This window comes from Streptomyces gilvus (assembly GCF_022513565.1).
GTDB lineage: Bacteria > Actinomycetota > Actinomycetes > Streptomycetales > Streptomycetaceae > Streptomyces > Streptomyces gilvus.
The window spans coordinates 57,672-106,681 of the sequence record NZ_JAKWBE010000030.1 but is presented as its reverse complement, the minus strand read 5'-3'; the positions used below and the strand labels follow the sequence as shown (position 1 = coordinate 106,681).

The following is a 49,010-nucleotide window of genomic DNA, read 5'->3' as shown; positions in this document are numbered from 1 at the left end:
GAAGCGCCAGGGATTCCCACCAGCCGACATGCGCACCGCGCTGTCCGGATAACGAACCAGCGGAAAGTGGACTGCGGACCGCGTTCTGCGGATAGCGAGTGAATTCCCGCGCCCGTAATTTCTTGGCAGCTTCACGGCCGCCCGCAGGTTGCACCCGCGGCCCTGTGATTTCGAACGTCAGCCACCGTGTGGAGATCCCGAATGAGCGATCGCATTACCGTCTCGCCCGAATGGCTGGCCGAAGCCGTCAGCACGGTCTTCGCCGCCGCGGGTCTCTCCCCGCGCGCCGCGTCGGTCGTGGCCGAGAGCCTGGTCGAAGCGGACCTGCGCGGCACCCCCTCGCACGGTGTGCTGCTGGTGCCGATGTACGTCGAGCGGCTCCGCAAGGGGTCGGTGAGCACCCACGAGAACGCCGAGGTCGTCGTGGACGCGGGTGCGATCGCCGTGCTGGACGCCCGGCACGCCCTCGGTCAGCTCACCGGCGACCAGGCGATGGACCTGGCCATCGACAAGGCCCGCACCTACGGCATCGGAGCGGTGACCGTGCGCCGGGCCTTCCACTTCGGCGGCGCCTACCGCTACGCCCGCGCCGCCGCGGCCGCCGGCTGCGTCGGCATCGCCGCGGCCAACACCCGCCCGCTGATGCCGGCCCCGGGGGGAGCGGCCGCCGTCGTGGGCAACAACCCCCTGGCCTTCGGCATCCCGACCATGGACGGGGAGCCGGTCCTGCTCGACATGGCCCTCTCGGAGGCCGCGCTGGGCAAGATCCGGCTCGCGGCCCAGGAGGGCCGTGCCATCCCGCCGACCTGGGCCACCGACGCGGCGGGCACGCCGACCACGGACGCCGAGGCCGCCCTCGCCGGTCTGCTGCTGCCCGCGGCGGGGCACAAGGGATACGGCCTGGCCCTCGTGGTCGACGTGCTGACCGGCGTGCTCTCCGGCGGCGGCTTCGGAAGCGGGGTCAACGGCCTGTACGCGGACACCGCGACGCCGAACGACTGCGCGCACTTCTTCCTCGCGCTGGACGTCTCCGCGTTCGGCGACAAGAACGCCTTCGCGCACCGCGTCGCCGCGCTCACCGACCAGATCACCAGCTCGCCGAAGGCTCCGGGCACCGAACGGCTGCTGCTTCCTGGCCAGTTGGAGGCCGAGCGCCAGGCCGCCGCACGCGACACGGGCGTACCGCTCGACGCCAGCGTCCTCGAGGCCCTGCAGAAGACCGCCGAGACGCTGGGCATCGCCCTGGGCGTCCCCTGTTGAGCAGCCTCACCGAACGACAAGTCCGAGGAGTGTCCATGACCCGTACGGTCGACGCAGTGGTCGTCGGTTCCGGTGTGAACGGCCTGGTCGCCGCCGCCGAACTGGCAAGGGCCGGCTGGTCGGTGGCCCTGGTGGAGCGCAACGACCGGCTGGGCGGCTTCATCGCCACCGAGCAGCGCACCCTGCCGGGCTACCTGCACGACACCTACTCCTCCTGGCACCCCCTGTTCGTCTCCGGCGGCGCCTACGCCACCCTCGGCGAGGAGTTGCACCGCCACGGCCTGGAGTACCGCAACACGGACGGGTACTTCTCCGGCACCGTCGCCGACGACGGCCGTGTCGTCCTCGCCCACCGCGATCCGGCCGTCACGGTGGAGGCGTTCGCGCACGCCGAGGACCGGGACGCCTACCAGGCCATGCTGGGGCGGTTCTTCGACAACGCCGACGCCATCGGCGGCTTCATGGGCGGCGAGTTGCGCTCGCGCCGGATGCTGAAGCACGTGCTGCGGCTGCTGCGTCAGGAACGGCTCAGCGGCAGCGAGGAGTGGCTGCGCGCCACCCTCACCAGCGCCCGGTCGTACTGCCGCAGCACCTTCCGCGGCGACGAGACGGACCTGCTGTGGGCGCCCTGGCTCCTGCACGGCGGGCTGTCGCCCGACCATGCCTCCGGGGGCCTGATGATCCCCCTGTTCGCCGCCACCATGCACGGCTTCGGTCTGCCGGTGGTCGCGGGCGGCGCCGAGAACCTCGTCGGGGCCTTCGAGGCGCTGTTGCGCGAACTGCGCGTCGACATCCGCACCGGACAGCCCGTCGAGCGGCTGCTCCTCACCGACGGCAAGGTCACCGGTGTCATCTGCGGCGGCGAGACCGTTCATGCCCGCCGCGCCGTCCTCGCCTCGGTCACCCCGAGCGCCCTGTACGGCGGCCTGCTGCCGCGGGCGGCCCAGGTCCCGCCCGCCGTGCGCGACCAGGCCCGGCGCTTTAGGTACGGGCGCGCGGCGATGCAGATCCACGTCGCCCTCTCCGCCCCGCCCACCTGGAACGACGACCGGCTGGCCGACGTGCCCCTGGTGCACCTGAGCGACGGATCGGCGAGCACCGGGATCGCGTGCGCGGAGGCGGAGGCGGGACTGCTGCCGCGCCGCCCCACGGTCGTCGTCGGCCAGCAGCACGTCCTCGACCCCACGCGCGTCCCCCCGGGCGGGGCCGCCCTCTGGCTGCAACTGCAGGAGGTGCCCTACGTGCCGACCGGGGACGCGGCCGGTGAACTCGACACCACCGGCGGCTGGACGAAGGAACTGGCCGAGGGCTATGCCCGGCGGGTCCTGGCCCGCGTGGCCCGCCACGCCCCCGACCTGGCCGACAAGGTGCTCGCCTGGGACGTCGTCACCCCGGACGACCTCGCCTCGTACAACCCCAACGCGGTGGCCGGCGACCCGTACGGGGGCAGCGCCGAACTCGACCAGAACCTGTTGTGGCGCCCGCTGCCCGGCGCCGCCCGGCATGCCACACCGGTTCCCGGGCTGTGGCAGATCGGCGCCTCCACCCACCCCGGCCCCGGTCTCGGCGGCGGCTCGGGACACATGGTGGCGCAACAGCTCATTCACAACGGCCGACGCTGCCGCCGCCGTTGACCCGGAACCAGTAGGAGCCCGCTGATCATGAAAGTCCGATTCGACGCCTCGGGTGAGGTGCTCGTCGTCACCGGCGGCGCCCACGGTATCGGCGCAGCCCTGGCCCGCGGCTACGCCGCCGCCGGCGGCACCGTCGCGGTCCTGGACGTCTCCCCCGCCGAAGAGCTGGACGGTGTCGAGGGCATCGAGCAGTACCGGACCGATGTCTCCGACCGCGACGCCGTCCTGACCGCCGTAGGGAAGATCGTGGCCGCGCACGGCCGCGTCGACGCCCTGGTCGCCGGTGCCGCCGTACAGCCGCGCACACCGGTCGTCGACACCCGCCCGGAGGAATGGCGCCGCACCCTCGCCGTCAACCTCGACGGAGTGGTCTGGAGCTGTCAGGCCGTGCTGCCGCACATGATCGAACAGCGGTCCGGGGCCATCGTCGTCTTCGCCTCGGGGCTCGCTCACATGGGGCGTGCCGAGGCCTCCGCGTACGCGGCGAGCAAAGGCGCCCTCATCCCCTTCGCGAAGTCCCTGGCCGCGGAGGTCGCCGGACACCGCGTCCGTGTCAACACCGTCTTCCCCGGGGTCATCGACACCCCGCAGTTCCAGGCGGCGAACCCGACGGGCGGTGAGCGCGAGCACTGGGAGCGGACCACCGGCATCGGCACCCCCGAGGACGTCGTGGGCCCGCTGCTCTACCTGCTGTCCGAGGCGGCCACGATGACCGGCTCGACGCTGACCCGCGACCGCGCCTTCGGAAAGGGGTGAGTCTCATGACCGCGTACGACATCGACGAACTTCCCGTCGCCGTCATCGGCGCCGGACCCATCGGCCTGATCACCGCCCTCGGACTCGTCCAGTACGGCGTCCCCGTCGTCGTCTTCGAGGAGGACGACCGGCTGTCCCTGGACACCAAGGCCGGCACGGTGCTGACCCGCACCCTCGAAGTGCTCCACCGCTACGGCGCGTTGGGCGAGGTCCTCGGCGCGTCCCTGCGCGTCGACGAGATCGGCGAACTCGACCGCGCCACCAACACCCCGACGCTCAGCGTGCGCACGGGCGACCTGACGGAGGACACCCGTTTCCCCTTCGTCGTCAACATCCCCCAGCACCACCTCGAACCGGTGCTGCGCACGTCACTGGAGAAGAAGGCACCCGGCGTCCTGCACATGGGCCACCGGCTGACCGGCTTCACCCAGCACGACGACCACGTGGAACTCCGGCTGGCCACCCCCGGCGGCGAGCGCACCTTCCGCGCCCGCCACCTCCTCGCCTGCGACGGCGGACGCTCGCAGGTGCGCGAGGACCTGGGCATCACCGTCGAGGGCCGCACCCTCGAAGAGCGCTACATGCTGGTCGACCTGAAGGTGGACCTCGACGTCGACAGCCCCCGCGACTACCCCTACCTCGCGTACTTCGGCGACCCCGAGGAGTGGATGATCCTGGTGCGTCAGCCGCACTGCTGGCGCTTCCTGTACCCGCTGGCCCCCGGCCGCCCGGAGCCCGACCGGCACGAACTCGCCGCCAAGGCACGCCGGTTCATCGGCGAGGTCGAGGACCTGGAGATCCTCGGCACCAACATCTACACCGTCCACCACCGCGTCGCCGACCGCTGGAGCGACGGCCGGGTCTTCCTGATGGGCGACGCCGCCCACCTGATCACCCCGATGTGGGCGCTCGGTCTGAACACCGGCGTCCTGGACGCGTCCAACCTGCCCTGGCGGCTGGCCTGGGTGCGGCGCGGCTGGGCAGACGAGTCACTGCTCACCGCGTACGAGAAGGAACAGGCGCCCCTCGCGATCCAGGGCAGCGGCGAGATGGCGGAGGCCGCCCGCGCCTACATGGACCGCCGGGGCGGCGCCCTGGAAGCCATGACCGACGGGAACTGGGGCAACGCCTTCACCCGGGCGCTGCTGGGCGTCCGCCTGGACGTGGACGGCTCCGGCGACTGGTCCATGGTCAAGACCGGTGACCGGCCGGTCCCGGTCGCGCCCGGCGACCGCGCGCCCGACCTGCCCCTGTTCGGGCCGGAGGGACAGGTGTACCTGCACGATCTGGCGGCCGACGCCTTCGTGGCCTTGTACTTCACCGACACCCGCCGCCGCCCCGCCGTCCCGGCGCAGAACTCCCCGGCGCTGCGCCACTACGCGGTCAGCCGCTGGGACGCGCCGCACGACTCCGGGCTGCGCGACCGGGCGCTCTTCGACCCCGGCGAGCGGGTCCGGCGGCGCTTCGGCGTCGCCGACGACACCCTCGTCCTGCTCCGCCCCGACGGCCATGTCGCCGCCATCGTCCCCTACGTGCCCGGCGACGGCCACGACCGGGCGGCGGAGCTCTACGGGCGGATCACGGGCCGTCCCGTGCCCCGCGTCTGACGACCAGTGAGGAGTCATCCCACCATGACCACCGCCCTCGCCCCCGACGGCACGAAGATCGAACTGGCCCCCGTCGGCCAGGAGATCGTCTTCGAGAACGAGCATGTACGAGTCTGGGAGATCACCCTGGAGCCGGGCGCCAACCAGCCCTGGCACCAGCACCTCAACCCGTATCTCGTCATCGCCCTCGAAGCGGCCGACAACCGCATCGACGCCCTGGCCGGCGGTGAGCCCCGGCTGGTCCACGAAGCGGCCGGCGGGGTCGTGTACCGCGAGCCGGGCGAGATCCACATGCTCACCAACCGCGGCACATCCCGCTACCGCAGCCGACTGGTCGAGCTGAAGGTACTCGGCGAAAACGCCCGGGACGACAAGCAGGAGCACACCCATGACTGACCTCGCACCCGGACTGATCCCCGCGCCACCGCGTCCCGAAGCCGTCTCGGCCGAGGAGTGGGCCGAGAACCTGTCCGAGCCCGCCGCCTACGGCGGCGAGGGCCCCGACCGCTCCCGCGAGCAGGCGGTGAAGGGGCCGGACGGCTCGGCGCTCTTCCGCTTCCGCGAGATCCTCCTGCAGACCCAGGACCTGGAGTGGCTGGACAAGACCCTGGAGGGTCTGACCCACAAGGCCCTGTGGCGCAACGAGGAGACCGGCGCCTCCATCTCCCTGGTGCGCTTCCAGAAGGGGTCCGGCATCCCCTCGCGCCATTCCCACGCCTCGAACCAGTTCATGTTCTGCCTCAAGGGCCGTTACACCTACCTGCCGACGGGGCTGACCCTCACCGAGGGCTCCTTCTACTGGAACCCCAAGGGCAGCCTGCACGGCCCGACCCTCGCCGAGGAGGAGTCCATCCTCCTGGAGGTCTACGACGGCCCCCACTACCCCACCCAGCCCGACTGGTACAGCAGCCCCGACGACGCCCGATAGGACCGCGCCATGCCCAAGCAGGAAATCGTCTCCCCCCAACTCGCCCCGCCCAACGGTCACTTCGCCCAGGCCACCCAGTCGCGCGCCCAGGGCCGGCTGGTGTTCGTCTCCGGCATGACCGCCCGCAACAAGGACGGCGGCGTCACCGGCGTCGGCGACATCACCGCCCAGACCCACCAGGTGTGCGAGAACCTGCGCGCCGCCGTCGAGGCGGCCGGCGGCACCCTCGATGACATCGCCCGGGTCGACGTCTACGTCCGCAACATGGAGGACTTCGACGCGATCCACGCCGTCCGCCGGCAGTACTTCACCGGCGTCGCACCCGCTTCCACGATGGTCGAGGTCTCGAAGTTCGTGAACAAGGACTACCTGATCGAGATCAACGCCATCGCCTTGATCGAGGACTGAGGGCCCTATGAAACTCGCATCCTTCAGCCATGGTGGCATCCGGCGCACCGGTGCGGTGAACGAGGCCGAGCAGACGGTCGCGCTGCTGCCGGTGTCCGCCGGCACGGTCGACGACATCGTCCGCGGCGGCCCGGAGGCTCTCGACGCGGCCCGTGCGGCCGTCTCCGGGGCGGAGGTGCTGTCGCTCTCCGAGGTCCGCCTGGAGGCGCCGCTCAGCCGTTTCAACCGCGACATCCTGTGCACCGGCTGGAACTACTGGGACCACTTCGAGGAGTCGAAGGGCAAGCGCGAGGGCCAGGACCCGGCAAGCCGCCCGCAGCACCCCACGTTCTTCACCAAGGGCCCCGACACCGTGATCGGCCCGGCCGACGACATCTCCTACGACCCCGAGCTCTCCGCCAAGTGGGACTACGAGGCCGAGATCGCCCTCGTCATCGGCCGCGACGGCCGGTCGATCCCGGAGGAGAAGGCGCTGGAGCACGTCTTCGGCTACCTCGTCGCCAACGACGTCTCGCAGCGCGACCTGCAGCGGGCGCACGGCGGGCAGTGGCTCAAGGGCAAGAGCATCGACGCCACGATGCCGATCGGCCCCTGGCTCACCACCGCCGACGAGGTCGACGACCTCACCGGGCTCCAGGTGCAGTGCGAGGTCAACGGAGTGCTGCTGCAGAACGCCTCCAGCGGCCAGATGGCCTTCTCCTTCGCCCGCATCATCGCCGAGCTGAGCCACGGCATGACGCTGCGCGCCGGGGACGTGGTGCTCACGGGCACCCCCAGCGGCATCGGGAACGCCCGCGAGCCGCAGATCTTCCTCGGTGCCGGCGATGTCGTCGTCACCCGGGTCGGCGGGCTGGGAGAACTGCGCAACACGGTGGCGGCGACCCGCCTGACCTGACCCATCGAACTGGCCCATCCATCCCGGCCCATCGAACCGTTTTGGAGATCCGATGATCGACATCGCCGCGGAGCTACGGAAGTGGTGTGCGGACGGCCGTCCCTTCGCCCTGGCGACGGTCATCGGGGTGCGGGGCAGCGCACCCCGCCCACCGGGCACCTGCGTCGCGGTCGACGCCGCGGGGCAGGTGCTCGGCAGCCTGTCCGGCGGCTGCGTGGAAGGGGCGGTGTACGACCTGGCCCTGGACGTGCTGGAGACCGGCGTCCCCGAGCGGGTCTCCTTCGGCTACAGCGACACGGACGCCTTCGCTGTCGGGCTGAGCTGCGGCGGCGTGATCGACGTCCTGGTACGCCATGTCGCCGACGAGGCGTCCCGGTCCGTGCTCGGTCACGTCCTCGACGCGCTGGAGGCGGGACGGCCGGTGGCCCTTGCCACGGTCGTGGAGGGACCGCCGGGGTCGATGGGTACGGCCGGGGCCCTGACCCCCACCACCGCGGTGGGAGGCACCTGGGCCCGTCCGGAGGCGGCCCGCGACAGCCGGGCGCTGATCGCCCGGGGCTCATACGGCACCAACCGCTATGCACTGGACGGCAGTTGTGATCCGGTGGCCGGTGAGGCGGTCGAGATCTTCACCGCCGTGTACGCCGCCCCGCCCCGCATGCTGGTCTACGGGGCGATCGACTTCGCCGCCGCCGTCACCCGCGTCGGCGCGTTCCTCGGCTATCACGTCACGCTCTGCGACGCCCGGGAGGTGTTCACCACCCGCGAGCGTTTCCCGCAGGCCGACGACGTGGTCGTCGACTGGCCGCACCGCCATCTGCGGTCCCTCGCGGACGCCGGCGCCCTGGACGAGCGCACGGTCGTCTGCGTCCTCACCCACGACGCCAAGTTCGACCTGCCCCTGCTCGACCTCGCCCTGCGCCTCCCCCTCGCCTACGTCGGCGCCATGGGCTCCCGGCGCACCCACGCCCAGCGTATGGAAGCCCTCCGGGCATCGGACCTGACGGAGGAACAGCTCACGCGACTGCACTCACCCATCGGCCTGGACATCGGAGCCGTCTCTCCGGAGGAGACGGCGATCTCCGTCGCCGCCGACATCATCGCCGCACGCACAGGGGCGCCCTGCCGTCCCCTGCGTACGACCGACGGCCCGATTCATCACGCGCACGTCGCCTGAGAGGTTGACCGGGACTGAACGGACGACGGCACGCGTCCTGGCCCGCCCAAGCAGACGGTTCAGCAGTGACTGCCCCCGATCGGTCAGGATCGCCTCGCTGCCGATGCAGGGATGCGGGAGGCTGCGCCACCGGGCGGGCTGCCCCTGCATGGCCGTCCACAGGTGCGTGCCCAGGATCTCGGCTTCCGCGCCGCGCTCGGGGGCGACCGCCGGCAGGCAGGCCGCCACGGCGTCCGTCCACGCCTGGCGCACCGATGCGACGCTGTTCACGGGCGCAGACGGACACGAACACGACCGCCGCGCCCTCGGCCTCGGCCGAGGACGTGGCGCGGCTGATGCGGGCGGCGTGCTCGAGGCGGCTCTCCCAGACCGGTGCTCAGGTCGCGGCCCGGGCGCTGGGATCGACCAACTCGAGCTGGTTGTCCTCCGGGTCGGCGACGAACGCGAAGCGAAGCCCGTTCTCGAAGACGGCGACGGGCCGGACGACGCGGCCACCGCCCTTCGCCACGTCGACGACGAGCTCGTCCAGGTTGTCCACGTAGAGGGTGATGTAGGAGATCCCGGGGACGTCCGAGTCCTGCGGCTCCGATGCCGTCCGCGGTTCGCGGGCGAGCAGCTTCAGGACGGCCGAACCGGCCCTGAATCGCCAGGGGAAGCGGCGCGACCACAGCCGGTCCCCCGATCCTGCCCGTCTTCTCGCGTGTGGATACTGGGCACATCCCGATGCCGAGAAAGGTGCGATCTGTGGACGCAGTGGATGGCTACCAACTGGGAAGCAAGCCCGCCGAGTTGGAGCGGCTCACTCTCCAGGGCCGGGCCCTCGGGCCTGCGACCCGGACCCTCCTGCGGGCAGCCGGCGTACGCACCGGCATGCGTGTCCTCGACCTCGGATCAGGAGCGGGCGACGTCTCGTTTCTCGCCGCAGAGCTGGTCGGGCCGAGCGGCGAGGTGATCGGCATCGAACAGTCGCCGGACGCCGTCGCGCTCGCCACCGCCCGCGCCCGCCAACTCGGGGTCGGGAACGTCCGCTTCATCGAGGGCGACATCCACGAACCAGCACCCGGTGGTCCGTTCGACGCGATCGTCGGGCGCATGGTTCTCATGTACACGCCGGACCCGGCCGCCGTGCTCCGGGCGCAGGCCGAACGCCTGCGTCCCGGCGGTGTGGTGGCTCCCGTGGAGACGGACCTGACGACGACCGCCGGCCCGCGCCCAGCGACGCCCCTGGCCTCACAGGTGGTGTCCTGGGCGGCGGCGGGCTTCGAGGGGACCGACGTCGCCCACTCGCTGGGCCGGGAACTGTGGCAGGTCCTGAGGAAGGCCGGCCTGCGGCCCCTCGGGATGATGGGAGTTCACCCGATGTTCGGACCCGGCGATCCGGACGGCCCCGCGCTGTTCGCGGGCCTGCTCAGGACGATGCTCCCCCTGCTCGAACGTCTCGGGGTGGCAACGGCCGCGGAGGTCGGCCCCGACACCCTCGAAGCGCGGCTGGCCGAGGAACTCGCCGCCGCTGACGCGGTGATCGCCCACCCGGAGCTTCTGTGCGCCTGGGGCACCAAGGATTGAAACCCCGGCTTCGGCAGAGATCCCGGATCGTTCCGCGTCTCGGCTGCCTGTGCGGTCATCGCATGGCAGGCTTCCCCGTCCTCGGGCGACCTCGACGCCGGGGGCGCTCTCTCGAGGCGCGGGCGGGCAGAAACGCCCGCGCCGGCGCTCTGCTCGCCCCACTCCCGCGGGCCGGCGTCTCCCTCGGTCAACCGTGGAAATCCCGCTGGATCACCGGTGGTTCGTCCGGGCTGCGGACTCCCGAGCAGACTCCCCGGTCAGACGGCGGCCTTGGCGGCGGCAGCCTTGCCCTTGCTGACCGCGTCGTCGTGAGCCTTGGTCCTGGACTCCTCGGCGAGCGGGACCAGGTCGGCCATGGCCGGGTTGGACTGCGCCAGGGTGAGCTCGGGGACGATGAAGTCGACCTCCATGCCGAGCGTGTCACCGAGGATCGCCCGCAGGTAGTTCTGGACGTACTCGTAGCCCTCGCGCGGCGTGCCGGGGGCGTAGGAGCCGCCGCGGCTGGCCACCACGTACACCGGTATGCCCTTGGTCGGGGAGGCCTCGACGCCCGCGGTGCGCCCCATCAGGACCACCTGGTCGAGCCAGCTCTTCAGCGTGGAGGGGATCGTGAAGTTGTACATCGGGGCGCCGATGAGCACGGCGTCCGCGTTCTCCAGCTCCTCGATCAACTTCAGCCGCTGGGCGAAGGCCGTCGCCTGCTCAGGGGTGTGCTCGGCGGGGGCGCTGAAACCGGCGGAAGCGGTGACAGTGTCCAGGTGCGGCACCGGGTCGACGGCGAGGTCCCGGTAGACGACGTCGCCCTCCGGGTGCTGCTCCTCCCACGCCTTGCGGAAGGCGGCCGTGACCGAGCGGGAGACGGAAGCGGCCTCGGGCCACAGGGAGGAGTCCAGGTGCAGCAGAGTTGCCATGAGAAAGCTCCTGAGAAGGGAGTTGACCGAGCGTTCTTGACCTATGGGTCAAGTTACCCTGCGAACGGTAACACGGAATTTGACCCCGTGGTCAAGTAAGCTCGTTCGGTACGGTACGACGATGGAGTGCCACCACACGACCGGGAGGGGCGCCGGATGCGGGCCGACGCGCAACGCAACGCCGAGAAGCTGCGCACAGCAGCGGCCGAGCTCTTCCACGAGCGTGGTCTCCATGCGCCCCTGAAGGAGATCGCCCGCCGCGCAGGTGTGAGCCACGGCACTCTTTACAACCTTTTCGGCAGCCGCGAGGCCCTCATCAACGAGGTCGTCACCGATCTGGCCGCCGCCCGCCTCGGCCAGATCGCCGAGCACGCCCTGGCCCACGACGACGCCTGGGACGGGTTCGCGTACTACGTCGAGGCACTCTGCGAACTGCAGATCACCGACCCCGCGATCAGCGACGTCGTCACCGGCCGCTACCCGGGCGCCGAAAGCCTCATGGTGTTGTGCGAGCGCTCCAGGGCATCCGGCACGCGCATCATCGAGCGCGCCCAGCAAGCCGGCGTCCTGCGCCCCGACTTCACCCGTGAGGACCTGCTGTTCCTCCTCGGCGCCAACGCCGTACTGGCCCGCGCCACCAAGGACACCGCACCCGACTCATGGCGCCGCAGCGTCGCATTCACTCTGGACGGCCTGCGCACCGAAGCCGCTCACCACCCACTGCCCCCCGCCGCGCTGACCGCGCCGCAGTTCTACGAGGTGATGGGCGCTCTTGCCGACACCCGGTGAGTGTGGCCCGGCGCAGGGTTCGACGCGTCAGGTGGCACGACGGCTCGCGACCGGCTGACGGTTGTTGAGCCACCGGCTGCGCAGGTCGGCGAGATAGCGGTCCCTTTCCTCCGCCGCGGCATCGACGTCGCCCGACCTCAGCAGTTCCAGGAGTTGGCGCTGCTCCTCCACGACGAAGCCCGCGTCGGGCAGGTCGATGCGGGGCGCCACCTCACGCAGGGTCCCCGTCAACGACTCCATCAGAACGGCGAGGATCGGGTTCTCCGCGGCTCCCGTGAGGATGGTGTGGAAAAAAACTCGGTCAGCACCGCGACACGACGCGCCCGGTCGTCGGAAGAAGAGCTTCGACGGATCGTTCTCCGACATGCGGATCGAAGTGGTCCGCACCGTCGGGAGCGACGAGTACGAGAGCGCCGAGCTGCTGTCCACCGGGACGCATGACGGGACCCTGCGTTTTCCCGACGGCGAGATCCCCGCGACCGGCAGGACGGTGAACGTCCCGCTCTGCTGGTTCGCGGAGATCACCGACGGGAAGATCGCACGGCTGCGCGACTACTACAACCCGGGGACGTTCAGGACCCAGTTGGGTGCCACTCCCCCTGCTCCCTGAGGCGTCGCCCCCTCAGCTGCCTGTCCGCAGCCGCACGGCGCACGGCCGCGCCACCGTGAACGTGACGCGTGTGGTGCCGCGGCCGACGGGCCCGCTGGTCAGCGAGGGCGCCGGAGCGTCTTCGGCGTCGACCGACAGCGCCAGCCCGGCAGTCGGAGCCTGAACGGTGTACTCACCGGCCACCGGTAGTTCGAGGCAGGCTTCGCTGAGATGTCCTTCGGACCAGTCCAGGCTCTGTACGGTCACCCCGTTCCGGGCGCGCAGACCCTGGACGCGTCCGCTCGGCCACGCGGACGGCAGCGCCGGCAGCAAGCGGATCTCCCCGGTGTGGCTCTGCACGAGCGTCTCGGCGAGGGCCCCGGAAGCACCGAAGTTGGCGTCGAGCTGGAAGACCGGCGGGATGGTGGGGTCCTCCAGGTGGGGGTGCAGTCCGAAGAGGTTGTCGGCCGTGGAGTTGACCAGCAGGGTGCGCAGCGTGCCGTGGGCCAGGTCGCCGTCACCGAGGCGGGCGGCCAGGGCCGCGACCCAGGCCAGGCTCCAGCCGGTGCCGCCACCGCCGTGCGCCAGACGCAGCTCCAGCGCGGCGCGGGCGGCGGCCGCCAGGACGGGAGAGGTCCCGGGGTCGACCTTCTCACCGGGGTAGAGGCCGTAGAGGTGGGAGAGGTGGCGGTGCCCCAGATCCTCGGGGACGGCGTCGTCCCACCATTCGGCGAGCGGCTGCCCGGGCTGGTGCGGAAGGGGGCGCAACCTCCTTCGGGCTTCGGACAGGCAGGTCCGGAGATCGTCGTGCAGCTCCAACTCGTCGAGGGCGCTCAGGCAGTTGGCGAACAGTTCGTCGACGAGCCACAGGTCCATGGTGGCCGCCGCGGTGGTCGCGACCAGCGAGCCGTCCGCCGCCCGGAAGCGGTGCTCGGGCGAGGTGGAGGGACAGGTGACGAGGTTCCCGTCGGCGTCCTCGGTCAGGAAGTCCAGGAGGAAGACGGCGGCCTCGCGCATCACCGGCCAGGCCTGGTCGGCCAGATAGGCGCGGTCGCGGCCGAACCGGTAGTGCTGCCACAGGTGGGCGCACAGCCAGGCCGCGCCCATCGGCCAGTTCGCCCACTGGGGCTCGCCCTGCACGGGGTTGCTGCTGCGCCAGATGTCGACGTTGTGGTGCGCCGTCCAGCCGCCGCATCGGTAGTAGGCCCACGCGCTGCGGCGTCCGGCCACCGACAGGTCCGCCAACAGGTCGAGGAGCGGCTGGTGGCATTCCGGCAGGCCGGTGGTCTCGGCGGGCCAGTAGTTCATCGGGAGGTTGATGTTGGTCGTCCAGTTGGACTGCCAGGGCGGCTGGATCTCGGTGTTCCAGATGCCCTGGAGGTTGGCCGGCTGGGTGCCGGGCCGGGACGAGGCCATGAGCAGGTAGCGGCCGTACGCGAAGTGCAGGGCCGTCAGACCGGGGTCGTCCGCGCCGTCTCGGACGGCGGCCACGCGCTCGTCCGTCGGCAGGTCCGCGAGACGCGGGTCGTGGTCCAGCCACAGCACGGCGCGGTCGTGGAGCCGGCGGTGGTCGGCGGTGTGCTCGGTGAGCAGCCGCTCGTACGGCACCGCTGACGCCTCCGCCAGGATTCGCTCGGCCGACTCCCGAGCCGGGCCGGGACCGAGCGGAGGCTCGTTCCAGCCGCGGTAACCGGTGGCCGCGGCGACGAGCAGCACCGCGCTGGTCGCTCCGGCGAGCGTGAGTTCGCCGCCCGGCCCCCGGGTGACCTCCCCGGAGTCGGTGACCACCCGCAGCGCGACGGCGAAGCCGGTGCCCGCCTCCGGGTCGTAGCGAACGGCGTCGGGGCCGGTTCCGTCGAACTCGACGTGGCTCGGTGCCCGTCCCATGAGGGCGTGCGTCTGCTCGTCGTCCGCCGGTTTGCTCGGGTGGGGCGTGCGCAGAGCCGCGGTGACGTTGAGCGCGCCGGGCGTGTCGCAGCTCAGCCGGATCACCAGGACGCCCGCGACCGCGGAGCAGAACACCTCCCGGGTGTGACGGACCCCGTCCGCCGTGTAGGCGACGGCGCAGACGCCGTCCCGCAGGTCCAGGCCGCGACGGTAGTCGGTCACCGCCGCGTGCCGGCCGAAGTCGAGTCGCAGGTCGCCCAGCGGCTGGTACGCCTGGGTGAAGGGCCCCTGCATACGGCGGGCCAGTTCTTCGGCGCGCACGTAGTCGCGGTCGCGCAGCACCGCCCGGCGCAGCTCGTCCAGGTGCGCGGCCGCCCCCTCGTCGTTGTGGTCGGCGGGCCCCCCGGACCAGAGCGTGTCGGCGTTGAGGTTGATCACCTCCTCGCCGGTGCGGCCGTACACCATCGCGCCCAGGGAGCCGTTGCCGAGCGGCAGCGCCTGGAGGAAGCCCTCGGCGGGGCTGCGGTACCACAGCTCGGCGGGAGTGGCGTTGCTTCGGTTCATGGGCAGCGGTCTTTCTGCTCGTGCACGGGCGGCCGGCGAGGTCGTGGTGAACCGATCAGCCCTTCAGGCCGGTGGTGGCGATTCCACGGGTGAAGGAACGCTGGGCGAAGAAGAAGAGCACCAGCACGGGCAGGACATAGAAGACGGTTCCGGCGGCCAGGACGTTGGTCATGTTGATGCCCTGACCGTCCACGTATCCGGCGCTCATGGCCACGCCCAGGGTGGTCTTGTCGTCGCTGAGGAAGATGGCCGGGGTGATGAAGTCGCCCCACACGTAGGTGAATCCCAGGACGATCGACGTGGCGATCACGGGCTTGACCAGGGGCATGAACATCTGCCAGTAGATGCGGAAGTACCCGACTCCGTCGAGGAGGGCCGCTTCCTCCAGTTCGCGCGGCAGGCTCGCGAACGCCTGACGGAAGAGGAAGACATGGAACGGGGAGGCGGCCAGCCCCCACAGCACCCACGGCCAGTAGGTGTCGAGCAGGTGGAACTTCGTGAACATCACATAGGTGGGGATCACGGTGAGGATCTGCGGCACCATGGTCGTCGCCAGCATCAGGGTGAACAGTGACCTGCGGCCCTTGCCCCGCAGACGGGCGAAGCCGAAACCGACGATCGAGCTCGACGCGGTCACGAGGATCGCGAAGGTCCCGGCCAGGATCACGGTGTTCAGCGTGTACCGGCCGAAGTCGATCATGGTGAGGGACAGTTTGAAATCCCCCCAGGCCCAGTGCTGGGGCAGGACGTGGAAGTCCGTACTGGCGCTCTCCGCCCGGCCCTTCAGGGCGTAGAGCACGTTCCAGGCCAGCGGGGCCATGAACAGGGCGGCGAGCAGCGCCAGTGCGCCGTACATCAGTACCCGGCTGCGCCGCGCGGCGAGCTGGTCACGGCGCGAGAGCACCGATCGTCGGGCAGGGTCCGTGCTGGTCATTCCTCGCCACCGTCCTGGTCGACCTCGTAGTAGACCCAGAAGGAGCCGCTGCGCAGCACCAGGACCGTGATGGCCAGGATGACCACGAAAAGGATCCACAGCAGCGCGGCGCCGTAGCCGTACTTCTGGTAGTTGAAGAACTGGGCGTAGACATTGACCATGTACAGGTAGTCGCCCTGCTGCACGTGCGTGGCGTCGGTGACCCCGCCTCCCGCGCCGCCGTTGGACGAGGGCGCCAGCAGAAGCGGCTGGGACAGCGCCTGCAGCGTGGTGATCAGTGTCAGCACCAGCTGGAAGAAGATCATCGGGCTGAGCATCGGCAGCGTGATGTGCCAGAAGCGTCGCAGCGCTCCCGCCCCGTCGACCGAGGCGCTCTCCATCAGTTCCGCCGGGATGCCCTGCAGGCCGGCCAGGAAGATCACCATGCCGCCGCCCATGCCCCACAGCGCCAGCAGCACCAGGACGAGGAAGGAGGTGGGGTCGTTGAGCCAGGCTGTGGCCGGGATGCCGAACCAGCCCAGGACGCCGTTCACCAGGCCGGTGTCCCGGTCGAAGATCAGCTTGAACATCAGGGCGGTGGCGACGACCGGGACGATCGAGGGCAGGTAGAAGATCGTCCGCAGGACCCCGACGGCCCGCAGCCGCTGGTTGAGCAGCACCGCGAGGCCGAGGCCGCCGGCCAGGCTCAGCGGGACGACCAGCAGGGCGTACAGGCCGGTCTGCAGGAGACTCGACCACATGGTGTCGTCGTGGAACGCGGCGGTGTAGTTGGCGAAACCGACCCAGCTCCAGTTGCTGGACATGCCGTCGTAGTCGGTGAAGCTCAGCCCCAGCGCGTACACGATGGGTACGGCGGTGAGCAGGGTGCAGCCGATCACCCAGGGCGATACGAACGCGTAGAACTTCCAGGCCGGGTAGCGCCGCCAGCGCCGCCGGGGCGGGCCGGCCGCGGCGGCGGCCGCAGCCGCCGGGAGACCCCGGCGGCCACGGGTGGAGGTGAGCAGGGACATCGTGCGTCTTTCCTCTCGATACGCCTGGGTCAGCCGACCTGCTTGCGACCCTGGGTGACGATGTCGGTCATCGCGCTCTGCAGGGTGCGGATGGCGGAGTCCAGCGAGCTCTTGCCCTTGATCACGGATTCCACGTTGGTGGTGATGGCCGACTCCACGGCGCTGTAGCTGGCGTACGGGGAGAACCGAAGGATGGTCAGGTGCTTGGTGTTGTCCATCTGGACCTTGTAGTGGTCCTTCTCGGCCGCCGTGCTCTGCGGGAGGTCCGACCGGAAGTGCTTGAGGGCGGGCAGGCCGCCGCCGGCCTTGAAGTGCTTCGCGGCGGGAGCGCCGCCGCGCCAGAACTCCAGGAACTTGAAGGCGAGTTCCTTGTTGGCCGCCTTCTTGGGGATCCACGCGCCGGTACCGGTCATGCAGGCGTCCACCCGCGTCTTGCCCATCTGGGGCGCGGGGACGAACCCGGAGTTCGCGGCGAGCTTGGCGGCGTTGGCGCCGGCGTCGGCTCCGGCGATCTCGGCGCCGAACCAGTAGCCGTAGCTGATGATGGCGATACGGCCGGCGTCGTAGATCGGGCCCTGCCAGTCGGTGACCGGGTCGAGCGGGCCGGTGCCGACGCGGGCCTTGCCCCAGTCGACGTACCACTGCAGGGCCCTGCGGGCCTCGGGGGTGGTGAAGTCGGCCTTGGTGAAGTCGTCGTTCCAGAGGGCTCCGCCCTGCTGCTCGATCATCTGCATCAGGTGGGCCTGGTTGACGAAGTTCCACACCGGGTCGAGCCCGTAGACCTGGACCTTGCCGTTCTTGCGGACCGTGAGTCGCTTGCCCAGGTCGAGCAGCTCGTCGTAGTCGGTGGGCTCGGTCTCGCTGAGGTAGGAGATCTTGGCCTTGTCGAAGAGCTCCTTGTTGTACCAGAGCATGGCGTCCTGCCCGTAGTCGCTGGGGAAGCCGTAGAGGGAGCCCTTGCCCTGCTGCTTGCCGTCGTAGCGGTAGATGTCGACGACCGGGTCGAAGTCCGACGCCTTGAAGACGGTGCTCTTGGCGAAATAGGGGTCGAGGTTCTCCGCCAGGCCGCGGGCGATGAGGTTGGGGATCTCCGAGGCGCCGACGCAGCGCACCAGGTCCGGCGGGTTGCCCGCGACGATCGAGGAGTTCAGCTTGAGCTGGTCGAACTTGGAGATGACCACGGTGCAGTCATTCTTCGCCTCGAACTCCTTGATGGAACTGCCGAGTTCGCTGTCCAGGCTGTCGTACATCACGTGCAGGGTCGGGTGGGAACTGCTGCCGCTGCCCGAACCGCCGCAGGCGGTGAGCGTGCCGGCTCCGACGACGCCGGCGCCGATCACGGCCGACGTGCCGAGGAAGCCTCTTCGGGAGATGTTCTTGGACATATGGGGTTGGCCCTTGCTGTCGTACGGGGTGATGGTGAAACGCGTGTGGGGGGTGGTTCAGGAGGCCGACGGCGGTCCGGAACTCGTGCGGACCACGAGCTCGGGACTCAGCAGGGAGACGTCGGCGGGCGGCTGAATGCCGCCGCGGATGGAGCGCAGCAGCAGTTCGGTCGCCTCGCGGGCGATGCGCCGCTTGGGCAGGGCGATCGTGGTCAGGGGCGGGTGCGCGTAGGCGGCCTGCGGGATGTCGTCGACACCGACCACGGAGATGTCGTCCGGCACGCGCAGTCCCTGGTGCCTGAGCGCCTCCAGTACGCCGAGCGCGATGGCGTCCGTGGAAGCGAAGACGCAGGTGGGGCGGTCCCGGGCGGCGAGCATCGTGAGCGCCGCGTCGTAGCCGGCCTCCGCGGTCGGCTCCGACACCGTGTACAGCCCGCCTTCGGGCACGTCGACACCTCCCTCGGCGAACGCCCGGCGCAGGCCCGCGACACGGAACTGATGGCTCGGGAGCTGTGCGATCACCGCGGCTCGGCGGTGCCCGAGGTCCCTGAGGTGACGGCCGGCCAGATGGCCGACCCTCTCGTAGTCGACCGTGACGACCGGCAGCGTGCCGGGCGGGTTGGTCTCCCACGCGCACAGTGCGACCGGCACACCCAGCTTCTCGAGCTGGGACACGTGCTCGCCCAGGTCACGGTCGCCCGCGACCAGTACGGCGTCGACGGAGCGGCTGGAGACCGCGGCCAGTTGGCGCCTGGCCCGCTCACCCTCGCCCCGGGTGGTGGCGAGGAGCAGATGGTAGCCGTGTTCCTCCAGCACGCTCTCCACCTCCTCGACGACGACCGAGTAGAACGGATGGGCCACCGTGGGCACGATGAATCCGACGATCATGGTGGTGCCGGTTGCCAGCCCGCGGGCGACCAGGTTGGGCCGGTAGCCGAGTTCGGCGATGGCCGCCTCCACTCGCGCCCGGGTCTCGGGGCTGACGACGTCGCGTCCGCGGACCACGTTCGAGACGGTCTGCTTGGTGACGCCGGCTCGACGTGCGACGTCGTTCATCGTGACCACGTGCGATGCCCCCTGCTGGATTTGACCGGTAAAACCATGTCGGCGGCGTGACATTAACCTTGGCTCGTTTCCGGGTCAATAGATCGGACGGGTAACGCTTCGGTAACGCGCCTGGTGCCCTGAAACGACCAGGTAGTCACCACTTGACGAGGCCGTAACCTCGTGACTAGCGTCTGCCGCCGCACGTTTGACCGGTAAATAGATCCGAGCTTCCGAATGATTCGGGCCGCCAGGACCGAGGTTCAGGCCGAACCGCCGGTGTCAGGGCCCGTCCTCTCTCCCGATCGCAGGAGCAGGTACCTCAATGCCATCTCCACCGACCCGCGTCGCCCGGAGCCGCCCGCCGGATCGCAGCGGCGCGTCCCGCATGCGAGTGCTGCTGTTCACGCTGGCCGTGTGCCTGGTGACGCTGGGCCTCACCGTGGGCGCGGGGGCCGCGGTGCTCCAGCGAGCCACCCCGCATGCCGCGTCCGCGACAGCCTCGCCGGCGGCACCCGGGCTGGTCGATGTCCGCACGGGCAGAGCGTTCTCGACGGCGGGCGGTTCGGGAACACTCACGCTGGTGTCCTTCCTCGCCACCCAACCGGACACCGCGGCAACACCGTCACGCAGCCAGTCCGTCGTCCTGAACAGCCTGTCGACGCAGTACGGCGGCGCCGGGCTGCGGGTGGCCGTCGTGGCCGACGACCCGGCCGCCGTCCCCCGACCGGTCCTGCTCAACACCTCCTACGACTGGGGCCTGCGGTCCGTCGTGCTGCTGGACGACCCCGGGCACCGTGCGGCCCGTCACTTCGGTGTGGCCTCGGTGCCGACCTCCTTCCTGCTCGACGGCGCGGGCACCGTGATCGCCCACTGGGACGGCTATCTGCTGACCGCCAAGGCGGCAGCGGCCATCAAGCCCCACCTGGGTTCCGGCCCATAGCGAAAGACCCACCCACCTCCGAGGAGTGCTTAGTGCGACGTCCCCCGTCGTTGTCTCGCCACGGCTGGCGAAGAGCCCTCGCCGTATCCGTCATGGCGCTCGCCCTCGGCGCCGCCCAACTGCTGACCGGTGCCGTCCCGTCCGAGGCCGCGGCCAGCACCTACTACGTGGACTGCTCCGCGACCAGTAATGGATCGGGTACTCAGTCCAGCCCCTGGAACAGCACAAGCACGGTCAACGCGCAGACGTTCCAGCCCGGCGACTCGATCCTCTTCCTGCGCGGAACGACCTGCTCCGGCAACCTCGCCCCCCAGGGCTCCGGATCCAGCTCGGCCACCATCACCGTGGACGCGTACGGCACGGGCGCCCGCCCGGTCATCGCCGCCGGAAGCACCGCGGACGCGGCCTTCGAACTGTCCGACCAGAGCTACTGGGACGTACAGAACCTCGAGATCACGGGCGGCGTCCACTACGGAGTCCTCGTCACCGGCGCCACCGCGAACGCCACGATCGACCACATCCACCTGACCAACCTGGACGTGCACGGCGCGACCGGAACGACGACCACGCGCGGCGACTCAGGTGAGGTCTACGTCTATCCCACCGGCAGTCAGGAAGTCATCGACGACGTTGTCATCGACGGCGTCACCGCTCATGACTCCGGTGTGTCGCAGGGCATCTTCGTCGGCGGCGCCTACGGTGCCTTCCCGCCCGGCACCTCTGTGGCCTCTCCCGGGAACACCCCGATCGGGCAGAACATCACCATCAGCAACTCGTCGGCGTACTCGGTCTCCGGCGACGGCATCCTGGTGACGATGGCGCAGAACGCCACCATCGAGCACAGCACGGCGTACGACTCCGGCTCCTGCAGCACCTGCACCAGCACCCCCAGCGGCCTGTGGGAGTGGTACTGCCAGACCTGCACGCTGCAGTACAACGAGTCCTACGACAACCACACGTACAACCAGAACGACGGCGGCGCGTTCGACATCGACCAGTACGACAGCAACAACACGCTGCAGTACAACTACGGTCACGACAACGACGGTTACTGCCTGGCGATCTACAACGCGGGCAGCTACAAGGACCAGAACAACATATTCCGGTACAACGTCTGCGCGAACAACGCCCGGAAGTCCAACGCCCGTTGGGGCGAGGTCCATGTCACCCAGGCGTCGAAGAACGCCCAGATCTACAACAACACGTTCTACTCCAACCCCGCCAACACCGCTCCGTTCCTGGGCGTGGAGAGCAGCTCCACCGGGTTCTTCAAGAACAACGTCATCTACTCGACGGCCGCCAACCTCTACTCCGGTTCGTCGTCCTCGTTCATCGACGACAACAACGACTACTACGTCACCACCGGCGCGACACCGGCCTTCGCCCTCAACGGCACCTCCTACTCCGGACTGTCCGCGTACCAGTCGGGGACCGGCATGGAAACCCACTCGGTGATCGCGGACCCGCTGCTGAACAGCCCCACCTACCACGGCACCGGGACCTCCCTCACCGCCGGCACCCTCCAGTCCGGCTCGCCGGCGTACAACCTCGGTGTCAACGTCTGCCAGGGCATACCCAGTTGCTCCATGGGATCCACCGACTACTTCGGCAACCCCGTCACCACCACCGGTGTCCACAACGCCGGCGCCTTCGACGCCCCCGCGCCGCTCAGCCCTCCCAACAACACCGGCTTCGAAAGCGGCAGTTGCTCCTCCTGGCACTGTTACGGCGGAGCCTCCGCCGTAACGGGCAACGCCCGGACCGGCAGCTACGCGCTCAAGCTGCCCGGCGGCGTCAGTGCCGGCGCCGAGCAGACGGTCACCGGCCTGTCCGCCAACACCACCTACGTCCTGCGGGGCTTCGCGAAGGCGGGTGCCTCCGGACAGTGCGTCTACCTCGGGGTGAAGTCGTACGACAGTTCCGGCAGCGAGCAGAAGACCTGCCTGAACAGCACCAGCTACACCGGGGGTGCGGTCACCTTCACCACCGGTGCGAGCAGCACCAGCGCCGTCGTCTACTACTGGAGCCCGGCCACCAACTCGGCCACCGGATACGGGGACGACCTCGCGCTGAGCCAGAAGCCGGCCGCACACTCCTACGGAGCGCTGCTGAACACCGCCTCCAGCAGCTGCCTGGACGTGCCCACGGCCACGCACACCGCCGGCACGAAGATCGAGATCTGGACCTGCGGCGGCGGGGCCAACCAGCAGTGGACCGCGGCCGCCGACGGATCACTGCAGGTCTACGGCACCGGAACGATGTGCCTGGACGTCCTGAACAGCGCCACATCCTCGGGCTCGTCGGTGGTCATCAACTCCTGCTCCGGCGCCACCAGTCAGCAGTGGACCAGGAACAGCGACGGCACGATCACCGGCGTCGCCTCGGGCCTGTGCCTCGGCACCACTAGCGCCGGCACGGCCAACGGCACGCTCCTGCAGATCCAGACGTGCTCAGGAGGCAACAGCCAGAAGTGGACCATGCTGTGACGCCGTAGCCGACCCTCTGCCGCCCGGACCGCTTCCGCCGTCGCCCTCAGCACGGCGGGGCGGCCGGCGCGGCCCCGCACCCCGGCGACACGGTCGAGTCGCCGATCGGCCGCCCCCGGCGGCCGGCGCCAGACCTTCGCCCGATCACCACCCCGAACGTTCGAAAGGCTCTTCCGTGACCGCAAGCGATCCGCGGATCACCGCGCTCGACACCTACGACATCCGGTTTCCCACCTCCCGGGAACTCGACGGGTCGGACGCGATGAATCCCGACCCCGACTACTCGGCCGCCTACCTCGTCCTGCGCACCGACGCGCAGGACGGGCTGGAGGGCCACGGCTTCACCTTCACCATCGGCCGGGGCAACGACGTCCAGGTGGCGGCGATCAACACGCTGCGCGCCCAGGTCGTGGGCCGCTCCGTCACCGAGCTGTGCGCCGACCCCGGTTCGATCAGCCGGGACCTGATCGGCGACAGCCAGCTGCGCTGGCTCGGCCCGGAGAAGGGCGTGATGCACATGGCCATCGGCGCGGTGGTCAACGCCGTCTGGGATCTGGCCGCCAAACGCGAGGGCAAGCCGCTGTGGCAACTGCTGGCCGACGCCGAGCCCGAGTGGCTGGCCGACCAGATCGACTACCGCTACATCGAGGACGCCCTCACGCGCGAAGAGGCGGTGGCGATCCTGCGGCGTGGCAGGGCCGGCAGGGCGGCCCGGGAGCAGGTCCTCCTCGCCCGTGGCTACCCCGCCTACACCACCTCCCCCGGCTGGCTCGGCTACAGCGACGAGAAGCTGACCCGGCTGGCACGCGAGGCGGTGGCCGACGGTTACACCCAGATCAAGCTGAAGGTGGGCGCCGACCTCGACGACGACATCCGCCGTCTGCGCGCCGCACGCGCCGCCGTCGGCCCGGACGTACGCATCGCCATCGACGCCAACCAGCGCTGGAACGTGGACGAGGCCGTCGCCTGGACCACGGCCCTCGCCGAGTTCGACCCGTACTGGATCGAGGAGCCCACCAGCCCGGACGACATCCTCGGCCACGCCGCGATCCGTACCCGGGTGGCTCCGATCAGGGTCGCCACGGGCGAACACGTGCAGAACCGGATCGTCTTCAAGCAGCTCCTCCAGGCCGGTTCCCTCGACGTGCTCCAGCTGGACTCCGCCCGCGTCGGCGGGGTCAACGAGAACCTGGCGATCCTGCTGCTCGCGGCGAAGTTCGGGGTGCCGGTCTGCCCGCACGCCGGCGGAGTGGGCCTGTGCGAGCTGGTGCAGCACCTGTCGATGTTCGACTACCTCGCGGTCTCCGGCAGCCTGGAGAACCGCATGATCGAGTTCGTCGACCATCTGCACGAGCACTTCACCGACCCCGTGGTGATGCGGGACGGCCATTACGCGGCGCCCACGGCGCCGGGCTTCTCGGCCCAGATGAAATCCGAGTCGATGGCCCGTTTCACCTATCCCGACGGCGAGTTCTGGGCCGCGGACCTGGCAGCCACCGCCGACGCCGCCGAAGGCCGGGAGGCGGTGGCGTGAGCGGGTTCAACGGACTGCGGGCCGTCGTCACCGGCGGGGCCGCCGGCATCGGACGCGCCACCGCCGAGCTGCTGGCGGAGCGCGGGGCACGGGTCGCCGTACTCGACCTCGATCCCTCCGGCGTCGAGGAACCACTCGTCGCGCTGCGCGCCGACGTGACCGACGACGCCGGGGTGCGTGCCGCCGTCGCCGAGGCAGCCGTGCGGCTGGGCGGCATCGACATCCTGGTCAACAACGCCGGGATCGGCGCCGCGGGCACCGTCGAGGACAACTCCGACGAGCAGTGGCACCGGGTCCTCGACGTGAACGTGCTCGGGATCGTCCGCGTCTCCCGGGCCGCGCTGCCGTACCTGCGGGCCTCCGCGCACGCGGCGATCGTCAACACGTGCTCCATCGCCGCCACGGCCGGCCTGCCGCAGCGGGCCCTGTACTCGGCCAGCAAGGGCGCGGTGCAGTCACTCACCCTGGCCATGGCCGCCGACCACGTCCGCGAGGGCATCCGGGTCAACTGCGTCAACCCCGGCACCGCCGACACCCCTTGGGTGGCCCGGTTGCTGGACGCGGCCGACGATCCTGAGGCGGAGCGGGCCGCGCTGAACGCCCGCCAGCCGATGGGCCGACTGGTGACCGCCCAGGAGGTGGCCGCGGCCATCGTCTACCTGGCCGGGCCCACGGCCGCGTCGGTCACCGGCACCGCCCTCGCGGTCGACGGCGGCATGGCCGGACTCAGACTCCGTCCGCAGGCGATGTGAGAGGCGAAGCATCCATGCGAGCCACGGAACTGGGACGCAGCGGCGTCAAGGTCACCGACCTGGGCTTCGGCGCCGCCGCGCTCGGCAATCTCTTCACACCGGTCGGCGACGACGAGGGTGCCGCGGCGGTGGACGCGGCGTGGAGCGTCGGCATCCGCTACTTCGACACCGCTCCCCACTACGGCCTCGGCCTGTCCGAACGGCGTCTGGGCCAGGCGCTCGCCGGGCGGCCACGCGGCGAGTTCACCGTCTCGACGAAGGTCGGACGTCTGCTGGAACCCCTGGCCGAATCCGACGGCGACGACCTCGAGCACGGCTTCGCCGTTCCCGCGACCCACCGCCGGGTGTGGGACTTCAGCGCCGACGGAGTGCTGAGGAGCATCGAGGCCAGCCTGACCCGGCTGGGCCTGGACGCCGTCGACATCGTCTACCTGCACGACCCCGACGACCATCTCGACCAGGCCCTGCGCGAGGCCTACCCGGCGCTGGAGCGGCTGCGGTCCGAGGGGGTCGTACGGGCCATCGGCGCGGGCATGAACCAGTCCGCGGCGCTCGCCCGCTTCGTCCGGGAGACCGATGTCGACGCCGTCCTGCTCGCCGGCCGCTACACACTGCTCGACCAGACGTCCCTCGCCGACCTGCTGCCCGCCGCCGCTGAACGGGGAGCGAGCGTGGTCGCCGGAGGGGTGTTCAACTCAGGGCTGCTGGCCGATCCCCGGCCGGGCGCCACCTACGACTACACGACAGCCCCGCCCGCGTTGGTCGAACGGGCGCTGGAGCTCAAGGGGGTGGCCGAACGACACGGCCTGCCGCTGCGGGCTGCCGCACTGCGTTTCCCGTTCGGCCACCCGGCCGTGGCCGGCGTGCTGGTCGGCGCCCGTTCCGCCGCGGAGGTGCGCGACGCCGCGGCGATGCTCGCCGAACCGGTCCCCGAGGCTCTGTGGCAGGACCTGTTCCCCGCCGGTGTGCCGGTCCCCGGGAGACCGAGTCCCGTCTGACACCCCCGGAGTGGCCCGCTCCCCTGCCCCGACCAGCTGACCCGGCTCTCTCCCCGTCCAGCCCGACTGCCCGGCCCATGCCCCGACGACCAGGGCAGCCCCGTCCCCGCCACACCGCCCGGGCCGGTAGTCTCCTCCGCCCCAACCAGCCGGACAACCCCGCTCCCCTGCCTCCGCCACCGTCCACCCAGACGGCCCGCTCCCCTGCCCCGACCAGCCGGGCGGCCCGTCCCCGCCGCACGGCCCGGGCCGGTAGTCTCCTCCGCGAGGCGCGACCATGGGACTGTGAAGTCAGTCGTCAGGATGAGGCCGTCGTCGCCGCCGACGAACGGGCGAGCGGGACAGTCGCGGTGAGGCAGGGAGGAGCGCTGTGAAGTCGCCTGCGCAGGCACAGAACGCCTCCGCCACGCCGGCCAGGGCGGGCCGGCCGCAGGCGACGTCGCCGGAAGCCCTGGAGAGGCTGGGCTTCATGCTCTTCGCCCGCCAGGGGTTCGACCGGACGACGGTCGACGACATCGCCGCTGCCGCGGGGATCAGCAGGCGCACCTTCTTTCGCTACTTCGCGTCCAAGAACGACCTCGTATGGGGTGACTTCGAGGGGCAGCTCACGCGGCTGCGAGCTCTGCTGGCGGCGAGCGATCCGGACATCCCGATGATGGACGCGATACGCGCCGCGGTCGTCGAGTTCAACCGGTTCGACCCGGCGGACGTGCCGTGGCACCGCCAGCGTATGGAACTCATCCTGCGGGTTCCGACCCTGCAGGCCGACTCGACGCTCCGGTACGCCTCGTGGCGCGGGATCATCACGGAGTTCGCGGCCGCCCGGACCGGCCTCGCGCCGTCCGACCTGCTGCCGACCCTGGTCGGCCATACGGTGCTGGCCGCGGCCATCGCGGCCTACGACCGCTGGCTGACGGACGACGGCAACTGTCTGACCGACCTGCTGGACCAGGCCGTCCGCCACCTCGCGGACGGCTTCGGCTGAGTACGCCGACCGACTGTCAGGGCAGGTCTCGTCGCATGGCGTCGGCGACGATCTCGCCGACGAGGACCGCGGTCGCCGCGGGTCCCCGCTGCGGCGCGTCCGGCAGGATCGAGGTGTCCGCCACGCGCAGTGCGCGGATGCCGTGCACACGGCCGTACTGGTCGACGGCGGCGCGCTCGGTGTCCTCCGCCGATCCCATCGGGACCGTCCCGCAGGTGTGCTGGGCCGTGGCGATGCTGCCGGCGATCCACCGGTCCAGCGCGGAGTCGTCCTCGATGACGGCCGGCGGCAGGCCCAGCGGTCCGCCGGAGAGACCGGCCAGGGGCTGTGTGGCCAACAGGGCGGCGGTCACGCGGACGGCCTCACGCAGCCGGCGGAAGTCGTCGGGCGTAGTCAGAAACCCCTGCTCGATTCGGGGCGCGACCGCCGGATCGGCTGAGACCAGCCGCAGCGTGCCCGTGGGCCGCGGGGCCTGCGCGGAGACCATGAAGCACAGCGGGGCGCCGGGCACGCTCGGCTTCCCTGTCACCAGTCCCGCCATGGGGACCAGGGACTGAAGGATCTCCAGGTCTCCGGGGCCCGCGGGGTCGCCGTGCTCGCCGACTCCCGACGGCAGGTGCAGGCAGCCTCCGAGCCATGTCTCCCGCGGCTCGTCCAGGTCCTGCGCGGGGCTCCATTCGAGGACCAGTTGCGGATGGTCGCTGACGTGCGCCCCGACGGCAGGAGCGTCCCGCAGGACGGGGACGCCGAGGCGTTCCAGATCGGCGCGTGGCCCGACACCGGAGAGCAGGAGCAGGTGGGCGGAGGCGAAGGCCCCGGCGCTGAGCACGACCTCCCCGGCGTCGATCACCATGCGGGCACCGTCCCGTTCGGCGACGACCCCTGTGGCACGGCCGCCCTCGACCACCACTCTCACGACCTGGCATCGGCCCAGAGCGGTGAGGTTGGGCCGGTCGAGCACCCGCGGCGGAAGGTAGCTCAGCCCGGCGTTGCGCCGCACACCGTCGACGGAGTTCGACGGCACGGGCCCGAACCCGGGCGGCGCCTGGTCGTTCTTGTCGGGATCGGCGGGGAATCCCAGGGCCTGGGCGGCGTCCCGGAACGCCGACGCGGCCGGGTGGTCGAGAGCCGCGCGGCGCACGGGCATCGGTCCGCGGTCGCCGTGCACGGGGCCGGCACCGAAGTCCAGATCGGTCTCCAGGGCCCGCAGGAACGGCAGGACGGCGGCGTAGGACCAGGCGGGATTCCCACGCGCCGACCAGCGTTCGAAGTCCGCGCGGCGGGCGCGCACGAAGTACCCGCCGTTCACCGTGGTGGAGCCGCCGAGAACGCGTCCCCGGGGAACCGTCCAGGGGCGCTCGGGCGTCAGGTGCACGGGATACGCGCAGGTGCCGGGATGGCCCGCCTGTGCTCCGGGAACCAGCCGGGCGTCCAGGAGCGCCGGGCCGAAGCCGTCACGTCCCCGGGGCAGGGCCCCTGCCTCCAGCAGCAGAACGCGACGCTCGGTGTCCTCCGTCAGGCGTGCGGCCAGCGCCGCTCCTGCCGCGCCGCCACCCACCACGATCACATCAGGGCGGTCCCCTCCCCACGGGCGGCGGCTCACAGCAGGATCTCCCCGCACAGGCACACCGGGGCGCCGCCCCGTCTCATGAGCCGAATGTCGCCGTCCTCTGGCATGCCGTGCTCCCAACTGGTCGAAGCGAACGTCTTCCTTTTTGACACAGGGTGCCATTACTCTCCTGACCACGGACGCCAGACGGCTGTTTCCATCTCCGGGGCTCGGCACGTCCGCCGGACTCCTCATGCGCCGTCACCGAACGCACGCAGGGCTTCGCCCTTTCGCCCACCACAGTCCGAGATCCGAGGAGATCCTCATGGACGAGTCCACCTCCACCACGACGGAACACCACAGCGCCGACGAGATCGCACCGCCCGACCCGCTCATCGAGGCCGACGCACTGGTCGAGGAGGTCTCTATCGACGGCATGTGCGGTGTCTACTGAGCCCGCGCGCATGACCGCGCTCGACCTGGACCGCGCCTGGGACCTGCACCCGCAGGTCTCGGTGCGGCCGGAGCCCTTCGGTGCGCTGCTGTACCACTTCGGCACCCGCAAGCTCACCTTCCTCAAGGACCGCCGGCTGCTGGAGGTCGTCCGGTCGCTCGCGGGGGCGCCCACCGCCCGCGCGGCCTGCGCGGCCGCCGGCCTGCGCGAGGCCGAACTGCCGCGGTTCGCGCAGGCCATGGCCGCGCTCGCGGGGTCGTCGATGCTCGTCGAAAGGAACCCCGTCCCATGACCACCTCCACGCCTGCGCCCGTGACCGCCGGGGACACCTCGACCGCCCCACGCCTGGTCGACCTCTTCGAGCACGGCCTGGCCGCCCCCATCTGCCTGACCTGGGAACTCACCTACGCCTGCAACCTGTCCTGCGCCCACTGCCTGTCCAGCTCGGGCCGCCGCGACCCGCGCGAGCTGAGCACGGCCCAGGTCAAGGCCGTCATCGACGAACTGGAGGCCATGCAGGTCTTCTACGTCAACATCGGCGGCGGCGAACCGACCGTACGGGCCGACTTCTGGGAACTGCTCGACTACGCGACCGCGCACCACGTGGGAGTGAAGTTCTCCACGAACGGCGTCCGGATCACCCCGGAGATCGCCCGCCGGCTGGCCGCCAACGACTACGTCGACGTGCAGATCTCCCTCGACGGCGCCACCGCCGAGGTCAACGACGCGGTACGCGGCGCCGGTTCGTACGACATCGCGCTGCGCGCCATGCGCAACCTGGCGGATGCCGGCATGAGGAACTTCAAGCTGTCGGTGGTGTGCACCCGGCACAACATCCCGCAGATGGACGAGTTCAAGGCACTCGCCGACCGCTACGGCGCGCAACTGCGCCTGACCCGGCTGCGTCCGTCCGGCCGCGGGGCCGACGTCTGGGACGAACTGCATCCCACGGCCGAGCAGCAGCGACAGCTGTACGACTGGCTGCTCGCCCACGGCGAGCAGGTGCTCACCGGCGACTCCTTCTTCCACCTGTCGGCGTTCGGCAAGGCGCTGCCCGGTCTGAACCTGTGCGGGGCGGGCCGCGTGGTGTGCCTGATCGACCCGGTCGGGGACGTGTACGCATGCCCCTTCGCGATCCACGACGACTTCCTGGCCGGCAACGTCCGCGAGGACGGCGGCTTCGCCCGGGTGTGGCGGGAGTCGGAGCTGTTCCAGGAGCTGCGGGAGCCGCAGACCGGCGGGGCGTGTGCCTCCTGCGCCTTCTACAGCACCTGCAAGGGCGGTTGCATGGCGGCGAAGTTCTTCACGGGCCTGCCGCTGGACGGCCCCGACCCCGAGTGCGTGCAGGGGTACGGCGAGCAGCTGCTGGCCCGGCGCCCGGACGGACGCGACCACCTCCCCAGGCCCTCCGACGACCACTCCCACCGCACCGGGCCCGCGCGACGGCCGGGCCCCGGGCCGGTGGACGTCGTCCTGACCACCCGGCAGGACATCGCGGCACCCCCCGTGAGCGCGTGCGAAGAGAACCCGCTGGCGGGCCTGAAGCTTCCCTGAGCCCCTCCCGAGCGCCTTTCGGGCCGCTTCGGCCCCTGAGGGAGCCCCTTTCGAGAAAGAGCCGCACCATGGGCAGAAACGCCTGGTTCGAGACCGTCGCGGAGGCTCAGCGCCGCGCGAAGAAGTACCTCCCCCGCACCGTCTACGACGCCCTCGTGGCCGGCTCCGAGCGGGGCCGCACGTTGGAGGACAACCTCGACGCGTTCACCGAAGTCGGCTTCGCGCCACGCGTCGTGGGCCACCAAGCGCAGCGGGACCTTTCCACCACCGTGCTCGGGGTGGAGACCGCCCTGCCCGTGGTCATCTCCCCCACCGGCGTGCAGGCCGTCCATCCCGACGGTGAGGTCGCGGTGGCGCGCGCGGCGGCGAACCGTGACGTGATCATGGGGCTGAGCTCCTTCGCCTCCAAGCCGGTGGAGGAGGTCGCCGCCGCCAACCCCAAGACGTTCTACCAGATGTACTGGACCGGCACCCGCGAGGCGATGTCCCAGCGCATGGAACGGGCGCGGGCCGCCGGAGCCAAGGCGCTCATCGCCACCCTCGACTGGTCCTTCTCCCACGGCCGCGACTGGGGCAGCCCCGAGATCCCGGACCGGATCGACCTGAAGACGGCCGTGAAGTTCGCCCCCAAGGTCCTCCCGCACCCCCGCTGGCTGTGGACGTTCGCCAAGTCCGGACGCATTCCCGACCTCACCACCCCCAACCTGCGCTCGCCGGGAGGCGAAGCCCCCACGTTCTTCGGGGCCTACGGCGAGTGGATGCAGACCCCTCCCCCCACCTGGGACGACGTCAAGTGGATGCGGGAGGAGTGGGGCGGGCCGTTCCTGCTCAAGGGCGTCACCCGGGTCGACGACGCCAAGCGCGCCGTGGACATCGGCGTCTCCGCGATCTCCGTCTCCAACCACGGCGGCAACAACCTGGACACCACCCCGGCCACCATCCGGGTGCTGCCCTCCGTCGCCGAGGCGGTCGGCGACCAGATCGAGGTGCTGCTCGACGGCGGCGTCCGGCGCGGCAGCGACGTGGCGAAGGCGCTGGCGCTGGGGGCACGTGCGGTGCTGATCGGCCGCGCCTATCTGTGGGGGCTGGGCGCGGGCGGGCAGGGCGGTGTGGAGAACGTCCTCGACATCCTGCGCGGCGGCCTCGACTCCGCCGTCCTCGGCCTCGGCCACTCCTCCGTCCACGAACTGTCCCCTGACGACCTCGTCATCCCCGGCGGCTTCACCCGCACCCTCGGCGCGACCCGCACCGCGGACCCGCTCAGCACATGACGGCACCGGTCCCGCCGTACCCGCCAGCGGCTGAACTTGCCCGCACCGCCTGGCCCGAGGTGCCGAAGCGGCCGCTGGTCCTGGTCCCGGTCGGCTCGACCGAGCAGCACGGACCGCACCTGCCCCTCAGCACCGACACCGTCATCGCGACCCAGGTGGCCCGGCGCGCGGCGGACCGCCTCGGCCCCCATGTGCTGCCGGCGCCGGCCATCGCGTACGGGGCCAGCGGTGAGCACGCGGGTTTCCCCGGCACGGTCTCCGTCGGGCACGAGGCCCTGCGCTTCCTCCTGGTGGAGACCGTACGGTCACTGTCGCTGTGGGCCGGACGGACCGTGTTCGTCAACGGGCACGGCGGCAACGTACCCACGCTCGACGCCGCCGTCGCCCAACTCCGCGCGGAGGGCCACGAGGTGGCCTGGGTCGGCTGCGACACACCCGGCGGCGACGCCCACGCCGGCCGGACCGAGACCTCGCTCATGCTCCACTTCGCTCCCGACGACGTCCGTCTCACGGCCGCCGCCCCCGGGAACGCCTGCCCTCTCGCCGAGCTGATGCCGGAGCTGAGGGCCCAGGGCGTCCGCGCGGTGTCGCCCAACGGCGTTCTCGGCGATCCCACCGGGGCCGACGCCGAGGAGGGCCGTGCGTGGGCCGAGGACATGGTCACCGCCGTCGTCCACCGCATCACGGCGTGGCGGCCCGACCCGCGCGGCCGTCTCCTCGTCCCAGCATCCCAGCATCCAACTTCCGTATGAAAGCCGCCTGTTCATGACCCTGCCGCATGGCTTCGCGGTCGCCCTGGACCGTGACACCCGCGTTCTCGACGGCGGACGCGCACTGCTCGGAGGCCGGCCCTCCCGGCTGCTCCGCCTCACCCCCCGGGCCCGCGCACTGCTGTCCGGGCGCACCCTGACCGTCCGGGACGCGGCGGGCGCGGCCCTGGCGGAACGTCTGCTGGACGCCGCGATGGCCCACCCGGTGCTCACGGGGCCGGCGATCCCCGCCACGGCAACCGGCCAGAGCTGCACCTACGTGATCCCCGTGCGGGACCGCCCCCGGCAGCTCGCCCGCCTGCTCTCCTGCATCCCCGCCGACGCCCCCGTCATCGTCGTGGACGACGCCTCGCACCGCCCGGAGGCCGTGGCTGCCGTCGCGGCGCACCATGGAGCGCGCCTGCTGTCCCTCCCCGAGAACCTGGGGCCCGCAGGCGCCCGGAACGCGGGCCTGCGTCAGGTGACGACACGTCATGTGGCGTTCGTAGACTCCGACATCGAGCTTCCGCCTCATACCGTGCCCACGCTGCTGGCGCACTTCGCCGACCCGTCCGTCGCCATGGCCGTACCCCGGATCACCGCTCTCGGCACCGATGACCGCGAAGGCTGGATCAGCCGGTACGAGGGCACCCGCTCCTCCCTCGACCTGGGCGCGCACCCGGCCTCCGTCCGCCCGGGCACCCCCGTCTCCTGGGTGCCGAGCGCCTGCGCCGTGGCCCGCGTCGACGTGCTGCGCACACTGGGCGGCTTCGACGACGGGATGCGCATGGGCGAGGACGTCGACCTGTGCTGGCGGATGACGGACAGCGGCTGGCGCGTCCGGTACGACCCCTCCGTGCACGCCGCCCACGAGCACCGGACCGGCTTCACCGACTGGTTCCGGCGCAAGGCCGAGTACGGCACCGGCGCCCACCCCCTGGCCGTACGCCACCCCACCGCCATCGCCCCGGCCGTACTCGCCCCGTGGAGTGCGGGGCTGCTGCTCGCCGTGGCCGCCCAGCGCCGCTGGTCGCTGCCGGTGGCCGCAGCGCTGTGGGGCGTCACCGCCGTCCGCGTCTCCCGCACCCTGGCCGGCACCGGGCAACCGGCCCGCCAGGCCCTACGTCTCACCACCGCCGGCGCGGTGTCCGCCCTGGCCCAGGGCGGCGCGCTTGCGACCCGGCACTGGTGGCCCGTGACCGTGGCGGGCTGTCTCGTCTCCCGCCGGGTCCGCCGGGCCGCCGCCGCGGCGGCCGTGCTGGACATCGCCCTGGAGTACCGGCCCCGGCGGACCGGCCTCGACCCCGTCCGGTACGCGGCCGCCCGCCGCCTCGACGACCTGGCCTACGGCGCGGGGGTGTGGTGGTCGGCGCTCAAGGGTGGCTCCCCGGCAGCGCTGCTTCCTCGGGTCGTCACCAAGAGCTCCTCGACGCGTCGCCGTCCCCCACGGTCACGAACGATCTCATGAAGGTCCGGACACGCTCAGGGGCCCGCCCACGGCGCTTGCCCTCGACCGACAGGTTTCCTTAGCATTCTGCCACGGTTTCCACCACGGGAGGCGAGGAAACGTGACCACCAGTACGCCCGGGAACCTGCCCGCCGTCTACAGCAGCTTCGTGGGGCGACGGACCTGATCGGCTGGCCGCGGGAGGGTCGCGACCAACTGCTGCACACGGCGGCCGGCTGGTTCGACTCTGCGGGCCCCGACGTGCCGTACGGGCGGCCTCCGTGCCCAGGGCCGAGGCGCTCATGGCGTACCTCGCCGAGGTGGTCGCCAAGGCGCTGGCCGGGCGGGTGGAGCACATCGAACTCGACGGCGATCCGGTGCGCCGCTGAACAACATCACACGTGGGTTCACCTCGCTGCCTGTCCGCGTGCGCTGAGCACGGGTGCGGCACCACGCACCACTCACTTCTGGAGGTGACTCCCCTGCGCGACCTGGGACTCGCGACGGGCGACCTCCGCGCGCACGACCGGTGCCACCTCTGTACCCAGCAGTTCGATGGCCCGCATCACCTCACGGTGGCCCACGGGGCCGACGGCGAGTTGGAGCAGGGCCCGCTGGTGGCCGAGCACCTCATGCTGGTACAGCAGTTTCTCCACGACCTGCTGGGGTGAGCCCACGGCGTAGGTGCTTCCGGGACCGTTCTTGGCCGCGATGTCGGCTGCGGTGACCGTGGGCAGGCCGCGCTCCCTGCCCGCCGTGTTGAACAGCGCGGCGTCGGCGGGGAAATAGATGTCGGCCGCTTTCTGGGAGGTGTCGGCGACGAAGCCGTGCACCGAGACGGCCAAGGGCTGCGGCGGCCGGCCGTAGTGCTCCAGCGCGTCACGGAAGAGCCCGGCCAGGGGGGCGAACTGGTCGGCCGTGCCGCCGATCGTTCCGAGGGCCACCGGGAGACCGAGGGATGCGGCGCGCGCGACGGACTGGGGGTTGCCGCCGGACGCGACCCACACGGGGAGCCGTTCCTGCACCGGGCGCGGCGTGACGAGTTCCTGTGTCAGAGGCGCCCTGAAGTCGCCCTTCCAGGTGACCGGCTCGGGCTCGCGCAGCGCGAGCAGCAGACGCAGCTTTTCGTCGAACAGGGCGTCGTAGTCGTTGAGGTCGTGCCCGAACAGGCGGTACGCGTCGGTGAACGCCCCACGGCCGGCCATGATCTCGGCCCGCCCTTGCGCAACCAGGTCCAGGGCGGCGAACTGCTCGAACACCCGCACAGGATCGTCGGCTCCCAGCACGGTCACGGCGCTGGTGAGTCGGATCCGTGACGTCCGGGCCGCCGCGGCGGCCAGCAGCACCACCGGCGCGGGCGCCCCGAAGCCGGGCCGGTGATGCTCGCCGAGGCCGAACACGTCCAGTCCGACCTCGTCGGCCAGAGCGATCTCTTCCAGCAGTTCCGGGATCCGCTGTGCCGGCCCCACTCCCCCGCCGACTCCTACGTCGACGAATGTGAAAGCGCCTATCTCCACGTACTCCGCCTGTCTGTGCGTACGACCGCATGCGCCGGGCCGATCCACGGCGCACGCCTTCCTTGTGACATGTCGCTCTCGATGCCGGCGCCGAGTCAGCGCGTTTCGTGCAGACCCATCAGCGTCTTGTACACACGCGCGGGCGACGGCGCGGGCGGCAGAGGACGCGGACCGGGGGCAGTGACGGCATCTCTCGCGTACGCCAGCAGACGGGCGGAGAACTGCTCGGCCAGGGCTCCGGAACCGGCCACGACACCGGCGTGCGAGAGCAGCAGCATGACGATGTCCTCGGTCACGAAGTCCTGGCGCAGCGTCCCCGCCTCCTGGGCCCTGGTGACCAGTCGCTGGATGGTCCCGAATGCCCGCCTGCGCTCTTGCTCGCAGCGCATCGACTTCGGGAAGGTCATGGTGAGGACCGCGGCGAACCCGCGGTCGACCAGTTGCATCCGCGCGACCTGCTCGAGGAACAGGAACAGCCCCTCGCCGGGCTCCGGCTCGTCCAGGGCGTCCCGGGCGAGATCGGCGTACACCGTGATCTTGTCCTCGAACGCCTCGGCGACCAGGTCCTCCTTCGAGGCGAAGCGACGCCGGAGCGTGGGCTCTCCCACTCCGGCCCGCGCCGCGATCTGGCGCATCGACGCGCCCAGCCCCTGTTCCGCGAAGACGGTGCGCGCGGCGCTCAGAATCAGCTCCCGGTTCCGTGCCGCGTCAGCCCGTAGCCCCTCACTCCTGCTCGGCATGCCTCCACCCTACAGCCAACCGACGCACCTGCGTCAGTTACGCTGCCGTCGACGGACGCAGGCGGAACTGGGCTAGGCAGCGGCCTCCCAGGTGAAGCCGTCCGGGTCGGTGAAGGAGTCGGCGGTGCTGCCGAGGACGATGCGGTGCGATCCGGTGCCGTCGGCGGGGACGCCGAGATCCCTGGCCAGGGCACGCCGCTTGTAGAGGGCCAGCTTGACGGGACTGGACTGGCCGGGCGCGAACTCGGTGTACTTGCCGCCGAAGCTCTTGGCCACGGTCAGGCCCCGGCCGACGTAGAACTGCCTGGTGGCCTTCACGTCCTCGACGCCGATCAGGAGGACCACGTCGTCGATCTCGCGGGTGGCGGGACCGGTGTCCTTCTTCGCCGAGGTCGCGATCTTCCAGATCGTCCCGTCCGGGGCCTCGACGACGCCGCCGTAACCCCACAGCGACTTCGCGGCTGGTTTCAGCACCGTGGCGCCGGCGTCCACGGCGTCGGCGACGAAGCCGTCGACGGTGGCCGGTCCGGGCACCGTCAGCGCCATCGTGAAGCCGCGGAATCCGGTGGAATGGGTTGTCGAGGCCCGCAGGCCTATGTAGGCGTCCACGCCGAAGGCCGTGTAGAAGCGGCGGGCGGCCTCAAGGTCGGCCACCTCAAGGGTGACGGACGCGAGGGACGTGTGAGCAGCGGTGGAAGTGGTGTTCGCCATGACCATCACGCTAGAGCCCGCACGCCGGCAGAGGCTTCTCCGATCCTGACCGGTCTCGCCACTCACCTCGCCCCGCGTGCCAACCCCGGACGACTTCGAGTCCCGCCGCTGGAAGCGATGAGTTTGGCTGCCGAACGCAGTCTCAGCACCGTAGCCGAACGAGGGAGTGGACATGGACAAGCTGCATCAGGTGGCCGACGGCGTCTGGGTCCGGCAGAGCGAGTGGGTCTGGAGCAATTCCATCGTGGTCCGTGGGGAGGACGGGTTGATCCTGATCGATCCCGGCATCAACGGCTCCGAGTTGGACCAGCTCGCCGATGCCGTGGACCAGCTCGGCATCCCGGTGGTCGCCGGGTTCTCCACCCATCCCCACTGGGACCACTTGCTCTGGCATCCCCGGTTCGGCGACGTACCGCGCTACGCGACCCCCGCCGCCGCCCACGTGGCCGGTGAAGCCCGCGAGCGGGCTCAGGCGATGGCGGAGCAGAGCGCGTCGGGCATCCCCCTCGAGCCGATCGCGCTCGTCACTCCGCTGCCGGCGGACGGCGGGCCCGTGCCGGGCGAGATCGTCGAGCATCGGGCCCACGCTGTCGGCCACGCCGCGATCCTCCTCCGGGACCGTGGGGTCCTGCTCGCCGGCGACATGCTCTCCGACGTCCTGATCCCGCTCTTCGACATTCGCCAGGACGATCAGGTGAACGCCTACGAGACGGCCCTCGACCGGCTGGACGAGGCCGCCAAGCAAGTCGATGTCGTGGTACCCGGCCACGGCGCCGTGGCCGAGGGCCCCGAGGTGGCCGCCCGCCTCGCCGCCGATCACGCCTACATCGACGCACTCCGGCGAGGAGAGGAACCCGTCGACGCACGCCTGGGGCCGCATGCGGACTGGCTCTTCGGCCCCCACCGGTCGAACCTGGAGAAGGCGCGAGGGCGGTAGGACAGAGGATCGCGTTGGATCTCCCGCAGTTCGTGCACCCGGCCGCGGCACACGGTCCGGTCCGTGTGAGGCGAAAGCATGGCTTGTCAGTCAGTCACCGGTAGATCTTGCCCGGCTCGGCCTTCGCCGGAGCGAGCAGCTGAGAGACGGTCACGAAGGTGTAGCCCTGCTTGCTGAGCGCCTTCAGGATGGAAGGCATGGCCGGCACGGTGCCCTTGTGCAGCGGGTGGAGCAGGATGATCCCGTCGCGGTCGGCGCCGTCCAGCACGCGCTTGATGATCAGCGCGCTGTCGTCCGTCTCGTAGTCCTTCGCGGTCACCGTCCACAGCACCTGCGCCATCCCCATTTTCTTCGCGACCTTGGAGACGCGGTCATCGGTACGGCCCTGGGGCGGGCGCATCAGCGTCGGCTCGCTGCCAGTGATGCCGGCTATGGCCCGAGCCGTGCGGCGCAGCTCGTCGCGGATCTGCGCATCGGAGACATCGGTCAGCACCGCGTGCGTCCAGGTGTGGTCCCCGATCTCGTGTCCTTCCTCGGCGATCCGCCGCACCACACCTGGATACTTGTGGATGCGCCGCCCCTCAAGGAAGAACGTCGACGGCGCCTTGTACTCCTTCAGGAGGTCCATCAGCCGGTCGGTGGGTTCGCCCGGGTTCCCGTCGAAGGTGAGCGCGATGCACTTGGCCTTCCGGCAGTCCACCTGTCCCGACGACAGGCCAGTTCCAGAGGCGACCCGGTCCCGTTCTTCGCGCGGGGAAAGCGTCTGCATCTTGTTCGCCTGGATGACCACGGCGACGGTCACTGTCACGGCCGCCACCACGGCCAGAGTCAGGAATATGAGCAGGCGAGGCCGCCTTCCGAGGATCTTCACATGAGGGAGAAGATTTCCCTGTCGCCGGGGTTGCCCAGCACCCTCGATAGTGAGGCAGAACACATGTGCGCACTGGCATTCACATCCAAAGCGCTCAACTGCCGACGGTCACGATATGTCCTACCTTTCAGGCGTGGCTGCTCGCGGGAGACCTCTCTATGACTCAAGAGGGTGTAGGGCGGGCGGTCACGCGTCAGGGTCAACTTCGGGGTGCGTGAACCGCACGGCCTTGCCCAGCGACCGGGCATAGGCGATTTCCGCTCGGGTGCTGTCTCCGATGTAGTCACCGACCACGAGCACCTCATCAGCGAGCCGGATCTTCGCCCGGTGCAGATCGTCGAGTCGGACCTTCAGCGCCTCGGCCTCGACAGGATCGGACCAAAGTTCGTGCGGCGACTTCATGTCACAGCCCGGCTTGACGACAATCCGTCCGGCTGTGGTCTCCCGCAGATCGGCCTCGTTCATCTCGGTCATGAAGCGGGTGGAGCCGCAGATCACGACGATACGCGGAAGGCTCAACAGCTTCTTCGCGTCGGCGAGTTTCTCCTCGGGGGTGAGCGGTTGCGGGTATGACACTGGTTCCTCCTGGTGGTGTGGTCGAAGGGGCATCGAATCGATCAACGAGCGCGTTGAGCCCAGCGATCTGGCACAACGACGCCACCGGACAAACCGCCCCACGCTCACTGATCGCCTACGATCACTGGCTCCTGGGAAAATCATCTAGCGAGGCTGCTGACCCTGGGGGTGGAATGGGAGTCGCGTCGACGACCGTGCGCGCGGTGAACGGGTTGACCGCGCGGTGGGCGGGCGCCTCGGAGGAGGGCACGGCGTTCTCGGCGGCGGGGGTGTGGCCGCTGCTGGCCTACCTCGCCGACCGGGCGGAGGGCGCTGCGCGGGCCGAGCTGACCGAGGCTCTCGGGCTTCCCACCGGGCAAGCTGCGGACGCGGCACGCGAGTTGCTTGCCGCGACGGGAGCCATGCGGGGACTGGACACGGCTCTGGGGCTGTGGACGAAGCGCACGCTGCAGCTGAGGCCGGAGTGGGAAGCAGGTCTGCCGGCTGACGCCCATGGGGTGCTCACCGGGGATCCCGTTGCCGATCACCAGGCGCTGGACGCCTGGACGGTGAAGCGCACCGGCGGCCTGATCGAACGCATGCCGGTCACGCTGACCGAGGACACGGAGATGGTGCTGGCGAGCGCGCTGACCTTGCGCACCCAGTGGCTGAGCCCCTTCGACGAGACGGTACTGGATACGGCGTACGAGCCCTGGGCCACCGAGCCGCGGCTGGGACTGCGGCGCTCCAGTGCCGTGCTCGACCGGGTCGGGCTGGCGGACACACCCGGCGGATACGTCACCGAACTGAAGGTGCTGGGCAACAACGCCCTCGACGTGCACCTGCTGCTCGGCGAAGAGGACATGAAACCGGGGCAGGTGCTGGAAGCCGGGGTGGAGATCCTCGCCGGCCGGTGCTCGGTCGTCCCGGGGCCGCGACTGCCGTACGGGAACGTGGGCCCCGGCCTGCGGGTGGAAAAGGTGCGCTGCACGCGGCCCGAGCCGCCGTCGCTGGACGTGACGACCGTGGCGTACCGGATCAGCGCCAACCACGATCTGCTGAGGCTGCACCGGTTGTTCGGGCTCACGACGGCACAGGACACCGCGCGCGGGCACTTCCCCGGCATCAGCGCCTTCCCGCTCGCCATCGGGTCGGCCCAGCAGAACACCCTGGCGCGGTTCGGCGCGTTGGGCTTCGAAGCCGCGGCGGTGACAGCGTTCGCCGCAGTCGGCGGTGGCGTGCCGGACCTCCGCTACGTCACCACCAGGATCAGCGCCGCCTTCGACCGCCCCTTCGGCTTCCTCGCCCTGCATCGCCATACACGGCTCGTACTGGCGGCAGGCTGGATCACGGATCCCCTGCCGTACCCCCTGCCAGAGAGCCGTGCATGACGGCCCGTCGGGGCGCGTCTCAGGCGGCGAAGCCGATGTTCGTGACGTACTCGTACTGGCCCCACTGCGAGCCGAGGTCCACGACCTGGTCGATCCAGGCGTTGTCCAGCTCCGGGTCGTCGCCGGCCGCCCAGGCGGCCACGATGCGGTCCCAGCGGCGCACATTGAGGGTGCGGAACTCCACGACTCGCTGGCGGGGGCGGTCGACGCCGGACTGGTTGAGGGGGTGGATCTCGACGCGGGTGCCGCGACCCTCGCGGTTGAGGCGGGCGGTGAGGTAGCGGGCGATGTTCTGGCGGCGCACGGTGCGGTAGGCCTGGTCGATGCGCTCGAGATTCTTCCTCGAGGGTGCGCGACGGCCGTCGATCCAGGCGCGCAGGGTGCGGTCGGTGACCGTCAGGCCGGCCACGCGGGCTGCAGTGCGGGCGTGATCGGTGCGGGTGAGGTAGTGCAGACGCGCGAGCAGGCCTCGGCGTACGGTGACGGGGGTGGTGATGTAGCCGGCGAGGGCGTCCAGTTGGCGGGCGACGGCTTCGTGGCCCTTGATGCCGCGCGCGCCGTACTTGCCGAACTCGATGTTCCGCTCAGGCATCAGCTCTTCCGGTCTTCCGGTCACTCGGTGTGTGGATCACTGTAGGGGGTGTACGGGCCGTACGGGCGGTCGATGCCGCGCGGTCCGCGCGGGTCAGCCGTGGTCGTCGGGACCGGGACCGACGCCGACGGTGTAGACGTCCTTGATCTTCACCTCGGTGACTCCGCGCCCCTCGGGGAAGACCGCGCGCCAGTCGCCGATGACGTGCAGTTCGTCGGTTCCCATCGCACGCACCACCATCAGGCCCTCGTCGTAGGCCCGGTGGGCCTTCCACCACAGGTTGGCGAAGGCCTGGGAGCGGATGAGGTGCATCCAGTCGGTGCGGTACAGCTCCCGGTTGTAGTTCGACTCCCCCAGCGTCGAGACGAACTTCGAGTACATCGCCTTGACGTACTCCAGCGTCACCTCGTCGCCGTCGGCGATCGCCCGCTCCCGGGCGTCCTTGAGGGCGACGCGGAACTTCTCCAGCAGCCCCTCGGTCGCACCGGAGGTCCACGACTCGTGGATCTCCGGCGGCTCGCACAGCGCGTACTTCGGGCCGGACAAACGCAGCAGCAGCCTCAGGATCGGTTCCGTCACCCACAGCGGGCCGGGTTCGTCCCGGGAGCCGATCGGGTTCGGCAGGAACGCGTCGTGTTCCCAGGCGGGCGGGGTGATCAGGTGGACGCCGGCGCGACGGCGGTCGTGGTGGTCGCCGGTGGAATGCTCCAGCTGGCCGAGCGGCAGATGCGTCTTGAGTGCGCTCAGGTAGGCACCGTTGACGTCCAGTGCCGTCACCTCATGCTCGCCGGGCGGCAGTTCGGGCCTGGTCCATTTGGGGCGGGCCTCCCAGATCTGGTCCGCACCGCGCGCGGTCTGCTTGCGCAGGATGTCGGGCAACCACGGGTGCGCGATCACGTCGTAGCGCCCGCCTTTGCGGCTGTGGTCGAGCAGCGCCATCGCATCCGGGATCGCCCGTTTGATCAGCGCCGCCGTGGCCGCGTCCGCGTCACCGGCATGCTCGTCGAGCGCGGCGGCGACCGCGGAGGCGATCAAGTCGGGCGTGTCGGCCGCCTGCACGCGTCGCCCGGTGGGGACGATCCGTACCCCTCCTGCCGATCGTGCGCCGGGGTGGTGCCGGGTACTGGAAGGGGTCGGACTCTGCGTGCTCGGCGTGGTGGGCGCGGCTGGGGTGGTGCCGGTCACGGCCGCGGCGCACTCGGCGGGGTCGAGGTGTTGCGGGTATCCGGCCACCTCGTGGCGGGCCGGCTGCCCGCACAGCACGCACGGCCGGGCCACGGCGAGTACGTCGACGTCGTCGTCCTGACCGACGCCCGGCCCGGCAACTGCGGACGCATCGCCCTCGGGCTCTTCGACCGAGACCTCCTCCGTGGTCGCGGCCGCCAGCTTGGTCCGCGCTCCCTCCAGGAAGTACCCGTACTTCTCCCGTACGTCCCCGCTCGGCTCCCGCCCCGCCTCCCAGCCCCCGACCGTGGAGGGGCTGACGCCCAGGGCGCGGGCGAGTTCGGCACGCGAGAGGTTGAGTTCTTGCCGCAGCGCGCGCCGCTCCTCGACGGGCGGCAGCGCGACGTCCTTCCCTGCCCGGGCGAGCAGCGCGTCGATCGCCTCGAAGTCAGCCATCACATCTCCCCGTCCGTCACCGCCGCGGGGCGGGTCGCATGGGGCTGGCGGCCGACGGTACGACGCCGCCTGGCCGGCAGCGCCTCCACAGCCCGGGTCGGACCCGCCAGGAGATCGAGAACATCGATGCCGTAATGCACGGCGACCACCTCACAGTCGGCCAGACTCCACGCCGCGACACCTGACTGACGGCGGCTCACCTGCGCCTGGCTCACCCCCAGCGCGGTCGCGAGCTCGGTCTGCGACTCCCCCGCCGCATGCAGAAGCGCCGCCACCGCCGACCGCACCCGCTCCTCCAGCGTCATACTCACAACGCGGAATCTACCACCCAGGCGCATGATTGATGCGGATGACGCATCAACAGCATGGAGGCTGAGGCGAGGATGTGCAGCGGGTCGAGGAGGGGGCGGTCATCCCGATCCGTCGCTTCTTGTGACCGCGACCGGCGCCTTGCTGTTGAACGCTAGATCCTCAGCGCCGGATCGAGTGCCGGATTGGCCGGAGAGGGTTCCGGCTTCGACCAGCGCAGAGGTAGCGCGCCGGGCGTTTCGATCGCCTCCGACACGGTGAAGCGCACCCGGCGCTCGCCGTCCGCCGCGAACTCCGTTTGTCCCTCGCCGGTCAGTTGGAGAGTCGTGCCCGTCGTCCAGTCCAGGAACAGCAGGCCCGCGCGGGGGTCGGAGGCGAGGTTGCCGAGGGTGAGGAACATGGCATTGCCCGGGTAGGGAGAAGACCTGGCTGGGCTGAGCCTTGTGGGGCTGTCTGACGCGCGCGTAGCGTGTGTCGCGGCCTGGTGCCAGGGATGTGTCGCCAGGGCGATGCCGGTGATGGGGATGACCGGCCAGGGGAAGGTGCGGAGCGTGTGCGCGTCTGATCGCCGGGGGTTGTCGTGGTGACGTTCAGACTTCTCGGGCCCGTCGAGTTATGGGGCCGAGGACCGATCGACATAGGTCCTCCGCAGCGGCGGAGCGTGCTGGCGGCGCTCGCGGTGGACGCCGGCCGCGCAGTGCCGATCGAGACGTTGATGAGGCGTGTGTGGGGTGACGATCCGCCGGAGGGGGCACGTCAGGCGCTGTACGCGCATGTGGCCCGCATCAGGCGGGGGTTGGCGGCCGCCGGGGCCGTTCGCACGCCGGGCGTGCTTCGGCGGAACGGCGGTTACGTGCTGGACAGCGACCCCGAAGACGTGGACCTGCACCGGTTTCATCGCCTGGCCGCCGACGCCCGCAGAGCCGGCCGGAGCGACGCCGAGCAGGTGACGACGCTCCGCGAGGCCCTGGACCTGTGGCGCGGGGAGCCGCTCGCCGGACTGTCCGGGGAGTGGGCGGCGCGGATGCGCGACACCTGGCAACGGCAGCGGCTGGACGCGGTCACCGCGTGGGCGAACGCGGAGACGGCGGTGGGCAACCACGCGGTGGTGATCGACCGGGTGCCCGAACTGATCGCCCAACACCCCCTCGTGGAGCCGCTGGTCGCCGTGCTGATGCGGGCACTGTACGAGGCGGGGCGCGGCTCCGAGGCTCTGGAGTGCTTCGCCGAGACCCGGAAGCGGCTGGCCGACGAACTGGGCACCGATCCGGGCACCGAGCTCCGCCAACTCCACCAGGCGATCCTGCAGGGCGCCCCCCGGCCGGCCGAGCCCACGGATCCGCCGCCTTCGGCCCGTCCTCGGTCCGCGCCGATGCTGGCGCATCTGCCCCTGGACGTACCGGCTTTCACCGGCCGGCAGGAGGAGCTGGCCCAGCTCGACAAGATCCTCGCGGACGACATCGGCAGCCCCACGGTGGCGGTGATCTCCACCCTCTCCGGGACCGCGGGCGTGGGGAAGACGGCTGTCGCCGTCCACTGGGGGCACCGGGTGGCCGACTGGTTCGAGGACGGCCAGATCTATGTGAACCTCCATGGTTTCGAGCCTTCGCGGCCACCCGTGACCCCGGCGGAGGCACTGCCCCGGCTGCTGGAGGCGCTGGGCGTGCTCCCCCAGCACATGCCGGTCAGCCCGGAGGCGCAGGCCGGGCTGTACCGGAGCATGCTGGCCGGACGACGGATGCTGGTGGTCCTCGACAACGCACGCGACGCCGAACAGGTACGGGCGTTCCTGCCCGGCAGCCCAGGGTGCTTCACCCTGGTGACCAGCCGGAACCGGCTCTCCGGCCTGATCGCCCTGGAAGGCGCCCGGAGTCTTGTCCTGGATGTGCTGCCCGCGGCGGAGTGCCGGCGGCTGCTCGCCCGCCGGATAGGGGCCGAGCGCGTGATGTCCGAACCGCTGGCGGTCGACGAGATCGTCAGCCGCTGCGCACGGCTGCCGCTGGCCCTGGTGATCGTGGCCGCCCGTGCGGCGATCGAGCCGGGGCTCGGCCTGGCACGGCTCGCCGCCGAACTCCGGGACGCCCAGGACTCCCCCGCCGGGCTGGACAGCTTCGGCAACGAGGACATGCGGGCGGACGTACGGGCCGTGTTCTCCTGGTCGTACGGCACCCTGAGCCCCCGGGCCGCCCGGATGTTCCGGCTGCTGGGCGTACACCCCGGCCCGGACATCAGCGTGCCCGCCGCCGCGAGCCTGGCCGGGATCCCCGTCCCGGACGCGGGCCGACTACTGACCGCGCTGGCCGACATTTGCCTGGTCACAGAGCACTCGCGCGGCAGATACGTACTTCACGACCTGCTGCGGATGTACGCCGCCGAACTCGCCGACACCGTGAACGCCGCCGGCGAGACGCAAGCCGCCGAAGACCGCTTGTTCGGCCACTATCTGCACTCCGCCCACCTTGCCGACCGCATGCTGGATCCGCACCGTGACCCGATCGCGCTGCCGCCCGTGGTCCCCGGTGTCTCCCCCGAACACGCCGCGGACCACTCAACGGCCCTTGCCTGGTTCACGGCCGAGCACCCCGTGCTCCTCGCGGTGGTGCACCGGTCGGGCACCGCCACGCGGGCGCCGGGCGCCCCGGTCTGGCAGCTGACCCGCGCCCTGACCACGTTCCTGCAGCGACGCGGCCACTGGTCCGACTGGGCCACGGCCCAACAGGCCGCGCTGGACGCCGCACTCCGCTCCGCCTCGGCCGCCGGGCAGGCCGACGCCCACAGCGGACTCGGCCGCGCCTGCACCCGCCTGACGCGGCTGGACGACGCGCTCACCCACCTCGGCCGCGCCCTGGATCTCCACAAAGCCCTCGGCGACCGAACCGAGCTGGCCCACACCCACCTCGACCTGGCCCGCCTGCACGCCCGGCGGGGCGCCTACCCCGAGGCGCTGGCCTGTGCCCGGGAGGCCCTTGACCAGTACACCTGCTTGGGCCACCGGACCGGCCAGGCCCGAGCCCTGAACTCGGTGGGCTGGTATCACGCGCAGCTCGGCGACCACCGTCAGTGCCTCACGTTCTGCGGGCAGGCGCTGGAGCGCTTCACCGAACTCGGCGTCCGCGACGGGCAGGCGGACACCTGGGACAGCCTCGGCTACGCCCACCAGCACCTGGGCGACCACCGCCGGGCCGCGGCCTGCTACGACAAGGCCGTCGCGCTGTTCCACGGTCTCGGGGACCGCTACTTCGAGGCCGACGTGCTGGCCCACCTCTGCGAGAGCCACCGGGCCGCCGGCGACGCCCTGGCGGCCCAGCGGGCCGCGCGCCGCGCGGCGGACATCCTCGACGAACTCCGCGTGCCGGACTCGGACGGCGTCCGCACCCGGCTTAGCCGCCTCGGCCTGCCGGCCGGACCCTGAGCGGGCAACTGCTCAGGGTCCGCTGAGCCGCCGGACGACGGGCAGCGTGTCCGCACGGCCGGCCGCCGTGCGGACCCGTCATGAACTACCGCCCGTAGCAGTAGCCCGTGTGCCTGCCGTTCTGACCGTTGCTGTAGTCGTATGCCTGGAAGAGGAACTTGGCGCTGGTCTTGGGACCGAAGCGACCGTCGACGTCCAGCACGTGACTGCCCCAGTTCCGGTTGATCTGCGACTGGGCGTTCTTGACCGCCTGCTCGGTGTTGCCGCCGAAGTCCCGGTCCTCCGCGATGCCCTGGCCGAAACAGGCGTTCAGACTCTCCTGCACGACCAGTACGGAGATGCCGTTCATCCCCCGGACCACGACGCAGTTGTAGTTGCCCGTTCCCGAGCCCACCGACGGCACATGGAGGTACCAGCCGCCACCAACGCTCACGTTGGTGAATCCGGTGCACTGGGCCTCGGCGGCAGCCGTCTTCGACGCCACCTGCGCCGACGCCGTTCCTGTGCCACCCACCACCAGCGCCGGGACGGCCAGCGCCGCCACTGCCGTCAACGAAGCCAGGCTTGCCCGTCGTGTCGTTCGCATCGATTCCCTCTCCTTTGTCCCACGTCCCTCGCGCAGATGCGCGATCACGTGCGCCGACGGGACCTTCCGCTCCGGTGGCCGGCGTGGTCCCTCGGTGCACATGACGACACTGGGCAGGAAGCCTTGCCGGAACCTTGCCGGAACCTTGCCGCCCCGCCTGCGGAATCCGGCCTGGACGATCACATGGGCGTAGAAAATGGGCGCGAAGGCGGCAACGCCCCCTCCGCGCCCGTCCGTTCGGGCTTGCCCGCAGGCTAGCCCTTCCTCGTGAAGGTCCCGAGACCGCTTGTGTCGAGGTTCTCCACCCGGACCTTGTCGGCGCGTCCGCCGGAGCCGACGGTGAAGGTCACACCGGTCAGGCCGACGGCCATTTCGCCGGTGGTGCGGTAGCTGAACGTGTCACCGTCGTAGTGCACCAGGACGAACCGTTGCTTCTTGGGCCCGATCTGCAGGGTGAGTTCGTTCCCCCGGGCGCTGACGGTCAACGGGCCGTAGTACTCATTGGCGTACGTCCCGGTGTAGGCGCTGTTCGCCTTGGCGGGTGCGGGCGAGGCCGGGGGCTTGCTGTAGTCGACCTGCGAGCGCTCCCCCTGCAGGGTCTGCTGGAAGATCGGCCCGAGGAACTTCAGCCAGTCGACGGTCGGGCCGCCCGTCTGCGCGGTGTCGAGGAACGTGGCGGAGATCGCCTCCGGCACACCGATGGGCTCGCCGTTGGTCAGGACGACGATGCCGAGCTTCTCCGAGGGCAGCAGGGCGACGTTGGTGGCCGCCCCGAGCGCGAAGCCGCCGGAGTGGCCGAGCTTCAGCCTGCCCTGGTCGTCGTAGCTCACGTTCCAGCCGAGCCCGTAGAACCCGGTCCTGCCCGCGGGCGAGTGCGGCGGCTCGGAGACCATGTGCGGCACGTGAGTCTCCTCCAGCGCGTCGGCGTCGACGACCTGCCGTCCCTCGAACTTTCCGTTGTCCAGTTGCAGGCGCAGCCACTTCGTCATGTCCCGGACCGTGGAGCTGGCACCGCCCGCCGGGCTCTGGGCGTCCGGGTCACGCACGTACGAGGCACTCCAGGTGCTCCCGGTCCTCACGTGCAGGGAGGCCTTGTTGCCCGCCTTCTCGTAGTCGGCGAACGAGGAGCTGGTGGAGTCCATCCCCAGCGGCCGGTACACCTTGTCGGCGGACAGCTTCTCCCAGTTGCTCCCGGCCGCCCGTGCGGTGGCGACGGCGGCTTCGGTCAGCCCGAAGTTGGTGTACGCGTAGTGGGCACGGAAGGGGGCCAGCGGTTCGTAGCGCAGGTGGTCCAGGATGTACGAGCGGTCGTAGCCGAGGTCCTCCAGGAGGTCGCCGGCGTGGTCGGGCAGTCCGCTGCGATGCGAGAACAGGTCGGCCAGCGTGACATGGCTGCTGACCCACGGGTCCTTCAGCGCGAAGCCGGGGGTGTACTTGACGACCGGGTCGTCCCAGCCCACGGTCTTCTCGCCCACGGCCGCGGCGACCACGGTGGAGGCAAGGGGCTTGGAGACCGAGGCGAGCTGGAAGACCGTGTCCGCTCCGACCCGGTCCTTCGTGCCCACCTTCCGCACGCCGAACCCCTTCAGGTACATCACCTTGTCGTCGTACACCACGCCCACGGCGATTCCGGGCACACCGGTGCGGTGCATGGCGTCATGTACGACGTCGTCGAGCCGGCTCACCGCGGTCTCGACCTTGGC

Annotated in this window: 46 protein-coding genes and 1 pseudogene (1 of these 47 only partly in view); 27 read left to right on the top strand and 20 right to left on the bottom strand. The window is 70.8% G+C overall.

Annotated elements, in window-relative coordinates; translation table 11 throughout:
* Positions 1-201 precede the first annotated feature (201 nt).
* From MKW14_RS33390 to MKW14_RS33350, 9 genes are read left to right on the top strand one after another with little or no spacing between them, the layout of a single operon-like run.
* Complete coding sequence (locus MKW14_RS33390) at positions 202-1,260, top strand: Ldh family oxidoreductase (protein WP_240869220.1); 1,059 nt, start codon at positions 202-204, stop codon at positions 1,258-1,260.
* A gap of 35 nt (positions 1,261-1,295) precedes the next feature.
* On the top strand, positions 1,296-2,894 hold the full coding sequence (locus tag MKW14_RS33385) for a phytoene desaturase family protein (RefSeq protein ID WP_240869217.1): 1,599 nt from the start codon (positions 1,296-1,298) through the stop codon (positions 2,892-2,894).
* A gap of 27 nt (positions 2,895-2,921) precedes the next feature.
* A complete protein-coding gene (locus MKW14_RS33380) occupies positions 2,922-3,650 on the top strand; it encodes an SDR family NAD(P)-dependent oxidoreductase (protein ID WP_240869214.1) in 729 nt (242 codons plus the stop codon).
* Between the two features lie 5 nt (positions 3,651-3,655).
* Complete coding sequence (locus MKW14_RS33375; RefSeq protein ID WP_240869211.1) at positions 3,656-5,257, top strand: FAD-dependent monooxygenase; 1,602 nt, start codon at positions 3,656-3,658, stop codon at positions 5,255-5,257.
* A 24-nt stretch (positions 5,258-5,281) separates the two neighbouring features.
* Positions 5,282-5,653: a cupin domain-containing protein gene (locus MKW14_RS33370; protein ID WP_240869209.1), complete on the top strand. Its 372-nt coding sequence runs from the start codon at positions 5,282-5,284 to the stop codon at positions 5,651-5,653.
* The gene (locus MKW14_RS33365; RefSeq protein WP_240869206.1) at positions 5,646-6,185 is read left to right on the top strand and encodes a cupin domain-containing protein; all 540 of its coding nucleotides are present in this window, start codon (positions 5,646-5,648) and stop codon (positions 6,183-6,185) included. The genes MKW14_RS33370 and MKW14_RS33365 overlap by 8 nt, the downstream gene beginning before the upstream one ends.
* Before the next feature lie 9 nt (positions 6,186-6,194).
* Positions 6,195-6,593, top strand: coding sequence for a RidA family protein (locus MKW14_RS33360; protein WP_240869205.1), 399 nt, complete (start codon positions 6,195-6,197; stop codon positions 6,591-6,593).
* Between the two features lie 7 nt (positions 6,594-6,600).
* Positions 6,601-7,488, top strand: coding sequence for a fumarylacetoacetate hydrolase family protein (locus tag MKW14_RS33355; protein WP_240869203.1), 888 nt, complete (start codon positions 6,601-6,603; stop codon positions 7,486-7,488).
* Between the two features lie 52 nt (positions 7,489-7,540).
* Complete coding sequence (locus tag MKW14_RS33350) at positions 7,541-8,665, top strand: XdhC family protein (RefSeq protein WP_240869201.1); 1,125 nt, start codon at positions 7,541-7,543, stop codon at positions 8,663-8,665.
* Between the two features lie 376 nt (positions 8,666-9,041).
* Here the strand turns inward: MKW14_RS33350 and MKW14_RS41670 are convergent, their stop codons facing one another.
* Positions 9,042-9,335, bottom strand: coding sequence for a VOC family protein (locus MKW14_RS41670; RefSeq protein ID WP_374116629.1), 294 nt, complete (start codon positions 9,333-9,335; stop codon positions 9,042-9,044).
* A 74-nt stretch (positions 9,336-9,409) separates the two neighbouring features.
* Here MKW14_RS41670 and MKW14_RS33340 point away from each other — a divergent pair, with 74 nt between their 5' ends.
* A complete protein-coding gene (locus MKW14_RS33340; protein ID WP_240869197.1) occupies positions 9,410-10,231 on the top strand; it encodes a class I SAM-dependent methyltransferase in 822 nt (273 codons plus the stop codon).
* 257 nt (positions 10,232-10,488) lie between these two features.
* On the opposite strand, the gene MKW14_RS33335 is transcribed toward MKW14_RS33340, so the two are convergent.
* Positions 10,489-11,142 (bottom strand): FMN-dependent NADH-azoreductase, encoded by a 654-nt coding sequence (locus MKW14_RS33335; protein ID WP_240869195.1) that lies wholly within the window; start codon positions 11,140-11,142, stop codon positions 10,489-10,491.
* 126 nt (positions 11,143-11,268) lie between these two features.
* On the opposite strand from MKW14_RS33335, the gene MKW14_RS33330 reads away from it, so the two are divergent.
* Entirely contained in the window at positions 11,269-11,931 is a 663-nt protein-coding gene (locus tag MKW14_RS33330; RefSeq protein WP_240869194.1) for a TetR/AcrR family transcriptional regulator, read from the top strand.
* A gap of 27 nt (positions 11,932-11,958) precedes the next feature.
* Here MKW14_RS33330 and MKW14_RS41065 read toward each other — a convergent pair whose 3' ends face one another.
* Positions 11,959-12,297, bottom strand: a complete 339-nt coding sequence (locus tag MKW14_RS41065) for an FCD domain-containing protein (RefSeq protein ID WP_276622536.1) — start codon at positions 12,295-12,297, stop codon at positions 11,959-11,961.
* On the opposite strand from MKW14_RS41065, the gene MKW14_RS33320 reads away from it, so the two are divergent.
* Positions 12,212-12,541: an ester cyclase gene (locus tag MKW14_RS33320; protein ID WP_276622534.1), complete on the top strand. Its 330-nt coding sequence runs from the start codon at positions 12,212-12,214 to the stop codon at positions 12,539-12,541. The two genes, MKW14_RS41065 and MKW14_RS33320, sit on opposite strands and share 86 nt — an antisense overlap.
* Positions 12,542-12,553: 12 nt before the next feature.
* Here the strand turns inward: MKW14_RS33320 and MKW14_RS33315 are convergent, their stop codons facing one another.
* From MKW14_RS33315 to MKW14_RS33295, 5 genes are read right to left on the bottom strand one after another with little or no spacing between them, the layout of a single operon-like run.
* Positions 12,554-14,971: a glycoside hydrolase family 95 protein gene (locus tag MKW14_RS33315; RefSeq protein ID WP_240869186.1), complete on the bottom strand. Its 2,418-nt coding sequence runs from the start codon at positions 14,969-14,971 to the stop codon at positions 12,554-12,556.
* A gap of 55 nt (positions 14,972-15,026) precedes the next feature.
* Positions 15,027-15,905 carry a carbohydrate ABC transporter permease gene (locus MKW14_RS33310; RefSeq protein WP_240869184.1) on the bottom strand — a complete coding sequence of 293 codons (879 nt, stop codon included), beginning with the start codon at positions 15,903-15,905 and terminating at the stop codon, positions 15,027-15,029.
* Positions 15,902-16,915 carry a carbohydrate ABC transporter permease gene (locus MKW14_RS33305; protein ID WP_240869182.1) on the bottom strand — a complete coding sequence of 338 codons (1,014 nt, stop codon included), beginning with the start codon at positions 16,913-16,915 and terminating at the stop codon, positions 15,902-15,904. Before MKW14_RS33305 ends, MKW14_RS33310 begins: the two co-directional genes overlap by 4 nt.
* Positions 16,916-16,944: 29 nt before the next feature.
* Entirely contained in the window at positions 16,945-18,300 is a 1,356-nt protein-coding gene (locus tag MKW14_RS33300) for an extracellular solute-binding protein (RefSeq protein WP_240869180.1), read from the bottom strand.
* 57 nt (positions 18,301-18,357) lie between these two features.
* Complete coding sequence (locus tag MKW14_RS33295; RefSeq protein WP_240869178.1) at positions 18,358-19,356, bottom strand: LacI family DNA-binding transcriptional regulator; 999 nt, start codon at positions 19,354-19,356, stop codon at positions 18,358-18,360.
* A 376-nt stretch (positions 19,357-19,732) separates the two neighbouring features.
* Here MKW14_RS33295 and MKW14_RS33290 point away from each other — a divergent pair, with 376 nt between their 5' ends.
* The 6 genes from MKW14_RS33290 (at position 19,733) to mftR (ending at position 27,042) form a co-directional block, all read left to right on the top strand.
* Positions 19,733-20,287 carry a TlpA family protein disulfide reductase gene (locus MKW14_RS33290; protein ID WP_240869176.1) on the top strand — a complete coding sequence of 185 codons (555 nt, stop codon included), beginning with the start codon at positions 19,733-19,735 and terminating at the stop codon, positions 20,285-20,287.
* A gap of 92 nt (positions 20,288-20,379) precedes the next feature.
* Complete coding sequence (locus MKW14_RS33285) at positions 20,380-22,773, top strand: ricin-type beta-trefoil lectin domain protein (RefSeq protein ID WP_240869174.1); 2,394 nt, start codon at positions 20,380-20,382, stop codon at positions 22,771-22,773.
* A 175-nt stretch (positions 22,774-22,948) separates the two neighbouring features.
* Positions 22,949-24,307, top strand: a complete 1,359-nt coding sequence (locus MKW14_RS33280) for an enolase C-terminal domain-like protein (protein WP_240869171.1) — start codon at positions 22,949-22,951, stop codon at positions 24,305-24,307.
* Positions 24,304-25,059, top strand: coding sequence for an SDR family NAD(P)-dependent oxidoreductase (locus tag MKW14_RS33275; RefSeq protein WP_240869168.1), 756 nt, complete (start codon positions 24,304-24,306; stop codon positions 25,057-25,059). The genes MKW14_RS33280 and MKW14_RS33275 overlap by 4 nt, the downstream gene beginning before the upstream one ends.
* A gap of 14 nt (positions 25,060-25,073) precedes the next feature.
* On the top strand, positions 25,074-26,057 hold the full coding sequence (locus tag MKW14_RS33270) for an aldo/keto reductase (protein WP_240869165.1): 984 nt from the start codon (positions 25,074-25,076) through the stop codon (positions 26,055-26,057).
* Positions 26,058-26,427: 370 nt separating this feature from the next.
* The gene (gene mftR / locus MKW14_RS33265; RefSeq protein WP_240869164.1) at positions 26,428-27,042 is read left to right on the top strand and encodes a mycofactocin system transcriptional regulator MftR; all 615 of its coding nucleotides are present in this window, start codon (positions 26,428-26,430) and stop codon (positions 27,040-27,042) included.
* Positions 27,043-27,058: 16 nt separating this feature from the next.
* Here the strand turns inward: mftR and mftG are convergent, their stop codons facing one another.
* Positions 27,059-28,645: a mycofactocin dehydrogenase MftG gene (gene mftG / locus MKW14_RS33260; RefSeq protein ID WP_240869162.1), complete on the bottom strand. Its 1,587-nt coding sequence runs from the start codon at positions 28,643-28,645 to the stop codon at positions 27,059-27,061.
* 271 nt (positions 28,646-28,916) lie between these two features.
* Here mftG and mftA point away from each other — a divergent pair, with 271 nt between their 5' ends.
* The 6 genes from mftA to mftF all read left to right on the top strand — a co-directional run bounded on the left by mftA (position 28,917) and on the right by mftF (position 34,087).
* On the top strand, positions 28,917-29,045 hold the full coding sequence (gene mftA, locus MKW14_RS33255) for a mycofactocin precursor MftA (RefSeq protein ID WP_240869159.1): 129 nt from the start codon (positions 28,917-28,919) through the stop codon (positions 29,043-29,045).
* 10 nt (positions 29,046-29,055) lie between these two features.
* The gene (gene mftB, locus MKW14_RS33250) at positions 29,056-29,337 is read left to right on the top strand and encodes a mycofactocin biosynthesis chaperone MftB (protein WP_240869157.1); all 282 of its coding nucleotides are present in this window, start codon (positions 29,056-29,058) and stop codon (positions 29,335-29,337) included.
* Positions 29,334-30,599: a mycofactocin radical SAM maturase gene (gene mftC / locus MKW14_RS33245; protein ID WP_240869155.1), complete on the top strand. Its 1,266-nt coding sequence runs from the start codon at positions 29,334-29,336 to the stop codon at positions 30,597-30,599. The genes mftB and mftC overlap by 4 nt, the downstream gene beginning before the upstream one ends.
* Positions 30,600-30,667: 68 nt before the next feature.
* Positions 30,668-31,870, top strand: coding sequence for a pre-mycofactocin synthase MftD (gene mftD, locus MKW14_RS33240; RefSeq protein ID WP_240869150.1), 1,203 nt, complete (start codon positions 30,668-30,670; stop codon positions 31,868-31,870).
* Complete coding sequence (gene mftE, locus MKW14_RS33235) at positions 31,867-32,622, top strand: mycofactocin biosynthesis peptidyl-dipeptidase MftE (protein ID WP_240869147.1); 756 nt, start codon at positions 31,867-31,869, stop codon at positions 32,620-32,622. Before mftD ends, mftE begins: the two co-directional genes overlap by 4 nt.
* A 13-nt stretch (positions 32,623-32,635) precedes the next feature.
* Positions 32,636-34,087, top strand: a complete 1,452-nt coding sequence (gene mftF / locus MKW14_RS33230) for a mycofactocin biosynthesis glycosyltransferase MftF (RefSeq protein ID WP_240869144.1) — start codon at positions 32,636-32,638, stop codon at positions 34,085-34,087.
* A gap of 440 nt (positions 34,088-34,527) precedes the next feature.
* Here the strand turns inward: mftF and MKW14_RS33225 are convergent, their stop codons facing one another.
* The 3 genes from MKW14_RS33225 to MKW14_RS33215 form a co-directional block, all read right to left on the bottom strand.
* Positions 34,528-35,583 (bottom strand): LLM class flavin-dependent oxidoreductase, encoded by a 1,056-nt coding sequence (locus MKW14_RS33225; protein WP_308314664.1) that lies wholly within the window; start codon positions 35,581-35,583, stop codon positions 34,528-34,530.
* 95 nt (positions 35,584-35,678) lie between these two features.
* Positions 35,679-36,323 carry a TetR/AcrR family transcriptional regulator gene (locus MKW14_RS33220; protein ID WP_240869136.1) on the bottom strand — a complete coding sequence of 215 codons (645 nt, stop codon included), beginning with the start codon at positions 36,321-36,323 and terminating at the stop codon, positions 35,679-35,681.
* A 72-nt stretch (positions 36,324-36,395) separates the two neighbouring features.
* Positions 36,396-37,040, bottom strand: a complete 645-nt coding sequence (locus MKW14_RS33215; protein WP_240869235.1) for a glyoxalase — start codon at positions 37,038-37,040, stop codon at positions 36,396-36,398.
* A 166-nt stretch (positions 37,041-37,206) separates the two neighbouring features.
* Between MKW14_RS33215 and MKW14_RS33210 the strand changes: the two genes are divergently transcribed.
* Positions 37,207-37,971 carry an MBL fold metallo-hydrolase gene (locus tag MKW14_RS33210; RefSeq protein ID WP_240869131.1) on the top strand — a complete coding sequence of 255 codons (765 nt, stop codon included), beginning with the start codon at positions 37,207-37,209 and terminating at the stop codon, positions 37,969-37,971.
* A 94-nt stretch (positions 37,972-38,065) separates the two neighbouring features.
* On the opposite strand, the gene MKW14_RS33205 is transcribed toward MKW14_RS33210, so the two are convergent.
* Together MKW14_RS33205 and MKW14_RS33200 are read right to left on the bottom strand one after the other, a co-directional pair.
* Positions 38,066-38,842 carry a polysaccharide deacetylase family protein gene (locus MKW14_RS33205; protein ID WP_240869129.1) on the bottom strand — a complete coding sequence of 259 codons (777 nt, stop codon included), beginning with the start codon at positions 38,840-38,842 and terminating at the stop codon, positions 38,066-38,068.
* 186 nt (positions 38,843-39,028) lie between these two features.
* Positions 39,029-39,451 (bottom strand): hypothetical protein, encoded by a 423-nt coding sequence (locus MKW14_RS33200; protein WP_240869232.1) that lies wholly within the window; start codon positions 39,449-39,451, stop codon positions 39,029-39,031.
* A 140-nt stretch (positions 39,452-39,591) separates the two neighbouring features.
* Here MKW14_RS33200 and MKW14_RS33195 point away from each other — a divergent pair, with 140 nt between their 5' ends.
* Positions 39,592-40,788, top strand: a complete 1,197-nt coding sequence (locus MKW14_RS33195) for a serpin family protein (RefSeq protein WP_240869127.1) — start codon at positions 39,592-39,594, stop codon at positions 40,786-40,788.
* A gap of 19 nt (positions 40,789-40,807) precedes the next feature.
* Here MKW14_RS33195 and MKW14_RS33190 read toward each other — a convergent pair whose 3' ends face one another.
* From MKW14_RS33190 to MKW14_RS33175, 4 genes and pseudogenes are all read right to left on the bottom strand, one after another.
* Positions 40,808-41,380 (bottom strand): transcriptional regulator, encoded by a 573-nt coding sequence (locus MKW14_RS33190; protein WP_240869125.1) that lies wholly within the window; start codon positions 41,378-41,380, stop codon positions 40,808-40,810.
* A gap of 93 nt (positions 41,381-41,473) precedes the next feature.
* On the bottom strand, positions 41,474-43,000 hold the full coding sequence (locus MKW14_RS33185) for a helix-turn-helix domain-containing protein (protein ID WP_240869122.1): 1,527 nt from the start codon (positions 42,998-43,000) through the stop codon (positions 41,474-41,476).
* Complete coding sequence (locus tag MKW14_RS33180; protein WP_374116628.1) at positions 43,000-43,311, bottom strand: helix-turn-helix domain-containing protein; 312 nt, start codon at positions 43,309-43,311, stop codon at positions 43,000-43,002. The genes MKW14_RS33185 and MKW14_RS33180 overlap by 1 nt, the downstream gene beginning before the upstream one ends.
* Positions 43,312-43,463: 152 nt before the next feature.
* Positions 43,464-43,760 (bottom strand): annotated as a pseudogene (locus tag MKW14_RS33175) (hypothetical protein); the annotation flags it as partial.
* 129 nt (positions 43,761-43,889) lie between these two features.
* Here MKW14_RS33175 and MKW14_RS33170 point away from each other — a divergent pair.
* Complete coding sequence (locus MKW14_RS33170) at positions 43,890-46,721, top strand: AfsR/SARP family transcriptional regulator (protein ID WP_240869119.1); 2,832 nt, start codon at positions 43,890-43,892, stop codon at positions 46,719-46,721.
* Positions 46,722-46,806: 85 nt separating this feature from the next.
* On the opposite strand, the gene MKW14_RS33165 is transcribed toward MKW14_RS33170, so the two are convergent.
* Both MKW14_RS33165 and MKW14_RS33160 read right to left on the bottom strand, forming a co-directional pair.
* The gene (locus MKW14_RS33165) at positions 46,807-47,307 is read right to left on the bottom strand and encodes a peptidoglycan-binding domain-containing protein (RefSeq protein ID WP_240869117.1); all 501 of its coding nucleotides are present in this window, start codon (positions 47,305-47,307) and stop codon (positions 46,807-46,809) included.
* 254 nt (positions 47,308-47,561) lie between these two features.
* Positions 47,562-49,010, bottom strand: the 3' portion of a protein-coding gene (locus tag MKW14_RS33160; RefSeq protein WP_374116627.1) for a serine hydrolase. The gene runs 186 nt beyond the window's last position; 1,449 of the gene's 1,635 nt are visible here — the last part of the coding sequence; its start codon lies beyond the right edge, outside the window; its stop codon occupies positions 47,562-47,564.

Excerpts from the sequence above, each read along its gene's own strand:
- MKW14_RS33390 (WP_240869220.1), top strand. The coding sequence starts at position 202 with ATGAGCGATCGCATTACCGTCTCGCCCGAATGGCTGGCCGAAGCCGTC.
- MKW14_RS33385 (WP_240869217.1), top strand. The coding sequence starts at position 1,296 with ATGACCCGTACGGTCGACGCAGTGGTCGTCGGTTCCGGTGTGAACGGC.
- MKW14_RS33380 (WP_240869214.1), top strand. The coding sequence starts at position 2,922 with ATGAAAGTCCGATTCGACGCCTCGGGTGAGGTGCTCGTCGTCACCGGC.
- MKW14_RS33375 (WP_240869211.1), top strand. The coding sequence starts at position 3,656 with ATGACCGCGTACGACATCGACGAACTTCCCGTCGCCGTCATCGGCGCC.
- MKW14_RS33370 (WP_240869209.1), top strand. The coding sequence starts at position 5,282 with ATGACCACCGCCCTCGCCCCCGACGGCACGAAGATCGAACTGGCCCCC.
- MKW14_RS33365 (WP_240869206.1), top strand. The coding sequence starts at position 5,646 with ATGACTGACCTCGCACCCGGACTGATCCCCGCGCCACCGCGTCCCGAA.
- MKW14_RS33360 (WP_240869205.1), top strand. The coding sequence starts at position 6,195 with ATGCCCAAGCAGGAAATCGTCTCCCCCCAACTCGCCCCGCCCAACGGT.
- MKW14_RS33355 (WP_240869203.1), top strand. The coding sequence starts at position 6,601 with ATGAAACTCGCATCCTTCAGCCATGGTGGCATCCGGCGCACCGGTGCG.
- MKW14_RS33350 (WP_240869201.1), top strand. The coding sequence starts at position 7,541 with ATGATCGACATCGCCGCGGAGCTACGGAAGTGGTGTGCGGACGGCCGT.
- MKW14_RS33335 (WP_240869195.1), bottom strand. The coding sequence starts at position 11,142 with ATGGCAACTCTGCTGCACCTGGACTCCTCCCTGTGGCCCGAGGCCGCT.
- MKW14_RS33320 (WP_276622534.1), top strand. The coding sequence starts at position 12,212 with ATGGTGTGGAAAAAAACTCGGTCAGCACCGCGACACGACGCGCCCGGT.
- MKW14_RS41065 (WP_276622536.1), bottom strand. The coding sequence starts at position 12,297 with ATGTCGGAGAACGATCCGTCGAAGCTCTTCTTCCGACGACCGGGCGCG.
- MKW14_RS33315 (WP_240869186.1), bottom strand. The coding sequence starts at position 14,971 with ATGAACCGAAGCAACGCCACTCCCGCCGAGCTGTGGTACCGCAGCCCC.
- MKW14_RS33310 (WP_240869184.1), bottom strand. The coding sequence starts at position 15,905 with ATGACCAGCACGGACCCTGCCCGACGATCGGTGCTCTCGCGCCGTGAC.
- MKW14_RS33305 (WP_240869182.1), bottom strand. The coding sequence starts at position 16,915 with ATGTCCCTGCTCACCTCCACCCGTGGCCGCCGGGGTCTCCCGGCGGCT.
- MKW14_RS33300 (WP_240869180.1), bottom strand. The coding sequence starts at position 18,300 with ATGTCCAAGAACATCTCCCGAAGAGGCTTCCTCGGCACGTCGGCCGTG.
- MKW14_RS33295 (WP_240869178.1), bottom strand. The coding sequence starts at position 19,356 with ATGAACGACGTCGCACGTCGAGCCGGCGTCACCAAGCAGACCGTCTCG.
- MKW14_RS33290 (WP_240869176.1), top strand. The coding sequence starts at position 19,733 with ATGCGAGTGCTGCTGTTCACGCTGGCCGTGTGCCTGGTGACGCTGGGC.
- MKW14_RS33285 (WP_240869174.1), top strand. The coding sequence starts at position 20,380 with ATGGCGCTCGCCCTCGGCGCCGCCCAACTGCTGACCGGTGCCGTCCCG.
- MKW14_RS33270 (WP_240869165.1), top strand. The coding sequence starts at position 25,074 with ATGCGAGCCACGGAACTGGGACGCAGCGGCGTCAAGGTCACCGACCTG.
- mftA (WP_240869159.1), top strand. The coding sequence starts at position 28,917 with ATGGACGAGTCCACCTCCACCACGACGGAACACCACAGCGCCGACGAG.
- mftB (WP_240869157.1), top strand. The coding sequence starts at position 29,056 with ATGACCGCGCTCGACCTGGACCGCGCCTGGGACCTGCACCCGCAGGTC.
- mftC (WP_240869155.1), top strand. The coding sequence starts at position 29,334 with ATGACCACCTCCACGCCTGCGCCCGTGACCGCCGGGGACACCTCGACC.
- mftD (WP_240869150.1), top strand. The coding sequence starts at position 30,668 with ATGGGCAGAAACGCCTGGTTCGAGACCGTCGCGGAGGCTCAGCGCCGC.
- mftE (WP_240869147.1), top strand. The coding sequence starts at position 31,867 with ATGACGGCACCGGTCCCGCCGTACCCGCCAGCGGCTGAACTTGCCCGC.
- mftF (WP_240869144.1), top strand. The coding sequence starts at position 32,636 with ATGACCCTGCCGCATGGCTTCGCGGTCGCCCTGGACCGTGACACCCGC.
- MKW14_RS33220 (WP_240869136.1), bottom strand. The coding sequence starts at position 36,323 with ATGCCGAGCAGGAGTGAGGGGCTACGGGCTGACGCGGCACGGAACCGG.
- MKW14_RS33215 (WP_240869235.1), bottom strand. The coding sequence starts at position 37,040 with ATGGTCATGGCGAACACCACTTCCACCGCTGCTCACACGTCCCTCGCG.
- MKW14_RS33210 (WP_240869131.1), top strand. The coding sequence starts at position 37,207 with ATGGACAAGCTGCATCAGGTGGCCGACGGCGTCTGGGTCCGGCAGAGC.
- MKW14_RS33200 (WP_240869232.1), bottom strand. The coding sequence starts at position 39,451 with ATGCCCCTTCGACCACACCACCAGGAGGAACCAGTGTCATACCCGCAA.
- MKW14_RS33195 (WP_240869127.1), top strand. The coding sequence starts at position 39,592 with ATGGGAGTCGCGTCGACGACCGTGCGCGCGGTGAACGGGTTGACCGCG.
- MKW14_RS33190 (WP_240869125.1), bottom strand. The coding sequence starts at position 41,380 with ATGCCTGAGCGGAACATCGAGTTCGGCAAGTACGGCGCGCGCGGCATC.
- MKW14_RS33185 (WP_240869122.1), bottom strand. The coding sequence starts at position 43,000 with ATGGCTGACTTCGAGGCGATCGACGCGCTGCTCGCCCGGGCAGGGAAG.
- MKW14_RS33165 (WP_240869117.1), bottom strand. The coding sequence starts at position 47,307 with ATGCGAACGACACGACGGGCAAGCCTGGCTTCGTTGACGGCAGTGGCG.